Annotated in this window: 50 protein-coding genes and 1 pseudogene (1 of these 51 running past the window's edge); 19 read left to right on the top strand and 32 right to left on the bottom strand. The window is 39.2% G+C overall.

Annotated elements, in window-relative coordinates; translation table 11 throughout:
- From R3X26_RS14530 to R3X26_RS14515, 4 genes are all read right to left on the bottom strand, one after another.
- Positions 1-459, bottom strand: partial view of a hypothetical protein gene (locus R3X26_RS14530; protein WP_317718054.1) — the 5' portion only. It extends 45 nt beyond the left edge of the window; 459 of the gene's 504 nt are visible here — the first part of the coding sequence; its start codon is at positions 457-459; its stop codon lies beyond the left edge, outside the window.
- Complete coding sequence (locus R3X26_RS14525; RefSeq protein WP_317718053.1) at positions 460-1698, bottom strand: HlyD family secretion protein; 1239 nt, start codon at positions 1696-1698, stop codon at positions 460-462.
- Between the two features lie 44 nt (positions 1699-1742).
- Positions 1743-3131 (bottom strand): TolC family protein, encoded by a 1389-nt coding sequence (locus R3X26_RS14520; protein ID WP_317718052.1) that lies wholly within the window; start codon positions 3129-3131, stop codon positions 1743-1745.
- Positions 3132-3293: 162 nt separating this feature from the next.
- Entirely contained in the window at positions 3294-4430 is a 1137-nt protein-coding gene (locus R3X26_RS14515) for an alpha-hydroxy acid oxidase (RefSeq protein WP_317718051.1), read from the bottom strand.
- Between the two features lie 254 nt (positions 4431-4684).
- Between R3X26_RS14515 and R3X26_RS14510 the strand changes: the two genes are divergently transcribed.
- On the top strand, positions 4685-6073 hold the full coding sequence (locus tag R3X26_RS14510) for a formimidoylglutamate deiminase (RefSeq protein ID WP_317718050.1): 1389 nt from the start codon (positions 4685-4687) through the stop codon (positions 6071-6073).
- Positions 6074-6186: 113 nt separating this feature from the next.
- Here R3X26_RS14510 and R3X26_RS14505 read toward each other — a convergent pair whose 3' ends face one another.
- Positions 6187-7563 (bottom strand): FAD-binding oxidoreductase, encoded by a 1377-nt coding sequence (locus R3X26_RS14505; protein ID WP_317718049.1) that lies wholly within the window; start codon positions 7561-7563, stop codon positions 6187-6189.
- 73 nt (positions 7564-7636) lie between these two features.
- On the bottom strand, positions 7637-8782 hold the full coding sequence (gene hisC / locus R3X26_RS14500; protein ID WP_317718048.1) for a histidinol-phosphate transaminase: 1146 nt from the start codon (positions 8780-8782) through the stop codon (positions 7637-7639).
- A gap of 444 nt (positions 8783-9226) precedes the next feature.
- Here hisC and R3X26_RS14495 point away from each other — a divergent pair, with 444 nt between their 5' ends.
- The 7 genes and pseudogenes from R3X26_RS14495 (at position 9227) to R3X26_RS14465 (ending at position 15850) form a co-directional block, all read left to right on the top strand.
- On the top strand, positions 9227-10054 hold the full coding sequence (locus tag R3X26_RS14495) for a transporter substrate-binding domain-containing protein (protein WP_317718047.1): 828 nt from the start codon (positions 9227-9229) through the stop codon (positions 10052-10054).
- A 20-nt stretch (positions 10055-10074) separates the two neighbouring features.
- A complete protein-coding gene (locus tag R3X26_RS14490) occupies positions 10075-10734 on the top strand; it encodes an amino acid ABC transporter permease (protein WP_317718046.1) in 660 nt (219 codons plus the stop codon).
- Positions 10734-11396, top strand: a complete 663-nt coding sequence (locus R3X26_RS14485; protein WP_317718045.1) for an amino acid ABC transporter permease — start codon at positions 10734-10736, stop codon at positions 11394-11396. The genes R3X26_RS14490 and R3X26_RS14485 overlap by 1 nt, the downstream gene beginning before the upstream one ends.
- 127 nt (positions 11397-11523) lie before the next feature.
- Positions 11524-12276: pseudogene (locus R3X26_RS14480) on the top strand (amino acid ABC transporter ATP-binding protein); the annotation flags it as partial.
- 239 nt (positions 12277-12515) lie between these two features.
- A complete protein-coding gene (locus tag R3X26_RS14475) occupies positions 12516-13271 on the top strand; it encodes an electron transfer flavoprotein subunit beta/FixA family protein (protein ID WP_317718044.1) in 756 nt (251 codons plus the stop codon).
- Positions 13268-14200: an electron transfer flavoprotein subunit alpha/FixB family protein gene (locus R3X26_RS14470; protein ID WP_317718043.1), complete on the top strand. Its 933-nt coding sequence runs from the start codon at positions 13268-13270 to the stop codon at positions 14198-14200. Before R3X26_RS14475 ends, R3X26_RS14470 begins: the two co-directional genes overlap by 4 nt.
- A 9-nt stretch (positions 14201-14209) precedes the next feature.
- Positions 14210-15850 carry an electron transfer flavoprotein-ubiquinone oxidoreductase gene (locus R3X26_RS14465; protein WP_317718042.1) on the top strand — a complete coding sequence of 547 codons (1641 nt, stop codon included), beginning with the start codon at positions 14210-14212 and terminating at the stop codon, positions 15848-15850.
- 46 nt (positions 15851-15896) lie between these two features.
- Here the strand turns inward: R3X26_RS14465 and R3X26_RS14460 are convergent, their stop codons facing one another.
- The 6 genes from R3X26_RS14460 to hutC all read right to left on the bottom strand — a co-directional run bounded on the left by R3X26_RS14460 (position 15897) and on the right by hutC (position 23391).
- Positions 15897-16610, bottom strand: a complete 714-nt coding sequence (locus R3X26_RS14460; protein ID WP_317718041.1) for a HutD family protein — start codon at positions 16608-16610, stop codon at positions 15897-15899.
- A gap of 128 nt (positions 16611-16738) precedes the next feature.
- Positions 16739-18748: a urocanate hydratase gene (locus R3X26_RS14455; RefSeq protein WP_317718040.1), complete on the bottom strand. Its 2010-nt coding sequence runs from the start codon at positions 18746-18748 to the stop codon at positions 16739-16741.
- A gap of 24 nt (positions 18749-18772) precedes the next feature.
- Entirely contained in the window at positions 18773-19600 is an 828-nt protein-coding gene (gene hutG / locus R3X26_RS14450) for an N-formylglutamate deformylase (RefSeq protein WP_317718039.1), read from the bottom strand.
- A complete protein-coding gene (gene hutI / locus R3X26_RS14445) occupies positions 19593-20816 on the bottom strand; it encodes an imidazolonepropionase (RefSeq protein WP_317718038.1) in 1224 nt (407 codons plus the stop codon). The genes hutG and hutI overlap by 8 nt, the downstream gene beginning before the upstream one ends.
- 10 nt (positions 20817-20826) lie before the next feature.
- Positions 20827-22359, bottom strand: coding sequence for a histidine ammonia-lyase (gene hutH, locus R3X26_RS14440; protein ID WP_317718037.1), 1533 nt, complete (start codon positions 22357-22359; stop codon positions 20827-20829).
- Between the two features lie 276 nt (positions 22360-22635).
- On the bottom strand, positions 22636-23391 hold the full coding sequence (gene hutC, locus R3X26_RS14435) for a histidine utilization repressor (RefSeq protein ID WP_317718036.1): 756 nt from the start codon (positions 23389-23391) through the stop codon (positions 22636-22638).
- A gap of 311 nt (positions 23392-23702) precedes the next feature.
- Between hutC and R3X26_RS14430 the strand changes: the two genes are divergently transcribed.
- A complete protein-coding gene (locus R3X26_RS14430) occupies positions 23703-25310 on the top strand; it encodes a methyl-accepting chemotaxis protein (RefSeq protein ID WP_317718035.1) in 1608 nt (535 codons plus the stop codon).
- A gap of 42 nt (positions 25311-25352) precedes the next feature.
- On the opposite strand, the gene R3X26_RS14425 is transcribed toward R3X26_RS14430, so the two are convergent.
- The 7 genes from R3X26_RS14425 to R3X26_RS14395 all read right to left on the bottom strand — a co-directional run bounded on the left by R3X26_RS14425 (position 25353) and on the right by R3X26_RS14395 (position 31289).
- The gene (locus R3X26_RS14425) at positions 25353-25826 is read right to left on the bottom strand and encodes a GNAT family N-acetyltransferase (protein WP_317718058.1); all 474 of its coding nucleotides are present in this window, start codon (positions 25824-25826) and stop codon (positions 25353-25355) included.
- Between the two features lie 95 nt (positions 25827-25921).
- Positions 25922-26203, bottom strand: a complete 282-nt coding sequence (locus tag R3X26_RS14420; RefSeq protein ID WP_317718034.1) for a hypothetical protein — start codon at positions 26201-26203, stop codon at positions 25922-25924.
- 115 nt (positions 26204-26318) lie between these two features.
- Entirely contained in the window at positions 26319-27008 is a 690-nt protein-coding gene (locus tag R3X26_RS14415) for a helix-turn-helix domain-containing protein (protein ID WP_317718033.1), read from the bottom strand.
- 149 nt (positions 27009-27157) lie between these two features.
- Positions 27158-28240, bottom strand: coding sequence for a sn-glycerol-3-phosphate ABC transporter ATP-binding protein UgpC (locus R3X26_RS14410; RefSeq protein ID WP_317718032.1), 1083 nt, complete (start codon positions 28238-28240; stop codon positions 27158-27160).
- 17 nt (positions 28241-28257) lie between these two features.
- Positions 28258-29094: a carbohydrate ABC transporter permease gene (locus tag R3X26_RS14405; RefSeq protein ID WP_317718031.1), complete on the bottom strand. Its 837-nt coding sequence runs from the start codon at positions 29092-29094 to the stop codon at positions 28258-28260.
- Between the two features lie 3 nt (positions 29095-29097).
- Positions 29098-30021, bottom strand: a complete 924-nt coding sequence (locus R3X26_RS14400; protein ID WP_317718029.1) for a sugar ABC transporter permease — start codon at positions 30019-30021, stop codon at positions 29098-29100.
- 11 nt (positions 30022-30032) lie between these two features.
- On the bottom strand, positions 30033-31289 hold the full coding sequence (locus R3X26_RS14395; RefSeq protein WP_317718028.1) for an ABC transporter substrate-binding protein: 1257 nt from the start codon (positions 31287-31289) through the stop codon (positions 30033-30035).
- 374 nt (positions 31290-31663) lie between these two features.
- On the opposite strand from R3X26_RS14395, the gene R3X26_RS14390 reads away from it, so the two are divergent.
- The gene (locus tag R3X26_RS14390) at positions 31664-33940 is read left to right on the top strand and encodes an FAD-dependent oxidoreductase (RefSeq protein ID WP_317718027.1); all 2277 of its coding nucleotides are present in this window, start codon (positions 31664-31666) and stop codon (positions 33938-33940) included.
- Between the two features lie 33 nt (positions 33941-33973).
- On the opposite strand, the gene R3X26_RS14385 is transcribed toward R3X26_RS14390, so the two are convergent.
- From R3X26_RS14385 to R3X26_RS14340, 10 genes are all read right to left on the bottom strand, one after another.
- The gene (locus tag R3X26_RS14385) at positions 33974-34192 is read right to left on the bottom strand and encodes a ClbS/DfsB family four-helix bundle protein (RefSeq protein WP_317718026.1); all 219 of its coding nucleotides are present in this window, start codon (positions 34190-34192) and stop codon (positions 33974-33976) included.
- 11 nt (positions 34193-34203) lie between these two features.
- Entirely contained in the window at positions 34204-35298 is a 1095-nt protein-coding gene (locus tag R3X26_RS14380) for a sn-glycerol-3-phosphate ABC transporter ATP-binding protein UgpC (protein ID WP_317718025.1), read from the bottom strand.
- Positions 35299-35396: 98 nt separating this feature from the next.
- Positions 35397-36764 (bottom strand): FAD-dependent oxidoreductase, encoded by a 1368-nt coding sequence (locus R3X26_RS14375; protein ID WP_317718024.1) that lies wholly within the window; start codon positions 36762-36764, stop codon positions 35397-35399.
- 3 nt (positions 36765-36767) lie between these two features.
- Complete coding sequence (locus R3X26_RS14370) at positions 36768-37631, bottom strand: carbohydrate ABC transporter permease (protein WP_317718023.1); 864 nt, start codon at positions 37629-37631, stop codon at positions 36768-36770.
- Positions 37628-38530, bottom strand: a complete 903-nt coding sequence (locus R3X26_RS14365) for a sugar ABC transporter permease (RefSeq protein WP_317718022.1) — start codon at positions 38528-38530, stop codon at positions 37628-37630. Before R3X26_RS14365 ends, R3X26_RS14370 begins: the two co-directional genes overlap by 4 nt.
- A gap of 90 nt (positions 38531-38620) precedes the next feature.
- Positions 38621-39859 (bottom strand): sugar ABC transporter substrate-binding protein, encoded by a 1239-nt coding sequence (locus tag R3X26_RS14360; protein ID WP_317718021.1) that lies wholly within the window; start codon positions 39857-39859, stop codon positions 38621-38623.
- 75 nt (positions 39860-39934) lie between these two features.
- Positions 39935-41008, bottom strand: coding sequence for a LacI family DNA-binding transcriptional regulator (locus R3X26_RS14355; RefSeq protein ID WP_317718020.1), 1074 nt, complete (start codon positions 41006-41008; stop codon positions 39935-39937).
- Positions 41009-41330: 322 nt separating this feature from the next.
- Positions 41331-41471, bottom strand: coding sequence for a FeoB-associated Cys-rich membrane protein (locus R3X26_RS14350; protein WP_317718019.1), 141 nt, complete (start codon positions 41469-41471; stop codon positions 41331-41333).
- Between the two features lie 9 nt (positions 41472-41480).
- Complete coding sequence (gene feoB, locus R3X26_RS14345; protein WP_317718018.1) at positions 41481-43484, bottom strand: ferrous iron transport protein B; 2004 nt, start codon at positions 43482-43484, stop codon at positions 41481-41483.
- A 61-nt stretch (positions 43485-43545) separates the two neighbouring features.
- Positions 43546-43851, bottom strand: a complete 306-nt coding sequence (locus tag R3X26_RS14340; RefSeq protein ID WP_317718017.1) for a FeoA family protein — start codon at positions 43849-43851, stop codon at positions 43546-43548.
- 481 nt (positions 43852-44332) lie between these two features.
- Between R3X26_RS14340 and rimK the strand changes: the two genes are divergently transcribed.
- The 5 genes from rimK (at position 44333) to R3X26_RS14315 (ending at position 49061) form a co-directional block, all read left to right on the top strand.
- Positions 44333-45238: a 30S ribosomal protein S6--L-glutamate ligase gene (gene rimK / locus R3X26_RS14335; protein WP_317718016.1), complete on the top strand. Its 906-nt coding sequence runs from the start codon at positions 44333-44335 to the stop codon at positions 45236-45238.
- Positions 45238-46254 carry a succinylglutamate desuccinylase/aspartoacylase family protein gene (locus R3X26_RS14330; RefSeq protein ID WP_317718015.1) on the top strand — a complete coding sequence of 339 codons (1017 nt, stop codon included), beginning with the start codon at positions 45238-45240 and terminating at the stop codon, positions 46252-46254. Before rimK ends, R3X26_RS14330 begins: the two co-directional genes overlap by 1 nt.
- Positions 46255-46280: 26 nt before the next feature.
- A complete protein-coding gene (locus R3X26_RS14325; protein ID WP_317718014.1) occupies positions 46281-46706 on the top strand; it encodes an ATP-dependent zinc protease in 426 nt (141 codons plus the stop codon).
- Positions 46707-46735: 29 nt separating this feature from the next.
- A complete protein-coding gene (locus R3X26_RS14320) occupies positions 46736-48079 on the top strand; it encodes a magnesium transporter (RefSeq protein WP_317718013.1) in 1344 nt (447 codons plus the stop codon).
- Positions 48080-48143: 64 nt separating this feature from the next.
- On the top strand, positions 48144-49061 hold the full coding sequence (locus R3X26_RS14315; RefSeq protein WP_317718012.1) for a LysR family transcriptional regulator: 918 nt from the start codon (positions 48144-48146) through the stop codon (positions 49059-49061).
- Positions 49062-49129: 68 nt separating this feature from the next.
- On the opposite strand, the gene R3X26_RS14310 is transcribed toward R3X26_RS14315, so the two are convergent.
- Both R3X26_RS14310 and R3X26_RS14305 read right to left on the bottom strand, forming a co-directional pair.
- The gene (locus R3X26_RS14310) at positions 49130-49609 is read right to left on the bottom strand and encodes an invasion associated locus B family protein (protein ID WP_317718011.1); all 480 of its coding nucleotides are present in this window, start codon (positions 49607-49609) and stop codon (positions 49130-49132) included.
- Positions 49610-49706: 97 nt separating this feature from the next.
- Positions 49707-50945, bottom strand: coding sequence for a nidogen-like domain-containing protein (locus R3X26_RS14305; RefSeq protein WP_317718010.1), 1239 nt, complete (start codon positions 50943-50945; stop codon positions 49707-49709).
- A 776-nt stretch (positions 50946-51721) separates the two neighbouring features.
- Here R3X26_RS14305 and R3X26_RS14300 point away from each other — a divergent pair.
- The 4 genes from R3X26_RS14300 to R3X26_RS14285 all read left to right on the top strand — a co-directional run bounded on the left by R3X26_RS14300 (position 51722) and on the right by R3X26_RS14285 (position 56040).
- On the top strand, positions 51722-52543 hold the full coding sequence (locus R3X26_RS14300; protein WP_317718009.1) for a phosphate/phosphite/phosphonate ABC transporter substrate-binding protein: 822 nt from the start codon (positions 51722-51724) through the stop codon (positions 52541-52543).
- Positions 52544-52558: 15 nt separating this feature from the next.
- Positions 52559-54640 carry an ATP-binding protein gene (locus R3X26_RS14295; protein WP_317718008.1) on the top strand — a complete coding sequence of 694 codons (2082 nt, stop codon included), beginning with the start codon at positions 52559-52561 and terminating at the stop codon, positions 54638-54640.
- Between the two features lie 102 nt (positions 54641-54742).
- On the top strand, positions 54743-55114 hold the full coding sequence (locus tag R3X26_RS14290) for a response regulator transcription factor (RefSeq protein ID WP_317718007.1): 372 nt from the start codon (positions 54743-54745) through the stop codon (positions 55112-55114).
- A 29-nt stretch (positions 55115-55143) separates the two neighbouring features.
- Positions 55144-56040, top strand: coding sequence for an HD-GYP domain-containing protein (locus R3X26_RS14285; RefSeq protein ID WP_317718006.1), 897 nt, complete (start codon positions 55144-55146; stop codon positions 56038-56040).
- Positions 56041-56072: 32 nt separating this feature from the next.
- Here the strand turns inward: R3X26_RS14285 and R3X26_RS14280 are convergent, their stop codons facing one another.
- Positions 56073-57350, bottom strand: a complete 1278-nt coding sequence (locus R3X26_RS14280; RefSeq protein WP_317718005.1) for a hypothetical protein — start codon at positions 57348-57350, stop codon at positions 56073-56075.
- Positions 57351-57671: the final 321 nt, after the last annotated feature.

Below are 57671 nucleotides of genomic sequence, written 5' to 3'. Positions count from 1 at the left end.
TTGCTGTACAGCACCATTATTGTTTATATCGTCATTTTTCTCGTCAACTTGAGGGGAAACATGAATATCGATAAAACAGCTGTTGATTTTCTCGGGTTCAGCAATCACTTTTATATGATCGACATGAAATGAATCGCCAAAAAATTGACTAGTAGCAATATAATTATAAGTTGCAATATGGCGCATCTCATATTCATTGGCATTAAAATCATAGCTGCAACCATTTTGATACGATTTAATCCGATCACCAAAACTCATATCATTGGCAGTCAACACCAAATCTTGCAATATTTCTTTGCTCACATAAGGTGATTTTTGATTATAACGGTATGTCAGCTCATCAATTTTTATAATCCCAGTGGTTGGCATAATTGACTGCACAAAGCCAATTAGGCTAGAAATCACCACCAAAATAATGACAGCTAATGATGCGGTAATCGCTGCAACAAATCCGATCATTTACCAAACCTCAAACTTAACATCATTAGGTAATACACTTAAAATAAACTCAAGCACACTCACTTTGTCATTAACTACAAAGACTTGTACATCCATTCCAAGATCCAGAGACAACGCCAAGAACTCTTCATCAGGTTGAATAGTGACGCGGTAATAACGCTTCCCTTGATGACCTTGCTCTTCATAGTTAATAGAATCTGAACTTAATTCAATAATCGTGCCATTAAATATCTGATTAAATCCTGGCGCGTTAATTTTAAGGCGTACCTTTCGGCCTATACTGAGAAAGTGTCGATACCGAGAATCAAACCGAGCTTCAACTTGCTGAGAAGCACCTTTCTTTTTCAATACAAATAATGGTGCTGCTTCTTGAACAAAAGTGCCAGGAGACAATCCTTCCGTCACTTCTAAAATACTGCCATCAATCGGTGAACGGATAACTGATTTGAGTTTTTTCTCTTCTAGGAGCTGCTTGGTGTATTTGGCTTGAGTAATAAGTGGCTTGATTTTATCAATTTGCTCTTCAAGCGTTAATAAACGTTCAGAACGACGCATTTGAAAGACCATCAACTTGTCGCTCAATTTTTTCTTCGCGTCAATCGCAGAAATCTGAAAGTTGATAACTTCGGTCTTCACGTTAGACAATTCAGTGTCAACATCATAAAAACTGACAGTTGCCCCGTTGCCTCGACGCAATGCGGTTTTCTTTTTGGTCAAAATATTTTGTTTATTAAGAAGCTCTTTTTGTTTTCTTTGTCTCTCTTTTTCTATATCTAAAATATATTGTTGTTCTAATAAATAGTCTTCATAAAAGCTCAAAATATACAAACCACCAGCAGTTGCTATAGGCTCATGTCCATCACAGTTATGATCAAGCTTTTCTCTATTAACCGACGCAAATTGTGGTCCCGTTAAAAAGCATCTCTCGTTGTAATAAATGTTTAATAACTTCTCACTTTGAATCAATTCTTCGCTGATTTGTTGCAGACGATACTCATCTTCTAAGTTTCGATACTTTAACAATGGTTGACCACTTTCGACTTCATTGCCCGGTGGGACCATCAATTCCACAATATAACTTCTTGTGGGCGCTTTTACCGATACGTTACTTTGTTTAATACCTGTTAACCCTGTTCCGGGCGCAACAACTTCCACCTCTTTTAGAAGTAAAATATAAATGACTACAGCAATTGCTAATACTATCAATATCAGCTTGTTTCTATACTTTATTACATCCATTGCATAACACTAAAATAGGAATCAGAAATCATTACATACAATTATTATAGTACCTTATTTGATTTTATCGTTTCTAGCTCATAAATAATATCAAATAATGCCAAATCAATGTTCAATAATGTTTGTTTTGCTGTATTTAATTTACTGATGCTCTCTACAATATCAGTGTATGTGACCTCATCAGTGAATACTTCATTTTTTTGATTCTCAATTAATTGCAGTAAAATATCGATTTGATCAGCCGTTTTCTGACGCTTAATTACTTGCTGATTATAGTTGGTTAAACTGGTTTTATATTGGTCCATAGATTGCTTAAACTGCTTGTCGAAGCGTAATTTTTCTGCTTCATACATTTTAAATGCTGAATCTTGATCAGATTGAAGGTTATGATTAAACAGATCTAATTCCACATTAAGCTGAACAAAAGATTCATCAGTATCACCGTAATCGTACTGCCCACTATCGCCATTGGTTAAAAAGTGGCTTTCTGAAGAAAACTCAACAACAAATCGTTCCCTTGCAGAACGAGCCGAGTGAAGAGATGATTGGAGTGTTTTTTGAGTTTTCTGTAGGTCAGCGTTATTAGCAATAAGTTCTTCAGCGGTGAGTTCTCGAATTTCTCTACCTAATAAAGGTTGTAAACGTTTATAATTGACCCCAACGTTATTTTGCATACTTTCTTCGGTTAATTCTGCGTCAATACCCGTTTCTTCGATAAGCTGCTTAAAATATTGATCGATATTAGATACCACTGAATAAACAGAATCATCAAATTCAGCAACCGATAATTTCGCTTCCATTGCGTCTGTCTGGGTAGATACACCTTCGTTAGTCGAATTAACTTGCTTTAAATAATAAACTTCTATTTCTTCACGTAATGCTTCGGCAAACTGTTGATACTGGCGTGTAAATTCAATCTTGGTTAAATACTTGAGTACAATGTAATACACCGAAATTTCTTGCGCAGTTAAACTAATATTACTGGCATCGACGGCCATTTGACTTGCAGCAATTTTATCTTTTACAGCACTTCCATATAGTTTTGAATTAATTGTTAATATAAAATCTTGTGTTTCTTCAGCTTCAGGTGTTGGGTTTCCCCAATATTCAGTCGTTTCAGAATTTAAAGTAGCTTCAGGGTAATAATATTTATCTTCTTTATCTTTCAGAATAAACTTAGATTCCAATTCACGAGTCAATGCGTGGTATTCTTTTGAAGAGTCAAGCGCGAGCTTAAAAACGGCGTCAAAATCCATCAGATAATTAGATTCAAAATTAGAGGCAACTTCTAGCTTCGTAACCAAAGATTCTTTTTCAGCTTCATCATATGACGAGTCAAATTCATCTGCAAAAGCGCCCGCTACAAAAAATAAAGCCCCAGAGCAACAAACAAGCATACTCTTATAATATGCTGCTAGCTTAATGATTTTCATTTACTTAGTTCTTCCCAATCTACTACCATGAATTGTCACTTGACGAAATAGCATACTAGATTAGCCGATGAACTAAAGCAATAAATCAAGTAAACCAATATAAAAAATTCAAGGAGTTACATAGAAAACAAAACAAGTAGCATATAATTTAAGTTACTCTATTCACAGTTGTTTTAATATATCAAAGTTGATATCCGATACAGTTTTACATCCCAATTGAGCCATTGTTCTAGTGACTTCTTCGCGTAAAATACTCATCATATTCTCGACGCCTACTCTTCCTTCAGCAGCGAGGGCATATAAAAAAGGACGACCAATCAATACACCGTTCGCACCTAAAGCGATGGCTTTTACAATATCGGTTCCGCGTCGAAAGCCACTATCCACTAACAATAATGATTCTTGTCCTATTGCCGCTCGAACACTTTGAATCATTTCCACGCCCGAAATAGTACCGTCCAGTTGACGCCCGCCATGATTAGATAACACGACACCATCGCAACCACATTCTATGGCCGTTTTTGCATCATGCTCATTCATCACTCCCTTAATTATGAGCTTGCCATCCCACTCGTCTCGAATCCACCTCAGTGCAGACCAGTCCAATGTCGGATCCATTTGTTCGGAAAAATACGCAGCAGCACCCACCCCTTTCTGATATTCAGTTGGTAAATAAGACGTAAGATTACCAAATTTAGGCATCCCTTGAGGAAGAATGACCTTGGCTACCCACCAAGGGTGCATGGCAATATTGATATAACTACTTAACGATAAATGTAGTGGCTTCGAGTAGTTTCTTTTATCACGTTCACGGTTACCAAAATAAACCGCATCAACAGAAACAACAAGCGTATTACAACCTTGGCTCTTTGCTCGCTCAAGCAAGTTGATGGTCACACTACGATCACGTAAAACGTAAAGCTGAAACCAATGGTTGGCCAGATTGTGCTTGCCTATTTCTTCTATCGAACTAGTAGACACCGTACTTTGAATGTAGGGAATAGGCAGTTCATTAGCTGCAAGCGCGAGATGTTCATCTGCCTTGTGGCATAACATGCCATTATATCCAGTTGGCGCAACAGCAAAAGGAACGGAGTATTCATCATCTAACCACTTCACCGAAGTATCACAGTCATCACAATCCACTAGTACGGAAGGTACAAAACCCCACTTTGAAAAGACGTCCCGGTTAATTTGCATTGTCGACTCTGTTTCTGCTCCACCATCCACATAATCAAATGCGAATTTAGGTAAAAGCCATTTCGCTTTTTTACGATAATCATCACTATTCAAAAACATGTACTTTCCTTTTTACATGGTAACTATCCGTTACAAATGACTCTTTATCTTACCTGTATATACAATAAAAAACACCAATCAATCTCGCATCACTGCAACAAGCTAACCTGACGGTACCAACACCCATAGTATTTATCTTGCTTCACGGTTACTTGCGCTGTTCTTCAAGGACATACCCCCATTTTTATCTATTTCAGTTATTATCTATTTTATACTAAGTTAATATTGCATATATTTATAGGTGTTGTATAAATATGTATATACAATTAAACGATGAGATCCCCAAAATGAGCCTTTTTTTTATTGATACAGCCTTAATTGACGATGATTGGCATAAGAATGTCCTCATCAATGTAAATCAGGAAGGCATGATTTCGTCGCTAACTATCGGTACCACTTGTCCTGAAGAAGCTCAACAAATCAAAGGATTAGTGATCCCTTCCATGCCAAACCTCCATTCTCATGCTTTTCAACGTGCTATGGCTGGACTGGCTGAAGTTGCAGGCGATCCCCAAGACAGCTTTTGGACATGGCGCAAACAAATGTATCGTTTGGTTAGCAAGTTAACACCGGAGCAAGTTGGAGTAATAGCGCGCTATTTGTATGTTGACATGTTGAAAGGCGGTTATACTCAAGTTGCTGAATTTAATTATCTGCATCATGATCTTCAAGGTACGCCTTATGAATACGATGCCATGTCGTCTCAGCTACAAAATGCCGCCCATGCAGTTGGAATTGGTCAAACCTTACTGCCTGTTCTATATACTTATAGTGGCTTTGGACAACAAGCCGCGGATAAAATGCAACAACGCTTCATTCAAACAACTCAACAATATATTGGGCAATTCATCGCTTTGCAAAATCAGTGTTCAGCATTGAACAGCTTAGGTATCTGTTTTCATTCGTTACGGGCAGTGAGTAAAGAACAGATACAACAAGTGTTATCCGCTCTTCCTTCTGATTTACCCGTTCACATTCATATTGCAGAACAAATAAAAGAAGTCGATGATTGCGTAAACTGGAGTGGGATGCGTCCAGTAGAATATTTATTTAATCATATCAACGTAGATAAACGTTGGTGTTTAATTCACGCAACACATCTTAACCAAATGGAAATAGCTTCTATTGCTAATAGCGGGGCAGTTGCGGGTATTTGTCCAACAACAGAAGCCAACCTTGGAGACGGTCTGTTTCCCGCATGTGCATTTTTAACTCATAAGGGTCATTGGGGTATTGGGTCTGATAGCCATGTATCAGTAAATGCATTAGAAGAATTGCGCTGGTTCGAATATGGTCAACGACTAATACAACAAAAACGTAACCGTCTGGTAACTGAAGACCAACCCTCTGTTGGACAATTACTCTGGACTCAAGCCGCTAAAGGTGGCGCTCAGGCTTGCGGCGTACCAATTGGAAGAATTAGTGTTGGATGCCGTGCTGATTGGTTAGAACTCAAACAGGATGAATGGTTATCTGAACTATCCTGTCCTCAACAGTTAAATCGTTGGTTGTTCTCTGGTGAAAAATCGCAAATAAACGCCGTCTATGTCGCGGGTAATAGAGTCATTGAAAACGGAAAACATGCGCTCGACCAAGAGCTAAATGTTCAATTTGCTCATGTGATGACAGCGCTCAGAGAATAAACGTTTAGTAAATAAACGTTTAAAAAGTTAAGCGCTAAATGAGATAGCTCAAATTCATCACAAAGCCAACACGCTACTTAGTTACTTAGTTAGCTACTTAGTTAGCTACTTAGCTACTTAGGAATCAGTTTTCCTGGATTTAGAATATTTTTAGGATCGAGTGCCTGTTTTATCGTTCTCATCAACTCAATCGATTGTTGTGAAACAGAATGATGTAAAAAATCACGTTTTAATGTACCGATACCATGCTCTGCAGAAATTGATCCTTGGTACTGTTCTACACATTGATAAACCAATTTATCCGCTTCTAATTCGTCAATCCCTTCGGCAGAATTTTTATCAATCGTTAGATGCAAATTACTGTCGCCAATGTGACCAAAATTAACCACCACTGCGTTAGGCCAACGAGACTTTATCTTTGCGGTACATTCTTGTACAAAACGGTCAATGTCGCCTATAGGTAAACTAATATCAAAATTGATGGGTGCCAACTTAATCGGAAATTCAGTTGTTGCTTCACGAATGGCCCATAATTTTTCTCTATCTTTTAATGAAGCTGCAATTGCTGCATCTTGAATCAATTCCGATTCAAACGCGCTCTCTAGCGCTGCATTAAACGCATCTTCACTACAATCTCGACATTCAATTAATACGTAAAGCGGGTAATCTAAGTCAACAGGTGGATTGGACGAACAAGACCAGTCACAACTCATACTATAAAAATCCAACCACATCATTTCAAATGCATGAATAGATTGACCTAGATGAGATTGCAATTGACGTAATAAATCCACTCCATTTTGATAATTACTCATGGCGCAGAGCGCTGTTCTTGCTTCTCCAGGCACAGAAGCAAGCTTTAACGTTGCTTGAGTAATAAAACCTAATGTCCCTTCACTACCAATAAATAACTGTTTAAGATCGTACCCAGCATTATTTTTTATCATCTTATTATTCAGATCTAAAATATCACCTTGTGCGGTCACCACCTCTAAACCCAAAACCGTTTCTCTCGCCATTCCATAACGAATAACGTTATTACCGCCTGCATTTGTTGCCAGCACACCACCTATTTGACAGCTTCCTCTCGCTCCAAAATCTACCGGATAATAGCGCTCATGTTGCTGCGCCGCTTCCTGAACTTGCTGTAATAATACTCCGGCGCCTACTGTTATCGAATTTGCTTTCGTATCCACTTCTACTATCGAATTCAACTTTTCCAAGGAAATACAGATCGAATCGCTATAAGGTGTCGCAGCCCCCGTTAAACCAGTGCGACCACCTTGAGGAATAATAGGTTGTGAAAATTTCGCGCAAACTTTAACGATTGCCGCAAGCTGTTCAGTCGAGTGGGGGAAAATAACCGCTAACGGGCATGTAGCAGGAGTACTACTCCAATCTTTTTGATAACTGCTGTCGATTGCCTGACCTTGACGAATTTGTTCAGGATAGACTAACTTACACAGTTCTTGAAGGCATTCTATTGCCATATTGAGCTCCATAATTTATTTAATTCAAGCGATATACGTTATCCACACTACCTGTTTAACAAGCACATAATGGTCACTTTAATTTACTATCTTGTTTTGAATGCAGGATCGTTGCCAAACTCGTAATAAAATGCTCATTTTCACTTTTACTACCTATAGATACGCGTAAATAGTTGCTATAACCTGGCTCCGCCCATGCTTTAACAATAACGCCGAGTATTAATAGCTGTTCTGCAATTTCTGTTGATGGATAAGCGGTTTTAAAAAATAAAAAATTACCCTTAGAAGGTGCAGGATCTAAGCCCAGTTTTTGTAATTTTTCAAATAAATCCTGCTTAGCTGTCTCGTTCCATTTCATGGTTTTATCAAGATGCTCAGCGTCAAACAAAGCGGCAATAGCCGCTTTTTGTGCTAAACGATTCACGTTAAACGGAAGCCGAATTTTATTCAGTAATTTAACCATTTTAGCCGATGCACACACACCATATCCAACCCGCAACCCGGCAAGAGAATAGGCTTTTGATAGGGTTCTAAGTAAAATAAATGGTTTTCCTGAGCTTTGCAGTAACGCCAATACATCGGGATAATCTTTCCCACCAACTGCATATTCATAATACGCTTCATCAAAAACAAATAGGGTTTGAGCATGTTGGCTGTCAAGTAATAACTGAATATCAGCCTTACTTAGCGTACAGCCAACTGGATTACTAGGGCTGGCTATAAAAAACAATTTAGGAATCGAATCCCTCAACTGACGACAAAGAGAATTCACATCGAACTGTAAGTCATCGGTCATTGGCGCAATAATCATCTCGGCACCAAAAGACTTTGGGTACAATATATGTAAACCAAAAGAAGGCACAACCGTGAGTACTTTATCCCCTACTTCGATAAACGCATGAGATATCATAGCAATAATATCCTCTGAACCATTACCCATAATCAGTTTTTGCTCATCAACATTCATAATTTGACCGATCGCACTTTTTAAATCACGACAAGTTGGATCAGGATAATGCGCAAGATTGTGTTGATCATCTAATACTTTTTTTACTGAATCAGGTGTACCAAAAGGATTTTCATTACTCGCTAATTTAGCGATTTTTTCTACTTTATATTTAGCTTTCAGTGCCTCAACCGATAAGCCTGCATTGTAATCATTAAGTGGAACAACAAACTTATTTGCCAATTCAACCACTATTTCGTCCATTGATTTCATTTTGTTGCTCCCTTTTCTAACTACAATGAGTATCCATACTGAAAAAATAAAATTAGTATATACATGTACATCTATTTATGTCGAATCATTTCAATTGATTTATTATTCATGTCTTAGAATAATTAGTTTCAAGTCAATTTTATTGCAATTCAAGCGTAAAAATAACGCCCTTTTACAGTGCTTTTTCACCAATATGGTGAGCTATGTTGGTGCATAAAAAGGAAGTAATTGCCTTTAACTGTTTGTCATTAAACTTAATTTCCATATTCATACAATAATCTCTATTTTTGACTTGTTTCTATAAAAAATGATGTGTATATATGTATAGTCAAGTTTGAATACGACACGATTTATCATAACAAGTTGTACTAAAATTTTGTTAAAAAGTGAATTTGTTTTCATTGGAATGAAACCAGTCAAACAGGCTAAATGGAGAATTAGACAATGCATAGCTTCAATAAAAAAACCGTTCTAAGTAGTACTATTTTATTACTTTCAGGGTTGTTTACTTTTTCTGCTCAAGCAGACGCTTTATCAGACATTAAGGCGAAAGGTGAATTAACTGTAGGTACAGAACTTCAATACGCCCCATTCGATTTTCTTGAAGTAGACAAACATGTCGGCTTAAACAAAGATGTGTTCGATGAAGTATCTAAAGAACTTGGTGTTAAAGTGAGTTACATTGACTTACCTTGGACTAGTGTTCTACCAGGATTAGATGCAAAAAAATTCGATATGGTATCTGGACCGGTTACGATAACCAAAGCCAGAATGGAACGATATAGCTTTACTTACCCAATCGCGGATGCTTCAGTTGCTCTATTAAAAAAACGTGGCGACAGTCGAATTACTAAACCTGAAGACATCGCAGGTATGGTGATTGGTGTTCAAAAATCCTCTTCTCAAAGCCAACAGTTACAAGAGTATTCAGACTCTCTTGATAAACCAGCTGAAATCAAAGGTTATATCGATAACAACCAAGCATATTCAGAGATCATGACTGGACGAGTGGATGCTGTAGCAAACTCTTTACCAAATATTGGTTATATGGCGAGTAAACATAAAAACTTTGAAGTGGTGACTCCTCCATTTGGTAAAAAGACTTACTTTGGTTACGTCGTCAGCAAAGACGAGAACTCAGCTTCACTGCTTGAAGCACTCAACGACATTATTGTAAAAATGGAAAATGATGGGCGTATGAAAGCTATCCAAGAGAAATGGTTTGGTGTCGAAATGGACCTACCTCAGGAAACCATCGTTCCTAATATTTAATTTTTGCGGGGTAGTACGAAATGCTCGACTTTTCGATTCTCCCCTCAACACTTCCTATGCTATGGAACGGGGTCGAAATGACCTTGTTCCTCTCTTTTATGGCAGTGTTTTTGGGGCTAATTGTAGGAATGTTAATGTGCATCTTGCGTATGTACGCTAACAAATATCTCCAGCTTACCGTTAAAATTTATGTGTCTATATTTCGCGGCATCCCGTTGTTAGTGCAATTAATGGTCGCCTACTACTGCTTACCACTCATTGGAATTGATGTCCCCGCTTTGGTTGCAGCCACAGGATGTATAGGGCTTTGTGCCGGCGCTTACATGACTGAAATCTTGCGCGGAGGTTTTCAATCGCTCCCAGAAGGACAATTTGAATCAGCTCAAATGCTTGGAATGACTCGCTTACAAATATTTTTTCATATTCAACTGCCTCAAGTATTCAAGCTCACCATTCCTAGTCTCACAAATGAAGTCATTTTACTGGTCAAAGCTTCCTCTCTCATTTCAGTAATTGGTATCGCGGAGTTAACTCGAACGGCACAAAACTTAGCCGCCAGTAACTTTCAACCCTTTGAATTCTATTTAGCAGCAACGGCTATGTATTTTGTTATAAACAGTACCATTTCTATTGCCGGTCTTTGGTTGGAAAAAAAGGTACAACGTAAGGCGGTAATATAATGATATTTGATATTCACATTATTACCGATCGATTACCTGAAGTATTAGCAGGATTTGGCACCACTTTGTGGTCTGTTGCAGCTTCATGCCTACTTGCCATGGTTATAGGTTTGTTTGTTTCCATTGGTTTGACGGCTAAATCCGCTATTTTCCGTTATCCTGTACGCTGTTATGTCGAACTATTTCGCACCACACCTTTTTTAATTCAGCTCTTTCTTTTGTACTACGGCGGTCCTGCAATTGGTCTATATCTCGAACCGATCGAAGCGGCAGTTTTGGGACTGTCCCTTTATGGAAGTGCTTATTATGCAGAAATATTCCGCGCCGGTTTTGCTTCTGTACCAGATGGACAAGTAGAGGTGGCACAAATGATGGGCTTTACTCTGCCACAAACCATATGGCGTATTAAAATACCACAAATGATGGTGTTAATTGTTCCAGGGTTGGTCAACACAACCACCATTTTAGGTAAAGAAACCGCAGTATTTTCGATTGTAACAGTGCCCGAACTCACTTTTGTTCTTACTGGAATAGGTTCGGAAACCTTCGCGTATGCAGAAACGTTGCTCGTACTGTCATTAGCCTATTTAATGCTTGCAGAAATCACATCACGTTTAGGGGCAGCAGCGGAAAAACGTTTAAGTAAATATATGGATAGGTAACCTAATTTATCTAATATAAACAAGCATGTAAGTAAATCGCCGATACATGAATAACTAGCCGTGTATATAAATGAGTAACAGTGTATATAAGTAGGTAACAATGGAAGTCAAACAAAAAAATAAGCCAATTGTTCAAGTACAAGAAATGGGCAAATTTTATGGTGAGAATGAAGTACTTAAAGGGATTAATTTAGAGGTTTATCCATCAGAAGTGGTTTGTCTCATTGGTCCATCAGGTTCAGGGAAAAGTACCTTACTTCGGTGTATCGCCTTTCTTGAGCAATACACTAGCGGTATTGTCATGATAGACGGAGAATTACTTGGCTACAATGATGACACTGACTATCGTAAGCTTGCTCAAACAAAAGAGCTCAATCGAGTACGCCGCAATATGGGCATGGTTTTTCAGCAATTTAACTTATGGCCTCACATGACAGCGTTAGGTAATGTGAGTGAAGCACTGGTTCGAGTGAAAAAAATGTCACGAAAAGATGCTGATGCCCGCAGTTTATTGTTGCTAGATAAAGTGGGTCTATCCGAGCGAGCCAATCATTATCCTGCACAGTTATCTGGAGGCCAACAGCAACGAGTTGCTATTGCAAGAGCACTAGCAATGGATCCTCAAGTAATGCTATTTGATGAACCAACCTCCGCGTTAGATCCAGAGTTAGTTGGCGAAGTTCTACAAGTAATGAAAGATCTCGCCAACGAGGGTATGACGATGATTGTCGTGACTCATGAAATGGGATTTGCTGCCCAAGTTGCTGATACCGTTGTTTTCCTTGATAAAGGAGAAATTGTCACCAAAGGTTCACCTAAATCTTTATTTCAGGGCCCTAAAGCGCCTCGTTTGCAACAATTTTTACAAAACTACATCGATCGCAACGCGTTTTGGGACCAAGATTCACAAAGTGATCACACTGCAGACGAAGGTGATAGTACTGTAAACAAAAATGACAACACTATATACAAAGAAAAAAATGAAATAGTAACCTCCCTGTAGATAAGGAAGCAGTATCATTTCGGCAGACGTTTTAATGCCGGTTTTTTTAGTTAGTTTTCATATTTAGCTTTCACTGTTTTAAAGAGAAATGGGCATTTATTTTAGGAGTGTTAAGAATGAAAGTACTCGTCGCAATTAAGCGAGTTGTCGATTACAACGTAAAAATACACATTAACGACCAACAGTCTAATGTCGAACTGGATGGTATTAAAATGTCAATGAACCCATTTTGTGAAATCGCAGTAGAAAAAGCTGTTCGTCTAAAAGAACAGGGTCAAGCTAATGAAATTGTCGTGGTTTCTATTGGTGATTCAAAAACAAAAGATCAATTACGTCACGCATTGGCCATCGGTGCTGACCGAGCTATTTTAGTGGAAGAAAACACACCTCTAACTCCTCTAAATATAGCTAAAGTTTTATATAACATTGTACAGACAGAATCGCCAGATCTCGTCTTGCTAGGAAAACAATCTATTGATGGTGATAACGGGCAAACCGGTGCAATGTTATCCGCATTAATGGATGCGCCCATTGCCGATTGTGCCGCAGAAATCCAACTAGATAGTGACAGTAGCCAAGTACGCTATGAAACGGATAACGGAGAAGCGAACATACAAATGACGCTGCCTGCGGTTATTACCGCCGATCTTAGGCTCGCTGAACCTCGTTTTGTAAAGTTACCTAACATAATGAAAGCCAAGAAAAAACCATTGTCGGTGGTGAAAAAAGAACAACTTAGCGTCGATTATGTCACGCACCAAAAAAGAATCCATCTTGAGCGTCCAGCCGACCGCACTTCAAATACAATTCTATGCGACAGCAGTGAACAACTGGCACAAAAAATAAGTGAAAGTCTGGAGGCAACAAAATGAGCACCTTAGTTATATTGCCAATAGAGCCAAAATTTAGTAGTAACAGCAGTAAATTGCTCACCGCAGCTCAGCAGATAAAAGCCCCGATTAGCGTCTTCATTCATCAATCAATGAATACCGAAGAATATTTGCAAAAGTTATCCTCCATTGCAGGCGTAACAAGTGTTATCAGCATGTCCTATCCAGAGGATGCCATCAGCTTGTCAAAGTATCTGGCTCAATGGATAACAGAGCAAGCTTTCAGCACTGTATTAGCAAGTGACCAACACCTTGCCCGAGTCACATTGCCTCGTATTGCGGCACTCATTGGCGTTGGGCAACTATCCAATCTTTCAGCAATAGTATCGAACAAAATATTTAAACACCCCATCTATGCTGGTAATGCGATAGAAACCGTCGAAGTATTGGATGACGTTGTTATTGCGACTGTTCGCTGTAGTGCATTTTCTCTTGCTGAGATAAATCAACAGCAAAACGTGACTACAAGTGAACTTGCCCCATTAGAAGCCGCGCCATCAACTACTACCATGAAAAGTGTAACGGCTAAGACAGTCAGCCATGATTTAACTACGGCTAAATGGGTGATCGGTATCGGCAGAGGTGTTAATAGTGAAGCACTTTATAACGAATTATCCGAGTTAGCCGAACAAGCTGGTTTTGCTTTAGGTGGCACACGCGCGGTAATCGACTCAGGTTTAATGAGCAATGATAAACAAATTGGTCAGACAGGAAAAATCATCGCACCAGATGTTTACATCGCACTCGGGGTATCAGGAGCTATTCAGCATCTTGCCGGAATATTAGGTGCGAAGAAAATCATCGCGGTAAATAACGACGTAGATGCACCAATAATGCAAATAGCAGATATTGCACTTGTCGCGACAGTGGAACAAGTAATGCCTCAGCTAAAAAAAGCATTACTAAGTTAAGGTTTACTTATGGAACAAATATTAGAAAGAGACGAAATGGCCTTTGATGTCATTATTGTCGGTGCTGGACCTGCTGGCCTAATCGCTGCTTATCGTTTATTAAAACAAGCCTCTCTTGAAGATAAAGTCTTGTCTATTTGCGTGTTAGAAAAAGGTTCTGAAATTGGCGCTCATCTATTATCTGGCGCGCTTTTTGATTGTGAAATATTTAACCAGTTATTTACAGAAGAAGAGCGGCTTGACGCGCCATTAGGAATTGCCGTAAATCACGATACAACCTGGTTCTTGAAACAAAAAACCGCGATTGCCCTTCCTCATGTCATGACACCAAAATCGTTACACAATAAAGACATGCGAATTATGAGTCTTGGTCGTTTATGTCAATGGTTAAGCGAAAAAGTTGAGGAACTCGGCGGTGAAATTTTTACTGGTTTTACTGCTGCCGAACTCGTTTATGAAGATAATACCGTTATCGGTGTCCTCACTGGCGATATGGGGTTGGATAAACAAGGCCAACCGACTGACCGTTATGAACCTGGCATGAAACTATTAGCTAAGCAAACGTTACTATGCGAAGGAAGCCGCGGCCATTTAGGAAAACAGGTGTTGCAACATTATCAGCTAGACCAAGATGCGGATAGACAACATTACTCGATAGGGTTTAAAGAAAAGTGGAAAGTAGCAGACAATGTTCATCACGCAGGTTTAGCGGTACACGGTACAGGTTGGCCTCTACCCGCCTCTACTGGTGGTGGCTTTTATCTTTATCATGCAGACAATAACGAAATTTGGCTCGGCCTGATTGCAGATCTCAATTATAAAGATCCCTACTTTAATCCTTATGATGCTTTTCAGCAGCTAAAGCATCACCCTAAAATCTCAGCATTGTTAGAAAATGCACAAAGAGTCGCGTATGGCGCGCGCAGTATTACTAAAGGTGGGTTTAATTCTCTACCAAATATGGTGTTTCCCGGAGGATTCATTCTTGGTTGCAATGCAGGTACACTCGATACAGCAAGGATGAAAGGTATCCACACTGCCATGTATTCGGCATTATATGCGGCGGATACCATTATACAACTAGATGGCGTAGAACAAGGTAAGCAGACTACTTTTGACCAGCATTGGAAAAATAGTAACGTTTGCCAACAATTAAAACAAACCCGCTCATTTGGCCCTGCATTACATCGCTTGGGATCGATAATTGGTGGCGCCTACAACCGAACCAATGAGCTGATTAACTATAAATTACCGGCAATACGTGACCTTTCTGATGATCGACTTGCGATGGATCAAGCTACCACCTCTCCGCAACACTCTGACTTTAAAACAGATAAAACATTGTCTTTCTCTATTGTAGATTCTGTGTATCTTGCCAACACAGAACATGACGAAGAGCAACCATGCCACCTTATTGTGTCAGATACAGAACACTGGCTAATCGATAGTTATATTAACTTTGCGGAACCAGCGCAACGTTATTGTCCAGCTGGTGTATATGAAGTCATTGATCAAAATAAGCAGAAAAAATTGCAAATTAACCCAGCTAATTGTCTTCATTGCAAAACTTGTGATATTAAAGATCCGAGAGGAAAAATAACGTGGACACCGCCACAAGGTGGCAGTGGGCCAAATTATCAAAATATGTGATTTCAATAGCCACGTAATGTAATGCTTTGTCTATTCTATATCAGTGTTAGTAGGATGATCTGGCTGATACTTCAATAAAAACACCGCTACCAAGCTCAAGTTCGATTTGTGTGGCTTGTTCATATACTTTATTACATGAAGTTTCCTGCTGGTAAGCTGCTGTCAACGACCGGATAAACAATACACTGTTGGCTGGTAGGTTGAGTAGCCGTTGATTATTCACACACAAACGACATTCTGTGTTGGCATAGAATGCTTTTAGTAGCTGATTAGGCTCAAGAGAAACCATTAACGATTGCTTTTCGCGCAAAATAGACACTGTCGCCTGTGTATCCACGTCCCGAACCATGATGTTAAGGTCGTCAATCGCACCTTGAGTCAAACTCGCATACGTCTGATCTTGACCTAAGAAACAGGCAACATCTAGCACATTGTTTAACTGATGAGTATGTTGCCTGTTTTTATTGTTATGTTGTAACCTCATACCGTTACCAGACAATAAAATGAGAGTTCTGTGTAGACCGCTAAAATCAGAAAATAGCCCATCATTCACAACACTAGCCTGACTAATACGACAACGGAGTCCGTGCAGATCGTCATAACGTACAATCTCAAGAGTACTACCTAAACCGTTTTTCCAAGGCATACATTTAAAATCGTCCGATAATATTATGTCGTAATCAAACATGGTTTCACCATCCCGCATCGTCTCACTATCATGCGCTATCTCAGTATTACTACCTATCTCGACATTCGCCATTGGCTGCCACCTTTATCCACAAAAGCAACCTTTTTACTTTAATACTCACGCAGCTGAATTGGCTTACTGCTAGAGAATCACCCAACAATAAAGAGTAAAAAGGTCGCGTGATAAAAAACTACCAAACGCTACTGAACAATGTCATCAAGTAATGAATCATCAGCAAAATGAGGAATGGTTACAGTCAAATTTGGTTCAACAGCCATTGCACGTTTGATCGCAAATACCGCCCCTTCATTTCTCGCCCAGCTTCGTCTAGAGATGCCATTATTGACATCCCAATGGAGCATAGACTTTAGCTTTTTATCGCTCTCTTCCGACCCATCAAGCATCATTCCAAAACCGCCGTTGATTACTTCTCCCCAACCAACGCCACCACCATTATGGATACTCACCCAAGTCGCGCCTCGGAATGAATCGCCAATGACATTTTGAATCGCCATGTCCGCAGTGAACCTTGAGCCGTCATAAATATTGGACGTTTCACGATAAGGTGAGTCGGTACCAGAAACATCATGATGATCTCGTCCAAGGATAACAGGTGCAGAGATTACCCCGTCTTTAATTGCCTTATTAAACGCTTCTGCAATTCTCATGCGACCTTCAGCATCGGCATATAAAATTCGAGCCTGAGATCCAACCACTAATTTATTCTCTTTTGCTTGTCGAATCCAAAGTAAATTATCGGCAATTTGCTGCTTTATTTCCTCTGGTGCCTCTTGATACATTGCCTCTAACACATCGCCTGCGATTTTATCGGTCATATCAAGATCTTTGGCATCGGAAGACGAACAAACCCATCTAAAAGGACCAAAACCATAATCGAAACACATCGGTCCCATAATATCTTGGACATAAGAAGGGTATTTAAATGAACCATCTTGATTAACAATATCCGCGTCAGCACGGCTTGCTTCCAAAAGAAAGGCGTTACCATAATCGAAGAAATACATTCCTTTAGCCGTCAGTTTGTTAATTGCTTCTACATGCCTTTTTAGCGTGTCTTGCACCGCTTGTTTAAATTGCTCTGGTTGGTTAGCCATCATTTCATTGGATTGCTCAAAACTATAACCGACAGGGTAATATCCTCCGGCCCAAGGGTTATGTAATGAGGTCTGATCCGAACCTAAGTCAATAGTAATATCTTCATCAACCAAGCGTTCCCAAAGATCAACAATATTACCTACATACGCAAGCGATACTGGCGCATGTTGTTCGATGGCGAGTTTCATTCTGGTAATGATTTTATCTAGATCTTCGTGGACTTCATCAACCCAGCCTTGCTGATGTCTTTTATAGGCCGCTTTAGGGTTAATTTCGGCAACTACGCCAATGGTTTTGGCGATCACTGCCGCTTTAGGTTGTGCACCACTCATGCCACCTAGTCCTGAGGTAACGAACACGGGTAACTTAGATTTATCGCGATTTTTTTGCATCCTAACTGCGTTCAATACCGTGATCATGGTGCCATGTACAATACCTTGGGGGCCAATATACATAAATGAACCTGCCGTCATCTGTCCATATTGCGTAACACCTAGCGCACTAAATTTTTCCCAGTCGTCTGGCTTTGAATAATTCGGTATCATCATTCCGTTACTAACAACCACTCTTGGCGCATTCTTATTGGATGGATACAGTCCCATCGGATGCCCAGAGTAAAGAACCAAGGTTTGTTCGTCCGTCATCTCTGCCAAATATTTCATGGTTAAACGATATTGAACCCAATTAGAAAATACTGCGCCGTTACCACCATAGGTGATCAATTCTTCTGGATGTTGAGCAATCGCATTATCGAGGTTGTTATTTAGCATCAACATAATCGCTGCGGCTTGCTTGGACTGGTGTGGAAATTCATTAATCGAGCGAGCCTTCATCTCGTAGTCAGGCTTGTATCGATACATATAAATTCTGCCGTATTGTTGTAACTCTTGATAAAACTCTTTGGCAAGAACGGCATGGTGCTCTGTATCGAAATATCTCAATGCATTTTTCAGTGCCAATTTTTTTTCATCAGATGTCAGAATGTCTTTTCTTTTCGGCGCATGGCTCAGGCTGCTATCTCGTTCTCGTTTTGGTGGCAATGTTTTAGGGATGCCTTCTAATACCAATGCCTTAAAATTTTTCTCGCTCATCATAGGACTCCTTTACTATTTTGAAAATTAGCGAACGTACTGTCGATTGCCTGCGCTGATTAAGGTACTAATTAATTGCTTTAAAATAGGTTTCAGCTGCTGCGTTTTGGTAACGTCAAGTTGATACTGACTTGTGCCATCCGTTAAGGCCGAGTCCACTAAATATGTCGCTTGCGATAACTCTAACTGGATGGCGTGGATATCTTGCTCTGGCTGACCAAAAAATCGGGTAATATAGCCTCCTTTAAACCGGCCATTACTCACTTGACTAAAACGAGTATTCGCTATGACTTTTTCTATGCTTGAAAGTAAGACCGAAGCACTAGCCGCTCCATCATTATTACCAAAGTTAAAGTGAGGTAACTTACCATCAAATAACATCGGCACCTGCTCGGCGATACTATGCGCGTCAAACAAAATAGCGTAGCCGAACTGCTGTTTAATACGATCAAGCTCATGCCCGATTTTTTGATGGTAAGGTTGCCATATGTCGCTTTTTATCTGTTCTTTTAGTTCAGATGAATGTTGTTCACCGGATAAAAACACCGCTTGATCAGAAAATAAAATCTCTGGGAAAAGCCCGGTAGTTTTACTTGCGTACAAAGGTTTATCATCAACAGGTCTGTTTAAATCAACCACGTAGCGTGAATAATTGGCGCTGATCACACCAACATTTAGTTCTGATAAAAAATCATATAATTCAGTAAGGTACCAATCCGTATCAGGCAAGTTTTTAGCTTGGTCTGTTAGACGTTGTTCCATGTTCGGCAACAAAGCAGTACCGCTATGCGGCATACTGACTAGAACAGGGCTGTTTCCTTGCTGGAAATGGAAAGGAGTAGTGATTTCATACATGTTTAATCTCTCCTAATTTCACTCGGGTTTTGATCAAGTCACCGCCAATCCAGTAACTAAGTTCTCCGGGGCTTTCTACGTCCCAACAAACAAAATCTGCGACTTTTCCAAGGCTCAAATCCCCATGCGTTGCAGATAACCCTAATGCTTGCGCGGCATGCACCGTGGTGGCAGCTAAAGCTTCTTCTGGTGTTAAATCAAATAAAGTGCACGCCATATTCATCATCAATCGAAGTGACAGAACCGGTGATGTACCCGGATTAGCGTCGGTTGCAATAGCCATCGGAACATTATATTTCCGCAGCAAATCAATTGGCGGTTTCTGCGTTTCTCTAAGGGTGAAAAAGGCACCCGGTAGTAAGACAGCAACCGTTGCCGAATCTGCCATAGCAGAGGCATCAGCTTCAGTCATAAACTCAAGATGATCGGCAGATAAGGCCTGATAACGCGCGGCCAATGATGAGCCGCCCAAAGAGGATAATTGCTCAGCGTGCAATTTAACCGGTAGTCCAAGGGAATGCGCGGTTTTGAAATACTTTTCTACCTGTTTAGGATTAAATGCGATGCCTTCACAAAACGCATCAACTGCATCGGCAAGTTCCAATCTTGCTACTTCAGGTAGAACCTGATCACATAAATAATCAATATACTCGTCTGCTCGATCTTTATACTCGATTGGTAAGGCATGTGCGGCTAAACAAGTTGTGCGAATATCAACCGATAACTCCTCAGCTAAAGAACGGGCTACTTGTAGCATTTTTATTTCATGTTCAAGCGATAAGCCATAACCGGATTTGATCTCTAAGGTAGTCACGCCATCTTTTATTAATGAAATCAAACGACGTTTTGCCGAAGCAACTAATTGTGCATGGCTTTCTGTTCGGGTTGCATTGACGGATGCGGCAATCCCACCGCCCTGTTCTGCGATCTCTTTATAACTCACACCATTGAGCCTTTGTTCAAATTCATTGGCGCGATTGCCACCAAAAACCAGATGCGTGTGGCAATCAATTAAACCGGGCGTAACCCATCCTCCAGCCAAATCATTCTGCTCTTTAGCCTCATAGTTCGGTAAATCAATCTGTTTACCAATCCACGCGATACGACCATTTTTTACACCAATCGCCGCATCTTCGATCTGGTGATATCGCCCGTCAGTCATGCTAGCGAGATGAAATCCAAACCAGATCGAATCAAATTCTATACAATTATTCATGCAATCCCCTTTAACAGCTAGGTAGCAGTCCTTCAGGCATCAGCTTGTTATGTACCGCTTCCGCCAACAAATCATTCGCTTTCTCAATATCTAAGGCGAAATAACGATCTTTATCATAAAACGGTACCTTTGCTCGAAGCTCGGCTTTGACTTGTTGCAGCACTTCCGAAGAGATAAGGGGAGCACGGAAATCTAATCCCTGTATGGCAGACAAAAACTCAACCGCCAAAATACCACGCGTATTTTCAGACATGTCTTTTAAGCGACGAGCAGCAAAAGTGGCCATAGAAACATGATCTTCTTGGTTAGCCGAAGTGGGTAAACTGTCAACTGAAGCAGGATGCGCATAAGTTTTATTTTCACTGGCTAGCGCAGCAGCCGTTACTTGAGCGATCATAAACCCTGAGTTTACACCGCCATTATCAACCAAAAATGGTGGTAAGTTGCTCAAACTACTATCAATTAGTAAAGCCATGCGACGCTCAGATAAACTGCCAATTTCAGCAATCGCCAATGCAAGATTATCAGCAGCAAACGCAACCGGTTCTGCATGGAAATTTCCGCCTGAAATAATATCGCCTTCCGCAGCAAAAACTAATGGATTATCAGATACCGAGTTTGCTTCAACCAACAGTGTTTCAGCTGAGTGACGAATTTGATCTAAACACGCCCCCATCACCTGCGGCTGACAACGTAATGAATATGGATCTTGAACTTTCTCACAATCAACATGAGACAAACTCAATTCACTACTCTCAGTTAGTAAATGACGATAAGCAGCCGCTGCATCTATTTGACCTTGATGTCCACGGACTTGATGTATTCTGGCGTCAAATGGACGGCGACTACCAAGTGCTGCTTCTACCGATAATGATCCACAAACAATCGCCGATGCATACAGATCTTCGGCATGGAATAATCCTTCTAAGGCAAACGCTGTAGATGCCTGCGTGCCATTCAATAGCGCTAAACCTTCTTTGGGTGCCAACGTTATTGGCTCTAAGCCAGCAATCGCTAAAGCAGCTTGTCCGGAAATAATTTCGCCTTTGTAACGTGCTCGACCTTCACCAAGAAGTATCGCGCTCATATGAGCCAGTGGAGCAAGATCGCCCGACGCACCAACCGAGCCTTTTTGTGGAATACACGGATACACTTGCTTATTAACTAACGTCATAAGCGCTTCAATTACCGATAAGCGAATGCCGGAGAATCCACGAGCAAGGCTGTTTACCTTTAATGTCATAATTAATTTAACAGTCGCATCGCTCATTAGTTCGCCTATACCAGCTGCATGCGACAAGACAATACTGCGTTGCAATTGATCAAGATCTTCTTCAGCTATACGAGTATTTGCAAGTAAACCAAAACCTGTGTTAATGCCATACACGGCGCGGTCTTCGGCAATAACATCATTAACGACTTGAGTACTTGCGTTAATGCCTGCCACTGCATTTTTATCCAATGATAATAACACTGGTTCTCGGCTGATTTGGCGCAACTCCGTCAGCGTTAATTTCCCTGGTTCTATTGTCAATTCAAACATGAACGATGTTCTCCGTAACGTCTATTAATTCAAGTTATTTGTTTTATGCCACTGATAGGAATTAGATTCAGACTATATCACCGCAACAAATTAACATTACATGTATATACAAGTTATTACAAATAATAAGAGCAAATCAAATTGAGTACAAGAGATTTTTAACGAGCAGCAGAAAAAGAAAAAGCAAGGTATTGTTACCTTGCTTTTGTGTGATGGTTTCAATGCTAAATAAATGAGCCTTAGTTACCAATGCCTAAATGCTAGAATAAGACTAATTTACCCTTCAAAGCGTCCAAACAACTGAAACCTTGAACCAGGAGACAACAAACGCGCCGTAGTGACAATCTGATCATTCGACCAAGTACGACGCTTTATCTGTAAACAAGGTTCACTTGGGTCTATTTGCAACAGTTCACATTCCTCTGCTGTCGGTACCACGGCTTCAACTAAATGTTCACCTTCTGTCATCGGTGCTACTTTCATCAAATAGTTGTAAGTTTCATTTTGCTGAAAATCCTGTTTATCATAATTTGGCGCTAGCATTGCGTTAACAACTCGCTCTTCAATCTGGATAGGCAAGTCATTTTCATAGTGTAAAACTGTAGTACGGAAAATACTGTGGTTAGTGCGTACCCCTAAATTCATCGCTTCTTCCATGCTTGCGCCACTACGAGTAATTTCTAGCAATTTAGCCGTATGCTGATGACCTCGTTCAGTAATTTCAGTGGCGATATTATGCACTTCAGAAAGGGCCGAGTGTGTTTTTTTCTGAGCAACAAATGTACCAATACCTTGCTGACGAACTAATATTCCTTCGTCGGTTAATTCACGCAGCGCTCGGTTTACCGTCATACGACTCACACCCAAAGCATTAACCATTTCAGATTCTGAAGGCACTCTTTGATCAGCCTGCCATTCTCCACTCGAGATTTTTTGGCAGATAGCTTGTTTTACTCTGGCATAAATCGGTGCTGGCGAATCCTCTATAGATTGAGAAAGGTTTAGCATCATACTGCTGGTTGTTTTTACCATGGTTATACCTTGTGTTGTATCCAATATCTAGGCTAAGTTGTATAGGAATCACCATAAAATTTAGCCCATACAATGTTACTTGTATAGAATTTTATTATACATATATATACAAAAGATGCTTATAGATTTTTTAGCGACGATAAAGCACAAGCTGAAAAGTTCCGTTAAAATGTTGCTCCACATCAAATAATTAAAGTCATTCACAGCAGATAAATAAGATTAAAGATAGTATTATCATCAAAAGTTATATAAACAAGTTTAAATAAAATCCTAAGTAATAATTAATCAAATAGTTTCTTGAAGGAATAACTGTGAACATAAAAGCAAAAATGTATTTAGCACTGGTTTGTCTATTAGCAGGAATAATTATTCAGTCTTCCTTCATGACTTATCAAAGCAATCGTATCCATCAAATATCCATAAATGTAGGCGAAAAGGTTGAGCCTATTGTTTTTAAAAATTATCAATTAAAAATCGCAGTGATCCAAATACAGCAATGGCTTACGGATATTAGTGCTACCCGGGCACTGGATGGCTTAAATGATGGTATTGATGTCGCCCAAGAAAACTACACTTTAGCACAAGGTTTACTGGCGGAATTAACTGAACTTGACCAAGATAACGCGCATTTTTATCAAGACATGCTCCCTACTCTACAACATTATTTTAACACTGGGAAAATGATGGCAGAGGCCTATATTGCCGAAGGTCCTGCAGGAGGCAATAAATTGATGGCTCAGTTTGATACCGCGGCTGCGGATATATCTGACGAGGTACAAAAGGTAATGGAGCTTGCAATGCAAACTTCTGATCAAAGCCGAGAACAACAGATAAGTTATTCATACACAATTAAAAACGTAGTTTATTCACTTACGGCTGTATTTTTATTAATTTTAATTTTTATGTATGTTCTTATTAACCGAAGCGTATTAGATCCTTTGGCTGATATGTCTAAATTAGCAGAAAGTCTGGCTCTTGGTGATGGTGATTTAACTAAGCAGTTAGATGACAGTAGAGACGATGAACTAGGAATTACTTCTCAATTTATCAACCAATTTATTGATAAAATACGAGGGACAGTTCGCTCCGTTCATGATACTACCCATCAACTTCAAGACGCAGCTAACAGTTTGAAACAATCTGCATCTACAGCACAAACCAGTATGTCGGCACAGTTAAAAGAGACCGAACAAGCCGCTAGTGCCATCAGTGAAATGACCTATTCAGCAAAAGAAGTCGCTGATCTAACAGAGAATGCTGCAACAGAAACTGAAACCATTACTTCTTTAGCTAAAGCTAGCCATTCAGGCAGTGAATCGAGTGCGGTTCAGATGGCCGAGCTCGTGCAACAAATGGATTCAGCGCAGCAAGTCGTTACTCGCCTTGGCGAAGATAGCACCAGTATAGAGTCTATGCTCGAAATGATAAATGGTATCTCAGAACAAACAAACCTATTAGCCTTAAATGCAGCCATAGAAGCGGCACGAGCAGGTGAGCAAGGGAGAGGGTTTGCGGTTGTAGCTGATGAAGTTCGTTCTCTGGCTGCACGTTCTCAGCAATCTACTCAAGATATTCAGGATATTGTCACTCGTCTGCAACAAAATGTTAAACAAGCGATTGATGTGATCCAAACGGGCGGAGAGTTCGCCAATCAATCGCTAGTGTCGGTGGATAAAGTAACATCATCTTTAGAAGAAATTGCATTAACTGCTGACAAAATTAATCAAATGAATTTGCAAATTGCAACGGCTGCAGACCAACAAAGTCAAGCAGCTGTAGAAGTGGAACAAAGTATCGTTAGTATATCGAATGTCACAAATATCAACTCTAAAAACATTGAAACCATTCATTCAACTGAAAATACTTTAAGTAACAAAGTGAATACACTTAACTCATTGCTAGACAAATTTAAGTATTAGATTGGATCTCTATTTCCCCTAGCTAATCTGCTAGGGGAGACTTTAGATGGCATTTAAATTCAGATCAACATTGCGAGCAATCATCAATACTTCATCGGCAGAGTACAAGTTTGAAAGGGTCGCTTCAACCTTGGCACCTAGTGTGCTTTTATACAGTTCTTGAGCAAAGTTATCGGCTCTTGTCGTTACCATTATGTGCTTTAAAATCGAATGTTTTTGAGCGAGTTGATTTTTTAACTTGGGCAATGAATCCATGATTAATCGTCGACCAATTCCTCTGCCTTGATAATGGGTTATTACCGCTAATTGTTCCAACTCCACAACCGCTTCAGCACGAAAACCACTTTTTTGTGCCCAAATAATATAACCCACTATTTCATGGTTTATTTCAGCCACATAGATCAAATAGCGAGGAAAGGCATTCAAATTACAGGCTAACCAATCACTTGAATCATTTTGCCGAACAAAAACGGATTGATGAACTAGAGTCGCCCCTGATAAATCTTGCGGAGTCATTAAACGAATGTGCAAATTCACTTGTTATTTACCTGCCCTATTTTAACTCCATTCTGCCTTATTTTAACTACATAGAGACCAATACAGTGCTTATGTTAAAGGGTGGCGACCCCATCGACTTCAATCACCGAGTTAGCATTGGCTCTTTCGATTATTTTTAGTAATGTTGTCTGAATTTGCTCATCATTTCTAATATCTGTTTCACAACAAAAACGCTGTTCTTGAACGCTATCGGTCTCTGCTAGCATAAATTGAACAACCACTTCGGTTGCACAATCTTTATTCTTGCCATAATACGCTAAAGTAATTTTGGGGTAACCGTTGAAACCTTTCTTAACCTGTTTCGCGATACGTTTTTTAGCTTTGTCTAAATTCATATAACATCCTTTTAAGGTTATCCTTCAAAAGTAACATCACACTGATTAAATGGCGAATAAAATATATTCACTCAAAACAGTAAACCTCACATCAACAATCACTTACCTAAGTGGATCAGGTAGACAGCATACTGGCTAGCATCGATAACTGCGATAATTTTTCCGTTCGTTGTTCGCGAGTAATATCGTAAAACCCTGCAAATGCGAGTGCCGCTTTATCCGCAGAAGCGATAGGGACGGCCATAGATAACTCGCCGTCCGTATGGTCAAAAAGGACATGATTAAACGCTCTTTTCTGCGTTATTGCAGGAAGAATCGAATCAAAACGTTCTTGGCCCAATAGCGCAATCAACTTTTCATCTGAATGATCGGCTAATAAACACAACCCAATAACAGAGTGATATGCAGGTTGAATCTTGTAATCAAGTAACGCCTCAAAACCTTTCTGGCCGGGCTTGGAATGATATAGATAAACGACTTTGTCTTCCCACAATACACCCAAGGCTACAATATGATCATGCGGTGCAATATTCTCCAGTACTGTAATGGATTTACGGAACAAATGAGAACTTCGCATCGATTGTGCGCCTAAAGCGTGGATCCCTGCACCAGGAAGATACCTGCGTTTTTCATCTTTCATAGTTAACCCAATTGACTCCATGGTCATCAGCAATCGGTTAACCTTGGTTGGGCTCATATTCAGTTGTCTAGCTAACTCTCGGCAACCTAAAGGCGCATCACTGGATGCTAAATACTGTAAGCACCGGATCCCATCAATGAGACTTTGATTTGGTTGTGAAGACATTATATTACTCTTTGATTTTAAAAAACTTCAATGGTCGTTATAAAAATAGAATGCAAAGAAATTGTATCATCCAAGTCTCTTTAAGGCTTTGATATATTTATCTCTTTAAACTCTAAATCAATAAAACGCTTGTCTAAAACCCTAATGATTCAATTACGCAACGATTGACCATCGCTATCAAATAAGTGACAGCGATTGGTATCAAAACTAAACTTCAGTGGCCGACCTTTATCAAAAGTAAAATTCTCTCCACATTGAATAATAAGTTGAGTGTCACTATGAGAGCCATATACATAAGAGGTCCCACCAAGGTTTTCAACCACATCTACCTTTAAACTGATGTCCACTTCTTTTTCACCTTCTTCACCGAAGTGCTCAGGCCTAATCCCTAATATTACGTCAAGTCCCAACATTTTTTTATTGGTGGTGATTGGCAGTGTAATGACTTCACCTGTAGCTAATTCAACGGTTGTGGAAGACTCATCTGATTTATTTATAGTGACAGGAATAAAATTCATCTTTGGCGAACCAATAAAACCGGCTACAAATATATTATCGGGCTGATTATATAAGGTAAGCGGCGACCCTACTTGCTCAACATTCCCATCTCGCAATACCACAATTTTATCTGCCATAGTCATCGCTTCCACTTGATCATGTGTCACGTAGATCATGGTATTGCCTAAAGATTCATGCAACTTAGCAATTTCAATACGCATTTGAACACGTAATTCTGCATCGAGATTTGACAAAGGTTCATCAAACAAGAAAACTTGGGGTTCACGTACAATCGTACGTCCAATTGCGACACGCTGTCTTTGTCCCCCAGAAAGTTGCTTAGGTTTTCTGTCCAGTAAATCTTGTAATTTTAAGATACGCGCCGCTTCATTTACTCGCTCTTCAATATGAGCTTTAGGTTTTTTCGCCACTTCTAATCCAAAACTCATATTTTCTCTAACCGTCATATGAGGATATAAAGCATAGGACTGAAATACCATGGCAATGCCACGCTCACTTGGTTGCTTATTATTCACCAATACATCGTCGATATAGATGTCGCCGTTAGAAACCTCTTCCAAACCAGCTATCATTCTAAGTAAAGTTGATTTCCCGCATCCTGATGGACCAACAAAAACAACAAATTCGCCATTAGTAATATCCAAATCTATACCATGGATGGTTTCAACTTCACCGTAGCGCTTATAAACATTTTTTAATCTTAAATCAGCCATTTTTATTCCCTAAATTCTTATTTCACAGCGCCGCTTGTCACGCCACCTATAAATTGTTTTTGTAACATGGCAAATACCGCTACAACGGGCGCTGCGGCAATAAAAGAAGCCGCCATTGCTCCGCCCCAATCGGCATTATTTTCATTGATGTAGCGAAGAAGTAAGCCTGGCCCAATTGTTCGATGTTCTTCCGATGTAATTAATGTCATAGAGTAAAGAAGATCATTCCATGACCACATGAAGGCATACAACATAACGGTAATAAAGGCAGGAAAAGAAATCGGCATCACAATACGGATGAATATTTTCATATTGCCTGCCCCATCAACTTTTGCTGCTTCAATTAATTCATTAGGTAATTGCTTAAAATAGCTGTACATCATATAAGTACTGACAGGGAGCGCGAAAACGATATATGAAATGGTCAACCCTAACTTTGTATCAAGCAAACCAACGCCTTGTAGCATTGGATAAATACTGATCAAAAGTACTCCAAATGGAAACATCTGAGCCGATAAGATAAGTAACATTAACGGTTTTTTTGCAGGGTAATCAAATTTAGCAAAGCTGTATCCCGCCAGAGCCGCTAAAATCGCATTTAATACAGCAGAAGCAGTAGAGGTTAACAAGCTGTTCTTCAGCTGTAGTAATATATTTCCGCTAAACATAGCGTCGATAAAATGGCCAAAAAAGAACTGATCAGGAAAAAGTGTAGGATCTGATAAATAGAGCTCTGAATTACCTTTAAACGCACTACTTAGTGCCCAATACACTGGAAAAAATAGAAAAAAAGAAATAACCGCTAACAGAAATATAAATCCGATTTTTGCTTTCCAAGAACGTAGTTCAAACATAGGTTATTCCTCTTTAAATAGGTTGCGAAGGTAAAATACAACCAGCGGCATCAAGGTAAATACCCATAAAACACCAATTGCCGAAGCCATTCCCAAATCCCAGTTTTCAAAAGCCTGTCGGAATACTTCAATAGACAGAACAGATGTTGCTCGTACTGGCCCACCTCCTGTCAAAGCAAAAATAATATCGAATTGCTGCAGGTTGCCAATCATACCCAAAGCGCCTGTCACTAAGAATACCGGTTTCAAATGTGGCAAAATCAGCCTGCGTACTATACGTAGATTCCCTGCACCATCGATTCGAGCGGCTTCAATTTGTTGGTAATCCATACCTTGCAAACCCGCTAGGAAAAATGACATAAACAAAGGAATAGATATCCAAGTACGGGTCAATATAATGGCAAGCATGGCACCTATGTCATTGGATAAAAATTGAATATTTTCATCAATTAACCCAAAACTCGTCAATATGACATTCATGACTCCATATTTACCGTTAAGCATCCAAGCCCAAATAAAAGCACTCACTGTGCTTGGCAAGATCCACGGTAACAACGTCATGGTCCTAAAAACCGCTCTACCACGAAAATCCTGATACATTAAGAGTGCCCAAGACAATCCCAAAAACATAGTGAGTGCCGTTGTGCATACAACAAATATGGCCGTTGTCAGCCAAGAACCAAGAACATAAGGGTCAGTTAATATGCTGTAAAAATTTTCTAGGCCAATAAATTTTGGTTCTAGGTCATAAATCGTATATTGATAAAATGACATAGACATGGCATCAACAAATGGATAAAAGACCATTACAATAAATGCCGTTAAAGCAGGTATTAGAATCAAATAAGCAAATTTTCGATCACCTCGTTTGAGGCTATTTCTATCGCGATTTGATTCAACCTTGGTTTTTGTTGATACCATTTCCATTTCTCACCCTATTATTTTTTGAGGCGCTGTATACGTTGCTCCATAGATAACGCGGCTTCTTGTGGCTCTTTTTTACCAAGCAATACTGACTGGACTTCTTCGCTTACAACTGCAACATAGTTTGCGCTATTTCTTAAAGGAGACAATTCATTACGCTTTGGGATCCCCATCGATTTATTCCAATTAACAATATAACTATCGCTGACTACGTCTTTATTAGTGCGAGCTTCATTGGTGACAGGAATACCACCTAGTTGAGTAAAGTAATCCACCTGAACTTGTGTATTAAGTGATAGCGTTTTAATCAACTGAGCAGACACACTTTCAGGACTGAGTTTTCCATCCACTTTTGCACCATCATTATCAATCATCATTAACACATGTCCCCACTCTAAAGAGTGTGACTGCATTTCTGGAGTAAGTGTTGGCGTTTCAATTGGATAAACATACTTATCGTATTCTTCGCCCATGCCAGAGAAATCTCTCGCAAATCCACGAGCAACCGTTGCATCAAAATAGTAGGCTGTATTTTCTTGGCCAAACATTCTACGAGCGGCTCCTCGGTCAACATCAAGTGAAGCCAATTTTTCATCAAGCAGCATTTTCATAAAATCAAGAGTTTTGACCGTCGCTTGTGAATTAACGGTTATGTTTCCATCTGTATCAAAAATTGAGCCGCCATGAGCCCAGAGCCACAATTGAAAATCACTAGAAATTAAACTTCCACCTTTCGTCATCATGGCGTATGGGGTACTGTCTGGATAAGACTTTTTGACTGCCTTAAGTGTGGCGACAAACTCATCAATGGTTGCTGGACTTACTTCTATTTTCTTATCATCCAACATTTTTTTATTAGCAACGAGGCTTATTGAGCCTACATTCCAAGGCATTCCATATTGCTTTCCTTCATATCGTCCTGCTTCCAAAACCGCTGGAGGAATATTGGCTTCTAAGAATTCCTTGCCAAATACTTCGTTAAAATCAACTACGTTAGGGAGTTGTGCAAAAGTCGGTAGCCATCTCGCCTGACTTTGAAAAACATCTAAAGGTTGCTTAGTTCTAACTCGTAAATAAACATTTTTTTGCATGTCACCCCAAGAGCTAGAGATAACATTAGTTTGTTGTCCAGAACGCGAAATTAAATCTTCAATAACCGCTTTATTACTCGGCTCTGACGTTACCCAGTTCAAAAAGGTGGTTTCTGTTGCCGATACGGCAGTGCTAGCAAGTAACATACTTGCCGCTACCGATACTTTTAATATAGTCATATTCACTCCAATAGGGTTGAGGTGTGTTTTGGTTTAGCCTTGGTCGATTTATATCCACTCTTGTTGCTAAATAAGAAACATAGAGGTAATTTTATCGTTTGCAACATCGCGTTGATTTTTTTTTGAACTTACGCACGTCACGCTGATATTGTTGACACAAAGGTGTGACATTCGGCCTTATTAGCTGATGAGATAGGATATATAGCCGAATTAGGCAACAAAGATTATAGACTTACGACTAAAAAGCGATGTTTTGTCACAAAACTAAACACACGAATTGAATCATTGACAGCCTTTGACGTAAATTCATATTGTCACTAAAATAGAAACAATATGGCAAATATGATTGACACAACATTAAAGGCGATTTAACCATGGAAATTTTTGCTCGAGATTCGAAGCGCACCTTACGTGAAGCCAATATCACCACCGACCTTGTTGTTGCTGGCGGAGGATTAGCAGGTGTTTGCGCGGCAATAAGCGCCGCTCGAGAAGGGATCTCGGTTGCATTAATTCAAGATCGTCCCGTTCTTGGTGGCAATGCTTCAAGTGAAGTCCGCCTTTGGGCTCTGGGTGCGACGTCTCATATGGGCAACAATAATCGATTTGCTCGTGAAAGTGGCGTTATGGGAGAAATTCTTGAAGAAAACCTTTTTCGTAATAAAGAAGGGAACCCTGTCATATTTGATATGATTTTATTAGATCTAGTCAAAAAAGAGACTAACATTGGTGTTTATTTGAATACCGCCATTTTCGACGCTGATATAAAAACTGGCCAGTCGGTAAATACGATTCAAAGCTTGAAGGCTTTTAACTCTATCAATGAAACCAAATACTCATTTAGTGCCCCATTATTCTGCGACTGCACCGGGGATGGTATTGTTGGTCATTTATCTGGCGCGAGTTATCGAATAGGTTCAGAAGATGCCTCTGAGTTTGATGAAAAAATGTCCCCAGATGACAGTTTCGGTAAAAAACTAGGTCATTCAATCTATTTTTACACCAAGCGTACTGAGAATCCTGTTGAATTTACTGCTCCAACATTTGCGTTAGATGACATCACTGATATTCCACGCTACAAACGCTTATCTTCAAACTTAAATGGTTGCGATTTATGGTGGCTAGAATGGGGAGGCAGGCTTGATACCATTGGCGATAGTGAAACGATCAAATGGGAACTTTGGCGAATCGTATGGGGCGTGTGGGACTACATTAAAAATAGCGGTGAATTTGAAGATGCCGCCAACCTAACGCTCGAATGGGTAGGCACTATTCCAGGAAAACGTGAAAGCCGCCGATTTGTCGGTGAGTATATGTTGACACAAAAAGATATTGTGGAACAAATTGACCATTATGACGCCGTGAGTTTTGGCGGTTGGTCTATCGATTTACACCCTGCTGACGGCGTATACAGCAAACACGATGGTTGCCGACAATTTCACAGTAAAGGTACCTACACTATCCCGTATCGAACTATGATCACCAAAAATGTTGATAATTTATTCTTCGGAGGGCGAACCATATCCGCTTCTCATGTCGCTTTTGGTTCAACTCGCGTTATGTGTACTTGTGGTCAAAACGGACAAGTTCTCGGTACCGCTGCAGCATTATGTCTGGAGTTCGATCTACGACCAATCGATCTGGCTCAAGCTGATAAAATTAGCCTGCTACAACAAACTCTGATAAGTAAAGGTTTTTATATTCCACGCTTGAACTCAACCACTCACCGTGCAGCAACAATGGCTGCTTCCTCAACACTCTCACTTACGCATAATGATGCATCTGCTGGAATGATACCGCTAAATGAAAGCAGCGCAATCATGTTGCCACTGTTAGCAAACGAATCACTACCGAGTATTGAATTACAACTTAACGTTATCCAAGCCACTGAATTAAAAGTAGACCTACTGGTATCCAATAAGCACTATAACCATACACCAGAAACCATCATTAAGTCTGACGCTATTCACCTAAACAAAGGACATCAAACCGTTGAAATCAACTTCAACTATGCTCCATCTCATTCATGTTATGTATTTCTCAAACTTACCGAAAATGCGGATATTCTGGTACTGAATTCCAAACAAGAATTGCCTGGTTTGATGACGGTTTATAATACAGTAAATCCAAAAGTGGCTAAACGCGCTCGCCAAATTGCGGATGGTGACTGGGGAGTAGATGAGTTCGATTTTTGGCTTCCTAAACGTCGTCCTTATAAGGTAATACCAACCTTCAAATTTTCACATCCGTTAAAAGCTTACAGTTGTGACGCCGTCAACAATGGTTTTAATCGGCCTTCTTTTCATTCTCACGCTTGGATACCAAGTCCAGATGACAAAAATCCGAGCGTAACACTTGAATTGGAAGTCCCTTGCAAGCTGTCACACATTACCGTTATCACTGACAACGATTTTGATCATGCAATGGAAACATCGCAATGGGGTCACACTGAGAAGGTTGCACCTAACTGCTTAAAAAACTACGACATTTATCTAGATGGCAAACGTGTTTTTGAAGTTCGTGAAAATTATTTATCGGTTAATATTCTTAAGGTTAAAAGTGATGAGGTGATCTCAACAATTGAACTTGTCGCTATCGACACTCATGGTGGGCTAGCATGTATATATGCCATCAATGCTTATGAAAAGTAAATTTATCATTCGCGTTGCACATGATTTCTCATATCATTCAGTTAGCGCGTTATGTTCCACGCTCACGAGCTCTGTTTTACGTGAGCGCGGAGTTGGTTTAAGTGCCCAATCGTAATGACTAGGCAATGCCGATATGCAATAACTGCCGAGACTTGTTGTACCCGTCCAATCAAAATACTGTTTAGTAAAAAGCTCTTCATTACTGAAGCTTCCAACCAATTCGACAGCGGTTTGATGGCTACCCATTAACATAGATCGAGCGTTTAACCATTCTGTAGAGACAATTCACTTAATCGATCAAATAGGTGAATTTTATCTAAATTAATATATACATTTGTCGTAGTTTTATCTATTTCAACTGCTGGAGACTCTATTAAAAGCGGTTGCTCTAACAAGCGAGTTTTAAGTAAAACGCTGGCGCCTAATAACTCATAATCATCTATTTCAACAGGTATATCGACGATTCGATCGTGCTCTATTTGAGCCGAACGAAGGTAGATATCGGTCGGACGTATTCCTAATAGTACATCCTGCTGTTCCTGTACATTGGCGGTAAAACGAAGTGGCAATGGAATACATCTATTATCGACATCGATCATCCACTGTCCCCCTTGCTTAATTATCTTTGCATCAAGCAAGTTCATCGATGGATTACCAATAAACTGTGCGACAAATTTATTAGCGGGAGATTGAAACACCTCTGTTGGCGTACCTACTTGCGTAATATCTCCTTCTTTTATAATCACTATTCTATCGGCAAGCGTCATCGCTTCAATTTGGTCGTGAGTCACATAAATCGTCGTTGTTTTAAGTGTTTTATGTAATTGCTTTATTTCATCTCGCATTACGCCACGTAACTTGGCATCTAAGTTTGAAAGAGGTTCATCAAATAAGAAAACTTTTGGTGTTCGCACCATCGCCCTACCCATTGCAACACGCTGCCGTTGACCGCCAGAAAGATCTTTAGGTCTGCGTTCAAGAAGTGCTGATAGCTCTAACATTTTCGCGGCTTTCTGAACTTCTACATCAATAAGTTCTTTTTTCAGACCTTTTAATTTCAATGCAAAAGAAATATTCTCATATACCGTCATATGGGGATATAGTGCATAGCTTTGAAACACCATAGCCAAATCTCGATCCTTTGCGTGTACTTCATTAACTAATTTGTTATCAATATAAATTTCACCCGCACTGATTGTCTCTAGTCCAGCCAACATACGCAGCGTAGTTGACTTCCCACAGCCTGATGGCCCCAACAAAACGATGAATTCACCATCTTCTATTTGTAAATTGAAATCTTTGACTATTTGAGTGTTACCGTACGATTTCCCAATATTTCTAAATTCAACATTCGCCATTATCAGTACCTTCTGATTCTTATGAGCTTGCTCGACTACTTGTTATGTTGCTGGTTCATCATTCAAATAAAATGATGAACCATTTTTTAGACATCAAACTAGATGCTTAAATTAGCGCCGTGTTGCTGTAATGACAGTTGCACTTCGCGGTAGTCTACATCATCAATTTTCACGCGTTGTTTAGCGGCGGTTGCTGCCACTGCTCCGCTTGCTTGTCCGATAGACATTGCAATGGGCGAAACCCGAACAGCAGCAAAAGCTTCGGCATCTGCGCTAATATTTCGTCCGGTAAACACTAAATTACTGCATTTCTTTGAATACAAGCAGCGCATAGGGATTAAATACAAATGATTTTCATCTAGATGTTGAGTCACTGTTTCAACTTTATCCGGCGAATGAATATCAATCGGATAAGCGCCTTGTGATACCGCATCAGGAAAACGAGTTCTTTCTAATAAATCCTTAGCCGTTAGAATGTACTCTCCAATACTTCGTCGAGTTTCTCGTACCCCAATATGGTTTGGTGTGGACAATAAAGTACTCTGTTCAAATCCAATAGCTTGAGATTTAACGAAATTAAATATTTGGTAACATTGACGTCGACCTTGTATTTCAGCTTTGGTCACATCATATGGATTGGTGCCATCGAGGCCTTGTATACGAGAAGAGTTAATAACAACGGTATTTTTCTCATTTGTTTCAAAAAACAGGATATATTCTCTTGGAATATCCAATTGATGTTCCATTCGGTATTTTTTCCACTGATGTTGAAAAGCCTTTAGGCTTAATCTTTCAGCAGAAAGTACTCGTCTCACACCCTCTTCTTCGCCTAAATCAAAACAATAATTACTCGGATGAGCAACGACATCTTGACGAATTTTATCGATATTGACATTACCAACTTTCATATTCATCGTCATCGGTTGTAATGCGTGATCAGATTTACGCCCTTTCTCTTGTGTAAGACCAGCATGAAAAGCCAAATCCCCATCGCCGGTCGCATCAATATAATAATCTGCCGCAATTGTTGAGATTCCGGCTTTATTGCAAATTGTTAAACCAGTAATTTGTTCACCATCGTATTGCACCCCTCCCAACATTGTGTGATAAAGCACATCGGCACCACTATCAACCAGCATTTCCTCTAAAACCACTTTCATCGCTTCTGCATCGAATGGCGTTACGGTAGAACAGTAGGTAACCGAATCTAAAACGTGACCAGGTGAAGCACCTAACTTCATCAATCTATCTACCAATTCTTGAGCATGGCCAAACACAACTTGATTCCCTCCTGGATTATGGAAAGTCATCATTGGACCAACACCCATCATAGTTAACGAACCACCAAGAAAAGACCCTCGCTCTATCAGCAGAGTCTTGACCCCCATTCGCGACGCTTGTACTGCCGCCATTACGCCAGAAGGACCACCACCGACAATAATAAGATCATAATTAGATGAATTCATTTTTTATCCTTTTACACCAGACATCGCAAAACTCTCAACAATATGGCGTTGAGAAATTACGAAAATAATAAGTACAGGAATAACAGCCAAAGACGTAGCGGCCATTTGCAAGTGCCATAACGGCAAACCATATGCATCTGAAAAATTAGATAGAGCAAGTGGGATGGTAAACTTTTCCAAATCACTGATAAAAATCAAAGGCTCTAGAAATAAATTCCAAGAATGCAAAAAAGAAATAATGGCAATAGCAGAAAGTGCTGGGCCAGATAGTGGTAAAGCAATTCTGAGAAAAATACCAAACCGACTTAGTCCATCCATCGAACCTGCTTCTTCAATTTCTTTCGGAATCGACATGAAAAATTGGCGCATCAAAAACGTTGCTATAACGCCTTGAGAACCAAATACTGGTAATAAGATTAGAGGAACATGTGTATTCATTAAACCTAACCAGCTCATAGCGAAAAAATTAGGAATAATAGTGACTTCCTCTGGCATCATAAGCCCAGATAGAAGAAGTAAGAATAAAATATTGGAACCTTTAAAGTTAATTTTGGCAAACGCATATCCAGCCAACGAAGAAACAAAAATGACTAATATTGTCACCAGCAATGCAATATACAGTGAATTAAAATACTGCTGAGCAAATGGCTGATAGGAAAAAAGATCAACGTAATTACTCCACTGGATATCATTAGGAATAATCGTCGGAGGAAAAGCTGTTATTTCAGTTTGGTTTTTTAACGAACCAGACAACATCCAAATAAAGGGAAATACAAACGGTATACTTAGTCCCGATAAGGATATATACCAAAGTATACGCGTAGAAAATACCGTCGTTATTTTTTTCATCAATGGAGCGTTAATCATGAACGGTCTCCTTTTTTTAGAAACCACTGAACCATGGTTAATAAGAGTGTCAATATAAATAAAATAACCGCTAATGCACTAGCATAACCAATATCGAAAAATTCAAATGCACGTTCATAAATAAAATATGCCAAAACTAATGTGCCATTTTCTGGCCCGCCGCCAGTCATTAAATAGATATGGTCAAATACCTTTAATGAACCAACTACAGTAACGACGGATATTGCTAACGTTGTCGGTGCGAGCAAAGGCCACACAATTTTGGTGAATCGTTGACGAGCAGACGCTCCATCAAGTGTTGACGCTTCAATATATTCTTTAGGAATAGATTGTAGTGCTGCCAAATATAAGATCATATTCAAACCAACGGTTTTAAATACACGCGTAACAATCACCGCAAACATTGCCCATGCAGGTTCTCTTAACCAATTAGGGCCAGTGATTCCAAATATCGATAGCATTTGGTTGACCCCACCAGAATCTTTTTGTAACAAGAAAGTCCACACAATTGCCCACGCCGCCCCTGCCGTAACCACTGGTGCGAAGTAAACCGTCCTAAAAAAAACCACTCCGGTAAATTTTTGATTTAGAGCCAAGGCTAATGTTAGTGCCATTGCCATATTAAGTGGCACCAGCCCTGCTGCAAAAATTAGAGAATTTTTTAATACTGTCCAAAATTCTTCATTTTCAAAAAGTATCGCGGAGTAATTATCCAGACCAACGAACGTTGTCGATTTTGATAAAATATTCCATTCATTAACGGAATATCCAAAAATAACAAATAGTGGCACAATAAATAGACACAAAAAACCGAGCATCATCGGGCTGATAAATAACCAACCAGAGACTGACTCACTACGAATGATTTTGCGATATGATTTTATAACCGTACTGATCATTGCTGCCTCTCAAACATATAAAAAGTAGATTCTTCTATATAAAATACTAATAAGTGACAAATATAGTCGCCACTTATTAGTTCGTTTATATTAGAGGTGCTTATCTATACGGCTACAGATTTTATTCATTGTTTTTTCAATATTGGCATCATCTTTCCATAGTTCGTCAAATATACCTTTGGTGGATGATTTTATTGCTGCCATTTTGCTGTGTGCTGGCAATACATTGCCAGTATTTATTCCATCAGCCACTATTTTCATTGCATCGGCATTAAGACGTGGATTACTGGTTAAGAATGCTTGTGAATTTAATACTGAATTACGTGCTGGAGGAAAAAACTCAGCCATGGTTTCTATTCCAACTTTGTTGGTCATATAAGCCAGAAACTCTTGTGCAAGTTTCTTATTTGGACTGTCTTTGAAAACTACAACTGCAGCTTGACCAATAATTGGACTAGCCCCATCTGGACCAGATGGCATAGGTGCAATTCCCCACTTAAAGCTAGCATCATCTAATTTAGTGGTGCGTGATATTTGAGTAATAGTTAAACCTGCTTTTGCATTGAAGAAATCTGCACTTTCTCCTGGCGGAACAGCAGACTGATCGGTATATACCATTTCATGGTACAAGCTCACAGCTTCAATCGATTCTTTAGAATCTAAATCACATTTATTATCTATCCAAGCATCTGAACCATAGGACCGAATAATGGGTAAAATCGTCTCCCATACTCTAGAGTCGTAACCGTTTCCATCCATTGTCTCGAAACCATAAACGCCGGCGGACTTATTGGTCATTTTAGCCGCCATAGTTTTAAATCTATCCCACGTCCATTCGCCTTTTTGTACTAATTCATTTGGGTTTGTTAGTCCATTTTGTTCTAGCATATCCTGGTTATAGAACACAACTAGCGGCGATGTAGAAAAAGGAATACCGTACACTTCTTTATCCCTAACCCAGAGTTCCATTGCAGACTGAGAAAAATCACCATAGTCATAATTAGCCGTCTCTTTTAGAGTCGCACTTACATCACTGAGTACCTTAGCGTCAATAAAAGTAGGAGCGGAAGATTCTAACATCCAACCTAAATCGGGCGGATTATTTCCAGAAATTTGTATCGACACTTTTTGTACATAATCCGCAAACGGGATTGTCTCAAACTTAACATTCACATCGGGATGAGTTTCCTTAAAACCTTCAGAAAACTTGTTAAGCATATCTAAATGGGCTTTTCCTCCAGTCCAAACTGTAAATCGTAATGTTTCTGCTGTTGTTATCGACGAAGTACACAGTGCAGTAATAAGTGTTGCTAATTTAATTAAGCGCATAATCATTAAATCCTTTTTCACGTTATTGGAGCGTTTATTATTGGAATAGTTAATAACCATTCATTATTCTATTATCTATTTATTATTATATAATTTTGGGGTCGATCTCGGGCCAATGGTTGACCCTACTCTGATATTACAAGGTAAAGTAACTTGAACCTTGGAACCTAAAAAATTTGAATCTATTTTTTGCATTAATAAGATGAACGCTTGATAACCCATCTCTTGTTTTGGTAGTTCGAAGCCACTCCAGTCAATGGAAGATGCCTCTCTTTGCATCGATTCGCCTAAGAGCGCAATCGAAAAATCAGTAGGAACAGAAATGCCCATTTTTTGCAGTGTAGAGTATAAGTATTCCGCGGTATCTGGTTCTTCGATCAAAGCAGCGGTAACACCTGACTGTAGCCATTCTTGTACCATTGGTAATGTGATTTGTGCAGCATCACCTCTTATAATGCTAGCCTCAATATCAAAATCACTCAATTGCATTGCGAAGGCACGATAACCAAGTTCTCGGTCAACACTTGGCTCTGAGAGTGATTCATTTCCAATATAAATAAACTGACGATGACCATGCTTAAAAATAGACTCTGCTACAATTTGTGTTGATTCTTGGTAATTGGCCGCCACGTAACTGATTGGCACATTATCAACTTCTTGCCGACCAATATACACAAAGTCATAGTTCTCAGAAATTAAGCTTTTCAACTCTTTTTTATCAGGTTCTCGACCAAATAAGATCGAGCCATCAGCAAGCTTCAAACGGTTGACTCCCTTCTCGTAAACGCTTTTTTTATTATTACGAACTTTAGAAGAAGTATGAAGTAACAAGTCATAACTATGTGCTTCAGCCGCTTTTTCTACTCCCAATAAAAAATCACGAAAAAAATCATTTTGTTCCTTTGGAAACACTGGTTCGTAACTAAATAACCCAACAATATTCTTCTTTCCACCAGCAAGACTACGCGCAACCATATTAGGAACGTAACCCAGTTTTTTTACCGCTTCTAATACTCTTAATCGAGTTACATCTCCTACGCGTATATTCTCTGAGACATTGCCATTTATTACCGCTGAAACAACAGCAGGAGACACTTTTGCTAGTTTTGCCACATCGGCTTGTGTCGGCTTTTTATTCTTAGTACGCATAGATTAAAACTTATATATTGTGTTTTATAAAAATGATAATGCGCATAATCATATACTGTCAATTGATTGAAGAATGTACTGTTTAAAAATGTGACGTAACGAAGGATTACACTCGTACAAACAACTTTAAACGCAAACCAGCCTTTAAAGGTTTACCTTTAATGATTCTCTCTTTATCAAACCGATTGTGTGATTTTGACAACGCTAGGGAGGTGTTCAGTATTATGCGAGGTAGGTTATACAGAGTTGAGGTTATTTAACAAAAAAAACAGGTAGCATCAAATTTGATACTACCTGTTTTCACATTAATTTGTATGCGTGTTTATTTGTTTTTATTCGATGAACAACCGGCACTACTGGCGCAGCCAACACATTTTATTCCTTTACGTTTCTCGATAACAATCTTCGCTATGGAAAGCGCAAGAATAATCAAAATAACAGCAGCCACAATTATATTTGCCATGCAAACTCCTTATAAAGAAACAATTTTTATTAATTGTTGTTCTTTCTGAGCACCCTTTCTAACTAAGTGCACTAAAATTCCAAACAGTACTAAACAAACAGCAAAACCATAAATAAACCCTTGGCCAACTGCTCCTGTTGTAATCAAGGTACCAATTTGATACGTCATAAACGCGACCACATAGCCAATACCGAATTGGAATGCAACACCACCAAGTAACCATTTTTTATTTTCTAGTTCAGCATTCATTGCACCTATAGCCGCAAAACATGGCGGTGTGAACAAGTTAAAGACTAAATAAGCGAAGGCAGCGACTGAGGACAGTCCCATTACGCCCGCTACATCGGAACTTCCTGCAACCAGTGCTAACTCTTCAGTATCAATAAAGTTAGTGATGCCATAAACAACTGCCAACGTACCAACAACGTTTTCTTTCGCTATAAAACCTGTGATCGCGGCTGCCGCTAATTGCCATGCACCAAAACCAAGAGGTATTAAAATAAAGGCAAACGGAGAGGCAATGCCCGCCAAGATACTTGTGTGTTCCGCTCCTTCTGCAACCACTTGGAGTTGCCAATTGAATGTTTGCATAATTTGAACCGCAGCGTTACATAGCAAGATAATGGTACCCGCTTTAATGATGAATGCTTTAGCTCTTGATAAAGTGGAATGTACCGCGCGGCTAATACTCGGAAAACGATATTCAGGTAATTCTAGGATAAAGAATGATCTGGTATTTTTCTCGCCAGTTATTCTAACAATTAGCAACGCACCAATTATAATCAAACCAATACCCGCAAAATACATTGTGGTTCCAACCCATGCGGCATCTTGGAAAAACACCCCAGCAAATAAGGCAATAACAGGTAATTTTGCGCCACAAGGCATAAATGGTGTGAGCATCGCGGTGGTACGACGTTGTCTTTCATTTTGAATCGTTCTGGTTGCCATTATCCCTGGGATTGCACAGCCAGTACCAATCACCATTGGAATGATAGACTTCCCTGACAAACCGACCTTCTTGAAGAATCGATCCATGATGACGGCAACTCGTGCCATATAACCACTGTCTTCAAGTAACGCGAGCAAGAAAAACAGCACCATAATTAGTGGAAGAAAACCAATAACAGCGCCGACACCACCAATAATACCATCTAATAATAAAGAACTTAGCAAAGGTGAAACATCGTCCCCTAATAAGCCTTCGACAACGGCATATAATTCATCGATCCAGCCTACAAGCGTATCCGCTAAAATAGGTCCTACATGAGTTTGTGACAACGAAAATACGGTCCACATAACTAAAGCGAATATTGGTAAGCCAAACCATTTATGGGCTAATACATTATCGACTTTATCTTGCGTTGTTTGTTGTTGACTTTCTACTTGTCGCACTTCAATGCTCTGCACTAGACTTTTGACGAACTCAAAACGTTTAGCGTCTAATGCTTGAACCGAAGCTGCATCTTTAATTTCCACACCTTGAGCATTAAACGGTGCAGTTTGAGAGTTACCTTTAATCTCAATCGCTTGTTGAATAAGTTGCTCTAACCCGTTATCACTATTTTTAGTAGAAATAGTTTCAACTATTGGGCAACCTAACTTTTGGCTTAACTGTTCAACGTCTAGTTCGGTCTTTTTCTTTTTATTTAAGTCACTTTTGTTTAACGCGATAACCACTGGAATACCGAGTTCTAAAAGTTGAGTCGTAAAAAATAAGCTTCGGTTTAGGTTTGTAGCATCAACAATATTTAAGATAACATCAGGCTTTTCATTTTGAATGAAATCTCGGGTAATGGTCTCTTCAGAAGTAAACGGAGACATTGAATAAGCCCCCGGTAAGTCAACTGCCGTAATGTCAGTTTCTGAATGACTAATAGTATTTTTTATCAGCCCCTCTTTTTTACTAATTGTCACGCCTGCCCAATTACCAACACGTTCTATTCTACCCGTGATAGCGTTAAAGAGCGTTGTTTTACCGCTGTTGGGATTACCTGTTAATGCAATTTTCAAAGCCTTGTCCTCGCTAATTTGTAATGAAGCTAGATTTATCTAGCTCATCTCATTTTATTCATTAAACCAGTATGACCATTTTGGCGAGATCCGAATCAATACTATATCGTGCATCTTTTATGCTAATGACATAAGTATCTGACAACACAGATACAAGAGTAACTGACTGACCTTTAAAACAGCCTAAAGTAAAGAGAAAGTTGACGATATCTTGATCGTCCTGAATAACACTCTCGATTTCATACTCTCTGTTCAGCTCGGCTTGGGATAAATTTTTGACCTTGCTATGTTCGCTATCTTTTGCATTTTGTTTGCTAAAAAATGTCGCTATTTTTTGTGGTAATAGATGAGCAATTGTACTGTTCACAATTCTTTCTCCAAATGTATCAATATAACCATAATGTACTATTTCAATCTGGACTATATTAGACCGACACGCGAACCTAAATGACAATGGTTTTCATTACGGAACAAAATAGATCAAAACATTGATTATAACAATAGTCCTCATGGAAATTATGGGTACCTTTGTAAAAACAATGAAGATTGATTGATATAAGTCAATTGTTTCGACTATATATTGAAAATTGAGTTCCTAATTAAAGGCAACTAAGTTAGGGAAAAACTTAAAGGGACACACACCAAAAAGACCATTCAAAAGGCAATACACTGCTATTCAAAAGCGATACACATATCTACCTCAAAGTGTCTGTCTTCTTAATAAGACTGCATTCAAATCATCGACAACAATTTGTTGTCGATAAGATAAAAATTATTCGCTGTTAATAAATTCAAATAAAGACTATTTTCGCCGCATCTTACACCCCCTATCCAACTTGGAAAGTATCATGCGCATTGCAATTTTATCTCGTAACGAATCTTTATATTCTACTCGTCGCCTCAAAGAAGCTGGCGAAGCTAGAGGTCATCAGGTTGATATTATAGATACATTGCACTGTTATATGGATATCACCAGTAGTAAACCTAAAGTACGTTATAACGGAGAAGATCTACCGGCGTATGATGCAGTGATCCCGCGCATTGGTGCGTCGATCACGTTCTACGGAACGGCGGTAGTTAGGCAGTTTGAAGTCATGGGGACATTTTGTATTAATGAATCGGTCGCAATCAGTCGTTCTCGAGATAAATTAAGATCGCTACAGCTTTTATCTCGTAAAGGTATTGGCTTACCTAAAACAGGTTTTGCTAGTAAACCAGACAAAATTCAAGATTTAATAAAAAACGTTGGTGGCGCGCCTGTGGTGATAAAACTGCTTGAAGGCACTCAGGGAATTGGTGTTGTTTTAGCGGAAACGAATAAAGCAGCAGAAAGTGTGATTGAGGCCTTTATGGGATTAAAAGCCAACATCTTGGTTCAAGAATTTATCGAAGAGGCAGGCGGCGCAGATATTCGCTGTTTTGTGGTAGGTAATCGTGTAATAGCCGCAATGAAGCGTCAAGCGGGGGAAGGTGAATTCCGTTCCAATTTACATCGTGGTGGATCCGCCACATTGGTGCGCCTTACAAAAGAAGAACGCCTAACGGCCATAAATGCCGCAAAAGCCATGGGACTTAACCTTTGTGGCGTCGACATTCTACAATCTAAAAATGGCCCAGTGGTTATGGAAGTAAATTCATCTCCAGGGCTAGAAGGAATTGAAAGCGCAACAGGAAAAGATGTAGCAGGAATGGTGTTTGATTTTATAGAAAAAACAGCCAAACCTAATGCTAACAGAACGCGAGGCAAAGGGTGATGGCCAAACAGCTCAACAATAGCCTGATCATTGCCGGTACGGAAATATTGCCAGGCACTCAGTGCCAGTTAAATATTCCTGTCGCTAAACTGGTAACGGATACTGAGCTGTCGATACCGCTGCATGTTCAACGCGCAATAAAGCCTGGACCAACGGTGTTTGTTAGTGCAGCTATACATGGCGATGAGCTGAATGGTATTGAGATTATACGCCGATTAATTAAAGCCAAATTACACATTATTAGAGGAACACTCATTCTTGTCCCTATGGTTAATGTGTACGGTGTGTTAAACCAAAGTCGCTATTTACCTGATAGAAGAGATTTGAATCGCTGCTTTCCGGGTTCGAAAAAAGGCTCTTTAGCGGCCAGACTTGCGCAAGATTTTATGCGTAATGTCGTTGAACATTGTGACTACGGTATTGATCTGCACACTGGTGCGATTCATCGTTCTAATTTCCCACAAATACGGGCGAATTTAAACGATGAAAAAACATTAGAACTGGCTCAACTGTTTGGCGTGCCTGTATTACTTAATTCGGTGCTCCGAGATGGATCGCTAAGAGAAGCGGCGACCAGCAAGAATACTCGTGTACTACTTTATGAAGCAGGAGAAGCACTTCGTTTTGATGAACTCTCAATTCAAGCGGGGGTTAAAGGGGTTCAAAAAGTATTAATGGGACTTGGTCTAATTAAAAAACGTACGAGCAGAAAGAAAATAGAACCTTTTATAGCCAACAAAAGTGAATGGATACGCGCTCCAGGAAGCGGTTTTGTGCACGAATTTGTAAAGCTAGGCGAACAAGTTATAAAGGGACAGGCACTAGCAGAGATTAACTCACCACTAGGAGAGTTGATTGATCAATTGGTATCCACTCGATCTGGAATAGTGATTGGTAAACAAAATATACCGCTAGTACAGGAAGGAGATGCTATGTTTCACATTGCCTATTTTGGTCAAGACGAAGACGATGTAGCAGAACATATTGAACTGATGCACGATAATTTGGCGTTGTAAACGAGCCATATTTTGAAGGGAAACCAATGGATAGATTAATAATCGGAAACCTTGAGTTGTGTAACCTACCCGATTTAGGAATTTTTGATTTAGAAGTTCGAGTCGACACCGGTGCTAAAACGTCATCTATTCATGTTGATAACATACGCCGTTTTCGTAAAAAGGGGCAACTGTTCGTAGAATTTGACCTGCATCCAGATATATACAACATAGAACAGACGGTAAAAACCTCGGCGCCAGTAGTTGATTCACGACAAATTAAATCATCGAACGGGAAATCCGAACGACGTTACGTTATCAAAACATTATTCACTATTGGTGGGCTGTCATGGCCGATTGAAATCACACTCACCAATCGAAAAGAGATGAGTTACTTGATGTTATTAGGCCGTGAAGGTATGGGTGATCGAGTTTATGTGGACCCAAGTAAAGCCTTTACGTTGATAGATTAAGTCACCGAGAGACAATCAGGATAAAAACTATGACCGACCTAAATCAACTGCAAATGACCAACAGCAACCCAGCATTGCTCGCTGAATTTATCAACGCAATGGAATCTACTGACGACCTTAGCTTCTTAAAAGGTTATCAGGATGCGGAACTTGCAAATATTTTAGAATCTGTCGATGCGCTACATCGATTACAAATCGTCATGGTTATACCTGCTGAACGCTACTGGTTGATTCTCAATTTTTTGCAATATGAAACCGCGAAGCATATCCATAGGTCATTACCGGAAGAAGTGACCAATGCAAGGTTAGCCTGTATTAATGAAACCGACGTCATTACCTTTGCCGACTTTCTACCGACTGAGTTTGTTGACGAGTATCTGCTTACTCAGAGCGAAGCAACGGTGGCGCACATTCAGCAAGCTTTATCTTATGACGACAATAAAGTAGGTCGATATATAGAGTCGTGCTTTCTGGTTGCTAACAGCAAAAATAGTGTCGGTAAAATTAAAGATGAAGTCAGCAAACGTACGGATTGCCCAATTCGTCTTGTTATTGTGCGAGACGCTACAGGTATTATTGGCAGCATAGAACCTGAGCGATTTCTCACTCAAGCAAACGAAATCAAGCTCAAAGAATTGGCGACTAGTACTCCTATTTTAGAAGATATTCAGGACATACATGATATCAGCAAGCAGATTTCGATTGACGGCAGTGCTCATTGGTTCCCTGTATTATCTGCTGGAAAAATAATTGGTGTCATGTCAATGACGACGATTGTACTTACTTTACGAGAATTGAGTTTACAAGCCGTGGTTGCGGAAAATGTAAAAAGTGAGGAAGATTTATTTACTCCGCTAAGAGTCGCTACACGACTAAGAGCGCTATGGTTGGTAATCAACTTACTCACTGCATTTGCTGCATCGGCGATTATTGGCGTATTTGAAAATGTCGTTGAGCAAGTAGTCGCTCTCGCTATTTTGATGCCAGTAGTCGCAAGCATGGGTGGAATCGCAGGCAGTCAAACACTGGCGGTGGCGATAAGAGGTATTGCGTTAAATCACTTACACAAAAGCAACTTGCGGTTATTGGTCAACAAAGAAATTAAAATAGCACTTATTAATGGGCTGGTAATGGGGGCTGCGATAGCGACCATAGTCTACTTTATCTTTGGTTCCATTGGACTGGCGCTGATCATCTGCTGCGCGATATGCATAAACAGTTTAGCCGCTGCATTATCAGGGACTTTAATCCCTTTTACGCTTAAAAAATTCAATATCGACCCAGCTGTAGCAGGTTCGGTAGTGCTAACTACGGTGACAGATGTGATTGGATTTTTGGTTTTTCTAGGACTTGGCGCTATCTTTTTAGTATAAAGTTATGTTTAACTGCGGAACTGACCGCAATTAGTACATAACTAGCTATTAAGAGAAAGCCATCGTGGACGTAAGAGTATTAAGTACATTTTTAGAACTGGCTCGTGTCAGACATTTTGGCCGAGCCGCAGAGAATTTACATATAACTCAAGCGGCAGTGAGCGCGAGAATTAAGCAACTAGAAAGTTACTTCAATACCATTTTATTTACCAGAGATCGCAATAACATAAAGTTAACCTCATCAGGCGAACGGTTGATCAGTTATGCAGAAATAATGGTAACAACACTCCAACAAGCTAAATACGAACTCTCTTTAGAAAGTTCCAAAGCGTTACAATTGACCATTGGTGGAACAGCAAATATATGGGATGCTTATCTACAAAATGGTTTAAGTATCGTAACCGAAGCATTTCAAGGTTATGGTTTTAACGCCGAAGTATTAAGTCGAGAGCAAATCAACCGACGTTTAATAGAACGAACTCTGGATATCGCCTTTGCTCTCGATCCTCTAAAGGCAGAAGAACTCGAATGTAAAAAAATCAGTGACCTCAGATTAGTTCTGGTTTCAACCACTCAATGTGATGTTGAAAAAGCACTCTCGGATAAGTATGTCTACATCGATTGGGGCACGGCTTTCTCTGCAGAACATGCCGATAGGCATCCTCAAAAACAAGCGCCTTATTTGCGCACCTCAACAGGAAGAATCGCACTGGACTTTATTTTAGAGAAAGGTGGCAGTGCCTATTTACCCGAATCAGTAGTCGAACCTTTTCTTAATTCTGGCCAATTAATGTTAGTTGAAAACAGTTTGCATTGGGATCGACCGTTATACTTCAGTTACAGAAAAAAAAGCACCTCGCTAGAAGCAATTACCGCAGTAGAACAACTGATACGTAAAATACAGCCATCAACTGGTTATAGCCTAGTTCAAGCAGGTGAGATTGAAAATCTAGAGGACAAGAATAGTAGCTCTGAACGTTAAAATTTAACCGTTGGAAACTATGTTGTATAAATCACGGTCTCTATAAGAAATTCAAACCTAAGTTTTTGTTATTTCGACAGTTGAGTGCTTTCTAACGCATCTATGGCTTGGCTAAAACCTCGCATAGATAGCGGCAAAACAATCTGCTTTTGAGCCGGCAAAAGATAAGCAACCACAGCTTGGTCACCCGTTTTCATCTCGTGTATAAGCCTATCGTCCATCCAAACCTTCGACACACAAACTTTCTCATCACAACCAATAAAAGGCAATGTAATCGACGTATTATTATCTACTTTAAAACCCATCCCTTTTTCGGTAGCAACTTGTGATGAGACACGAATACTCATCGTTGGTCGCTGTGAAGATTCGCTAAAATCTATTGACAACCCCATTAACACATTTTTTGCATCTGGATCTGTCGCCACAACCTGTGCAATAGAACAATGATCTTGTTTCGTATCGCAAAGTAAACTCCATGCACCATAGTCTTTAGCTGCCACAGTAAACATAGGTATACTCAATAAAAAACCAATACCATATTTTTTCATATCAATGTTCATCCTTAGCTTATTGAATACTAGTCCACGCCCACAAAAAATAAGGTCAAGTATCCTTACTCAAGAATACTTGACTTTGCAAACAACACTAAGCGACTAATTTTTTACGTCTACGAGTAAACAATAAACCAATTAGACCAACGCTAAATAATGTTATCGTTGTTGGTTCCGGAATATCTACGTCAACGGTTATCGGAGTCTGACTCATTGATATGTCTCCTACTTCAACAAAAGTTAAGCCAGTAACAAAAGCTGTAGAATCGTCAGGATCCAACATGGCATCGGTTTCTATGCCCATAATACGAAATGCATCCACACCATCCGTACCGAAATCATAGAGTTCTCCAGCGTCAATCAAACTAGCAAATAACCAGCCGCCATTGCCATCATCTAGAAATAATTCGAAAATATTATCGCCAATTGAAGGAAGCTCAACCGTACGTATATTTGGACCAGAATCAACAACATAGTCGTAACCAATTGCGACTAAAGGATCAATAAATATTTGGTCACTAACATCGCCAATATTGAAATCAAACTCCCAGCTATCGTCCACTTGAACTGGCATCAAAGGGTTGTCAGGTGTAGTTCCTGGTACATCTCCATCTCGAATACTAAATAACCATTCTCCTGGAACTGGTTCCGCTAAATTACTCAGCTCAGTTAAATCGAGAATATCTTGGGTAAATGACCCCGGTAATGTATAAAAATCAACACCATTACCAGCATCGTAGCCAGCAGAAGCTTGGGTCCCACCTAGACCATTTGTTCCGTCAGAAGCATCACCAGTAGTCCATTCTAATTGATCATATCTAAACCCAATATCAAAATCCCCTTCAACTTCGGTTTCGTCGCTACGATCAATTAATATTGCTTGAAATGTATTTGTTTTATCTGACCCTTGAGAATAATAACCAACATTTTCCCACGTTACGACAACGATATCTTCATTGGCAGAATTGACATAAACGTTACCGCAATCGTCACACCTAGTGTCCACATCAGCCCAGAACGGTGCGATCATTGGTTGCGTCGAAATAGACTGCTCTACATTGTCGATCGAGGATAAAGGAAACGCTTCTGGAGTATAACCACTAATAGCTGAATTGAATGAGATATTACCATTGTTGTTAACAAAAAAACTGGAATAAGTTTCACCGTAAAAGTTAATGTCAAAAGGAAGTGACAGCCTGTTAGAAGAACCATCATCGTTAGGTGACATAACTATCTCGCCAAAGCTCCCGTCCTCATCTGTTAATAAAGCCGCATTTGTCATTGACGCAAAACTCGCAACAATTAGAACAAATGAGCATTTTAATTTAAACATTAATAAACTCCTTGTAATCATATTTGAAATTAGAATATTACTGGGAGAAACAGGCAGAACTTTTGATTCAACAAAACTTAGGCACTCTTCTGCAAAGTCAACCAGCCACCAGACGTATGCATAATATAGGCCTTTATGTATCTTTATGTTTTATAAGTAAAAAAATAAAAATCAGAGGTAAAAACGAATAATTGTGTAAAAAAACATGTCAAATTACAGCAAAATACTGATAACACCTTGATAGCTTTATCAAAAATCAATGAATTGGTAAATTAACCGCCTATAAAAAGTGATCCATGTAGTGTTATTAGAAATAATGTGATCTGGGTTATGTAAAAAATACTGACATTACCTTAGAGAGAATATAGATAGGATTAGGAAAAGTAACCGTAATACAATTTCTTACTTTAAGAGTAAGACCCCCCCTCTTATCAAATAGAACACTAGCTTTTGCAATTCGATACATGTTTCGCAATTTGAGAATCATTTTGCAGTTGACTCTCATTTGCAACGAATAAAGATTAAAATATGTACAACGTTAAAATTAATCTCATTAAATGCTTAACATTAGTCCCTGCTAATTTACTTATCTACCGTCACTAGCAATACCTATATTTTTTCGAACTAACCTTTTTAGGCATAAAAAATGCAAGTATAATAATTTAATCTACACTATATTTGTTTCGCTATGAAAAACGAATTCAAAGCACCAAGCAGCGAAAATATAGAGATGAATAATCCAGTAGATAAAATCTGTAAACTAAAAGGTTTTTTGTATGCTCAAAGCGAAAATATATTCAGTAATCATTTTGACTACTCTATTAATATCTAACGTATCAATTGCTCAAGATATTATAAAATTAGGTGTTGTTCCTCAACAATCAGCTTCGAGTTTAGCCAAAAACTGGATACCTTTAACTTCATACTTATCTGAAAAAACAGGTAAAAACGTCCGTTTTACTACTGCTCCGAATATACCAGAGTTCGAAAAGCGTGTGGCCGAGGGGATGTATGACCTTGTCTATATGAACCCATACCATTATACGGTTTTTAGTCAGTCAATTGGCATGCGCGCAATCGCGAAACAGAAAAACAAACGGATTCATGGCATTATCGTCGTGCAAAAGGACAGCCCATTAACAGATCTAGATATGCTTAAAAATGCAGAAATAGCCTTCCCTGCACCCGCCGCATTTGCAGCCACAATTTTACCACAAGCCAATTTAACTCTACGTAATATTCCTTTTAAATCTCAATATGTCTCGTCTCATGATTCAGTCTATGCCGGTGTAGCTAAAGGCTTATTTGTTGCTGGAGGAGGAATCGACCGAACTTTATCAACGCTGCCTAAAGCACAAGCCAATCAATTGAAAGTTATTTGGCGTTCTGATGGCTATACACCACATGCTTTTGCTGCCTCAGATGGACTAGAACCTGATTTAATAAATCAAATACAAGAAGCATTAATTTCATTAATCGATGATGAAAAAAACCAGTCTATTTTGTTTAATTTAGGATTTAAACAAGGCTTAATTAAAGCTACGGATAGTGATTGGGATGATATTCGCAGCCTAAATATTGATTTAATAAAACCATAAATGAGATTCAAAGAAATGTTTAAGCTAAAATGGTCATTCAAAACGAAAACAATTTTAGGCATTGCTGCTATTGAAACGTTTTTCTTATTCATATTAGTTTTAAATAGTCGCACGATTCTTTATGAAACGGTTGAATTGGATATCCAAGATCGTGCTCAAAACATTTCTAATTTGATCGCAACGGCTTCTGTTAACGCGGTGATATCTCATGACTTAGCAACACTTGAGTCAATTTTGGATTCTACAATTACTACAACCAATATTCTATACATTAAGATATTGGATTTAGATGGGGTAATGGCAGAGCGAGGAGAACCTTTACTATTAGCTAAAGAATTTAAAGCCGACTCAAATCTTGAGGAGAGTAATATTGATGGTTCTTACGATGCCTATTCAGACATAGTTATAGATGGGTACAAATTTGGCCGTGTTGAAATTGGACTATCAGTCGAAGATCAAAAATCAATAATTAGCAAGGCAACCAATCACTTATCAACCATTGCCCTCATAGAGCTACTTTTTGCCGCGCTGTTTTCGCTAATACTTGGTATCGCATTAACAAAACGTCTCACAGTATTGCAAGAAGGGGCTATTAAGATATCTCAAGGCCAAACTGGCTTACAAATTCCGATTGCAGGTGAAGATGAAGTTAGCGACGTGTCAAAAGCATTTAATCTAATGTCAACCAAGATTGGAGAAGTGACCCAAACGTTAAAATCAGATAATGCCCGTATGGATGCTGTAATGAATACAGTAACTGATGCAATTTTTATGGTTAGCCTTGACGGTTCAATTCATTCAATGAACCGTGCGGCCTACACACTTTTTAATTGCGCAGACAAAGACATCATAAACCGTAGTCTATTTGATTTTATTCCCAACTTTACATTAAACAGTATTAACCCATCAACTAACCGAAATGTACAAAATGTTGATGGCATCGACTCTTCTGGAAGAAAGATTCCATTAGAGATTCACTCAAGCAATATGCAATTTGACAACCAAACTTATATTGTTGGTGTGATACGCGATTTAACAGAAATTAATAAACTTCAATATGAATTAAATGCTGTTTTCAATATTAGTCCTAACGGGTTTATGATTGTTTCCAAAGATAAAACGATTTCTTATGTAAACCCAGCTTTCTATTCATTATTTTCTATTGAGCCTGGCAGTCTGATTGGCCAGAACTGGCAATATTTCACTAATATACTCAATAAATTAATAGATAAAGAATTGCATAATAATTTGCATCTATTAGATGACTTGTCTAATGAAAATGTTCTATATTTACTCACACCGGTAGAAAAAGTGTTTTCGGTATACCGACAAAACATCTCTGATGTAGATATTGATTCATCCGATATACTATTTTTCTGTGACATAACTCATTTAACTATCGTTGATAAAATGAAAAGCGAGTTTTTATCAACAGCAGCGCATGAACTGAGAACGCCACTAGCAAGCATCTGCGGTTTTTCTGAGTTATTGTTAACACGTAGCTACGATAAAAGTACTGCGTATGAAATGAGTGAAATTATTCATAGGCAGGCATTAAACTTAAAATATTTGATCGATGAATTACTTGATCTAGCACGTATTGAAGCCAAGGCTGGCAAAGACTTCAACATGAAAAACCAGTCGATAGAAAAAGTGGTTAGAGAATCTTGTGTTGATGTAGAAGGCGCTTTCATCGGGCGTAAAGTGGATATTCAGGCATCATTAGAATGGCCAATACTGTACGTGGACATAGAAAAAATCAGACAAGTATTGAAAAATTTATTAAGTAACGCTTTCAAATATTCACCTGATGAAGAAAATATAGCTTTAACAACTCTAACAAGAGAAACAAGTGATCGTTTTCTTTTTGGGATACGTATAATTGATAACGGTATAGGTATGTCAAAAGAACAACTTGCTCGTCTTGGTGAGCGCTTTTACCGCGTTGATGATTCAGGACACACGCCAGGTACAGGTTTAGGCGTTTCAGTGGTTAAAGAAATAATCGCCATTCATGGTGGAGAAACTGAATTTGTCAGTGAAGCAGGAAAAGGAATGTCGGCGACCATATGGTTACCGATAATTAAAAACAGTTGAGTTTAATATGCGATTTAGTTTTTACGCTATGCTTATAATAGCCCAATAACTAACTCATATTATTTAAGACGCGCTGATTGTAAAATAATGAAGGAAGATACATTGGACAGGAAAAAAGTGTTGATAGTCGATGACCAAAGTGAGTTGCGCAAGTTGATTAGAATGACTCTTGACCTAGGTGACTATCAATTGTTTGAGGCAGATTTCGGTTTGCAAGCATTGGAACTCGCAGACGATGTAGAGCCTGATCTTGTTGTGCTAGATGTCATGATGCCTGGTGATTTAAACGGTTATGAAGTGTGTGCAAAATTAAAAAATTCAGAGCGTAACAAAGTCCCTTATGTCATTTTATTAACGGCAAAGGGGCAAGAAGCGGATATTGATGAAGGTCGAAAAGCAGGCGCAGATCAATATCTTGTAAAACCGTTCAGCCCATTAGAATTGATAGAAAAAGTTAAAAACGCACTAGGATAAGTCAACACATATGCTTCAGGAGTGGTCGAATGTCTCTTACACATGATATTGGTAATGAAATGGATATTCTAGTCGAGCAACTAGGTTCTAATCAATCTGACGCCAGTATTGCTTGGAGTACGGTAAAAAAGCTAGAAAAAGAGAATAAAGACTTATTAAATCAGCTATTTTGCTATGCAGAAGATTTCAAAAAACTATTAGCTGAACGAAACCAATCTATAGTCAATGAAAGTGAGAAAATCGCAGCTTACAAGCAATTAGAGCGATTTAATAAAGACTTCATGTTGTTGATGGCGCAAAAAGAAAAATCTTATAAAGCACTTGAATCGTCACATCTAGACACAATCCGACGTTTAGCAACCGCTGCTGAATTTAAGGATGACGATACTGGCGTACACATTATCCGTATGAGCCGCTTTTCAGCTATGATTGCCAAGGCCTATGGGGAGGACATTCATTATTGTAATTTGATTGAGCAAGCAAGCCCTATGCACGATATAGGAAAAATTGGAGTGCCAGATAGTGTTTTGAAAAAACCGGGTAAACTGACTGATTCGGAATGGGAGTGCATGCGTAAACATCCTGAATATGGCGCTAATATTTTGGGCGGCTCTACTGTTCCTGTTTTGCAATTGGCAGAACAAATTGCTCTGTCCCACCACGAAAAATTTGATGGTAGTGGTTACCCATTCGGACTTAAAGGAGAACAAATCCCCCTCGGCGGAAGAATTGTCGCCTTAGCGGACTATTTCGATGCACTTACGATGGACAGATGCTATCGACCCGCATTTTCGGATGAAAAAGCTATTTCAATGATAAAAGAAAATATTGGCATTCACTTTGACCCCAAAGTGGTTGAAGCATTTCTATCAGTAAGTAGTGAAATAATTACTGAACGTGATCGGATAAATACACAAGCCCTCTAGGAACTAGAAAGGTTACTAGAGTTATGATTAAGCTAATTGAGCTTACGTTTTATAACGCCACCAGTAGTTTCCGATTCATATTCATACTGACCATTTTTGTCGGCTAAAATGAACCTTCCGATAAACGGGTTGGTATCATTTTCAAATTCAATGACTTGAAACGAGGGTGCATCAAGACAAATCTTATTCCCATAATGAAAGATATTTCGGTCATCATAGATAAAACCATGCCTATTAATAGTGTGTTTATTTGGATCGATCGCAATCGTTTTGTCATAATAAAAAGTGTGATTTTTATCTTTTCCATAACAAAAATCTAAGTGGACAAACGAGAGGCTGTCCGCCAGCTCAATTTTATTGAGCACCCATTTTCTATCTAACTTATCTCTTGCGTTATCAAATACATACACCGATCGGGCATCTTTGTAATAAATAACTTCATAGGGGTCCCCTAAATAAGTAAAACTCTCTCCATCAATACCCGTTTCGATTCTATACTCCCAAATAGATTGGTCATTTAAGGTCGTCTGCGGTAGGGAACCTGATGTTAGATAGCAGCCAAACACAAAGTTTTTGTCAGCAACAATACCAGCCTCATTTCGTAAGCTAAAAGGATCCGCAAAAGGTAACTCAATAATAGGTTCTTCTATCTTTTGGGTAAATTCATACATAACTCCAAAATCATATACCTTACCATTATAAGTGTAAAAATCGCCAAAAAGGTGAAAAGGGTTTTGCAAACTCGCGACTGCTATTCTTTGAGGCTTCTGTAGTTCTTCTTTATAACGAACGTACCGTTTAAAATAGTTCTTAAAGTTATTATTGAGGTAATTGCGCTTACGCAAAGCTTTATCTGGTTTTGGAAATGAGCTCCTACTTTCGGCAAAACTCCAAAATTTATCCAAAATACTGTGTACTTTATCTTTTGGATATTCATCAATGGTAAGTTTCTTCACGCTTCGCGACGTAATTTCCCTTATTTCAAAAATATCGCATGTTGAAGCGATTACTGCATAATCTATCGTATTAGGCTTTTTAAGATTACTTATAATCGGGAATAGCTCATAAAAAACTTCCGTATTCTCAGCTTCAAAGTGATCAAGCATCCATGCAATAAAACAAGTCTCCGTCGCTTTTTCGTAGTTAACAACAAGCACATTTTCATGGTGCTCACAGTCATATAAAAGCGCACTTAAATAATAGCCCACCTTTTTCTTTGGTACGCCTTGTGAAAAAGATTTGTTCAAAAGCTGTTTAAAACTCTTCTCGTCTATGCTTATTTCCACAAAGAAGCCCGCTGGTTCTGCCATATTTATTATTCTGCCAATTGAGAAAGCCTTAATACTTTATACATAACCCAACGGCTATTTCTACTTAATAATAATCATTTTTTCGCTAAATGACATAAGCTATATTCTCGCTTAACCTGTTGTTTACAGGACACACACTAAAATAAAATGACATAGTTTGCGGGACATAGTTTGCGGGACATACACCGAATAAAAATCACAATTAAATTAGTACTTATTAATGCAGAACAATTGAATTTTTCGCTATAGTTTTAATAAGACAGATCAGAAAAAAGATAATAAAATTAGAATTTCAGTCATTTGTATACATAGAAGCAATAA

Source organism: Vibrio sp. TH_r3, assembly GCF_033101115.1.
Taxonomy (GTDB): domain Bacteria; phylum Pseudomonadota; class Gammaproteobacteria; order Enterobacterales; family Vibrionaceae; genus Vibrio.
Note: the sequence above shows the minus strand (reverse complement) of the source record. Positions and strands in the feature narration are given on the sequence as shown.

Coding starts and splice junctions, on each gene's coding strand:
- R3X26_RS14525 (WP_317718053.1), bottom strand. CDS start 1,698: ATGGATGTAATAAAGTATAGAAACAAGCTGATATTGATAGTATTAGCA.
- R3X26_RS14520 (WP_317718052.1), bottom strand. CDS start 3,131: ATGAAAATCATTAAGCTAGCAGCATATTATAAGAGTATGCTTGTTTGT.
- R3X26_RS14515 (WP_317718051.1), bottom strand. CDS start 4,430: ATGTTTTTGAATAGTGATGATTATCGTAAAAAAGCGAAATGGCTTTTA.
- R3X26_RS14510 (WP_317718050.1), top strand. CDS start 4,685: ATGTATATACAATTAAACGATGAGATCCCCAAAATGAGCCTTTTTTTT.
- R3X26_RS14505 (WP_317718049.1), bottom strand. CDS start 7,563: ATGGCAATAGAATGCCTTCAAGAACTGTGTAAGTTAGTCTATCCTGAA.
- hisC (WP_317718048.1), bottom strand. CDS start 8,782: ATGAAATCAATGGACGAAATAGTGGTTGAATTGGCAAATAAGTTTGTT.
- R3X26_RS14495 (WP_317718047.1), top strand. CDS start 9,227: ATGCATAGCTTCAATAAAAAAACCGTTCTAAGTAGTACTATTTTATTA.
- R3X26_RS14490 (WP_317718046.1), top strand. CDS start 10,075: ATGCTCGACTTTTCGATTCTCCCCTCAACACTTCCTATGCTATGGAAC.
- R3X26_RS14485 (WP_317718045.1), top strand. CDS start 10,734: ATGATATTTGATATTCACATTATTACCGATCGATTACCTGAAGTATTA.
- R3X26_RS14475 (WP_317718044.1), top strand. CDS start 12,516: ATGAAAGTACTCGTCGCAATTAAGCGAGTTGTCGATTACAACGTAAAA.
- R3X26_RS14470 (WP_317718043.1), top strand. CDS start 13,268: ATGAGCACCTTAGTTATATTGCCAATAGAGCCAAAATTTAGTAGTAAC.
- R3X26_RS14465 (WP_317718042.1), top strand. CDS start 14,210: ATGGAACAAATATTAGAAAGAGACGAAATGGCCTTTGATGTCATTATT.
- R3X26_RS14460 (WP_317718041.1), bottom strand. CDS start 16,610: ATGGCGAATGTCGAGATAGGTAGTAATACTGAGATAGCGCATGATAGT.
- R3X26_RS14455 (WP_317718040.1), bottom strand. CDS start 18,748: ATGATGAGCGAGAAAAATTTTAAGGCATTGGTATTAGAAGGCATCCCT.
- hutG (WP_317718039.1), bottom strand. CDS start 19,600: ATGTATGAAATCACTACTCCTTTCCATTTCCAGCAAGGAAACAGCCCT.
- hutI (WP_317718038.1), bottom strand. CDS start 20,816: ATGAATAATTGTATAGAATTTGATTCGATCTGGTTTGGATTTCATCTC.
- hutH (WP_317718037.1), bottom strand. CDS start 22,359: ATGTTTGAATTGACAATAGAACCAGGGAAATTAACGCTGACGGAGTTG.
- hutC (WP_317718036.1), bottom strand. CDS start 23,391: ATGGTAAAAACAACCAGCAGTATGATGCTAAACCTTTCTCAATCTATA.
- R3X26_RS14425 (WP_317718058.1), bottom strand. CDS start 25,826: ATGACTCCGCAAGATTTATCAGGGGCGACTCTAGTTCATCAATCCGTT.
- R3X26_RS14420 (WP_317718034.1), bottom strand. CDS start 26,203: ATGAATTTAGACAAAGCTAAAAAACGTATCGCGAAACAGGTTAAGAAA.
- R3X26_RS14415 (WP_317718033.1), bottom strand. CDS start 27,008: ATGTCTTCACAACCAAATCAAAGTCTCATTGATGGGATCCGGTGCTTA.
- R3X26_RS14410 (WP_317718032.1), bottom strand. CDS start 28,240: ATGGCTGATTTAAGATTAAAAAATGTTTATAAGCGCTACGGTGAAGTT.
- R3X26_RS14405 (WP_317718031.1), bottom strand. CDS start 29,094: ATGTTTGAACTACGTTCTTGGAAAGCAAAAATCGGATTTATATTTCTG.
- R3X26_RS14400 (WP_317718029.1), bottom strand. CDS start 30,021: ATGGAAATGGTATCAACAAAAACCAAGGTTGAATCAAATCGCGATAGA.
- R3X26_RS14395 (WP_317718028.1), bottom strand. CDS start 31,289: ATGACTATATTAAAAGTATCGGTAGCGGCAAGTATGTTACTTGCTAGC.
- R3X26_RS14390 (WP_317718027.1), top strand. CDS start 31,664: ATGGAAATTTTTGCTCGAGATTCGAAGCGCACCTTACGTGAAGCCAAT.
- R3X26_RS14385 (WP_317718026.1), bottom strand. CDS start 34,192: ATGTTAATGGGTAGCCATCAAACCGCTGTCGAATTGGTTGGAAGCTTC.
- R3X26_RS14380 (WP_317718025.1), bottom strand. CDS start 35,298: ATGGCGAATGTTGAATTTAGAAATATTGGGAAATCGTACGGTAACACT.
- R3X26_RS14375 (WP_317718024.1), bottom strand. CDS start 36,764: ATGAATTCATCTAATTATGATCTTATTATTGTCGGTGGTGGTCCTTCT.
- R3X26_RS14370 (WP_317718023.1), bottom strand. CDS start 37,631: ATGATTAACGCTCCATTGATGAAAAAAATAACGACGGTATTTTCTACG.
- R3X26_RS14365 (WP_317718022.1), bottom strand. CDS start 38,530: ATGATCAGTACGGTTATAAAATCATATCGCAAAATCATTCGTAGTGAG.
- R3X26_RS14360 (WP_317718021.1), bottom strand. CDS start 39,859: ATGCGCTTAATTAAATTAGCAACACTTATTACTGCACTGTGTACTTCG.
- R3X26_RS14355 (WP_317718020.1), bottom strand. CDS start 41,008: ATGCGTACTAAGAATAAAAAGCCGACACAAGCCGATGTGGCAAAACTA.
- R3X26_RS14350 (WP_317718019.1), bottom strand. CDS start 41,471: ATGGCAAATATAATTGTGGCTGCTGTTATTTTGATTATTCTTGCGCTT.
- rimK (WP_317718016.1), top strand. CDS start 44,333: ATGCGCATTGCAATTTTATCTCGTAACGAATCTTTATATTCTACTCGT.
- R3X26_RS14330 (WP_317718015.1), top strand. CDS start 45,238: ATGGCCAAACAGCTCAACAATAGCCTGATCATTGCCGGTACGGAAATA.
- R3X26_RS14325 (WP_317718014.1), top strand. CDS start 46,281: ATGGATAGATTAATAATCGGAAACCTTGAGTTGTGTAACCTACCCGAT.
- R3X26_RS14320 (WP_317718013.1), top strand. CDS start 46,736: ATGACCGACCTAAATCAACTGCAAATGACCAACAGCAACCCAGCATTG.
- R3X26_RS14310 (WP_317718011.1), bottom strand. CDS start 49,609: ATGAAAAAATATGGTATTGGTTTTTTATTGAGTATACCTATGTTTACT.
- R3X26_RS14305 (WP_317718010.1), bottom strand. CDS start 50,945: ATGTTTAAATTAAAATGCTCATTTGTTCTAATTGTTGCGAGTTTTGCG.
- R3X26_RS14300 (WP_317718009.1), top strand. CDS start 51,722: ATGCTCAAAGCGAAAATATATTCAGTAATCATTTTGACTACTCTATTA.
- R3X26_RS14295 (WP_317718008.1), top strand. CDS start 52,559: ATGTTTAAGCTAAAATGGTCATTCAAAACGAAAACAATTTTAGGCATT.
- R3X26_RS14285 (WP_317718006.1), top strand. CDS start 55,144: ATGTCTCTTACACATGATATTGGTAATGAAATGGATATTCTAGTCGAG.
- R3X26_RS14280 (WP_317718005.1), bottom strand. CDS start 57,350: ATGGCAGAACCAGCGGGCTTCTTTGTGGAAATAAGCATAGACGAGAAG.